This is a genomic window from Paenibacillus qinlingensis, assembly GCF_013204845.1.
Classification (GTDB): Bacteria; Bacillota; Bacilli; order Paenibacillales; family NBRC-103111; genus Paenibacillus_E; species Paenibacillus_E qinlingensis.
The window spans coordinates 288,356-346,026 of sequence record NZ_JABMKY010000006.1; the positions used below are offsets into that span (position 1 = coordinate 288,356).

Genomic DNA, 57,671 nt, shown 5'->3' on the forward strand with positions numbered 1-57,671 from the left:
ATTGCCAACCATTATACAGATCTACTGCACATTAAAGCGTCCAGTATGGAGCAGCGCATTGATCAGCTGAGTGGGGGGAATCAACAGAAAGCCATTTTGGCTCGTTGGTTGGCTACGAATCCGAAGCTCCTTATCTTGGATGAACCGACACGGGGCATCGATATCGGCTCCAAAGCGGAAATTCGCAAATTAATTATGTCACTCGCAGCAGAGGGCATGACGATTCTGATGATCACCTCGGAATGGGAAGAGATTATAGGGTGCTGTGATCGTGTCATGGTACTGCGAGATCGCGACATTATTGGCGAGCTGACGGGTGAAGAGATTACGGAGCAACGGATTATGCATATGATCGCAGAAGGAGGGAGCAGAGATGAAGCCATTTAACACCCTATATGAGAATTTGGCACAAAAGAAGTTATTATGGCCCTCTGTTGGTATTATTTTAATCTTGATCTTTAATGCATTTTTTACACCAGGGTTTTTCAATATTCGCATGCAGGATGGTCATTTATTCGGGAGTCTCATTGATATTCTGAATCGTGGAACACCAATTTTAATTATTGCGCTGGGGATGACGCTAGTCATTGCGATGGAAGGTATTGATATTTCGGTAGGCTCTGTACTGGCGATTTCGGCTTCCTTGGCTGCTTTTCTTATGCAAAAGCACGTTCCGTTCGTTTTCGCTTTAGGAGCAGGTTTAGCGATTGGTGCCCTATGCGGCTTCTGGAACGGCATACTGGTTGCTAAATTGAAGATCCAACCGATGATTGCCACACTGATTCTGTTGACGGTTGGACGTGGTATCGCGCAGCTTATCTCAGGAGGTCAAATTATTACGATCTCCAACAAAGCCTATCGGTTTGTAGGCGGTGGGTATTTGCTAGGCATTCCTTTCTCAGTTGTTATAGCAGCCTTTGTTTTCCTTGCTCTCTATTTCATCACACGGAAGACTGCATTTGGTTTGTTCCTGGAATCGGTTGGCTCCAATCGTGTATCCAGTGAGTTTACGGGGATCCATGCGAGCCGAATCATGTTGACGGTATATATTATTTGTGGGTTTTGCGCCGGGCTTGCCGGTATTATCGTATCCTCTAATATTACGGGAGCCGACTCCAACAATGCGGGGCTATGGTTCGAGCTAGATGCCATTCTAGCTGTCGTCATTGGGGGAACCTCGATGCGTGGAGGTCGTTTCTATTTAGGCGGTACTGTCTTAGGGGCACTCTTCATTCAGACAATGACGACAACCATCTATACTCTCGGCGTTCCCTCTGAATCTGTTATGGTCGTAAAGGCTGTCGTGATTATTCTAGTAAGCTTGGTTCAATCTGAAGTGTTAACGTTGAAACTAAACAGTCTATTCCATAGAAAAAGTGAAAAGAAGGTGCTTGTTAATGAAACTACGATTTAGAATTACATCGGCTAACATCACCATTCTAGCGACGATTGTCTTATTCCTCTCGCTGTACGCTGGGGGTTCAGCGATGTTTGATAGCTTTTTCTCCATGCAAGTCTTTCTGAATTTATTTGTAGATAACGCCTTTCTGATCATTGTAGCAACGGGCATGGCTTTCGTTATTATTACGGGTGGAATTGATTTATCGGTTGCCTCCTTAATTGCTTTAATCAGTGTTATTTCTGCGGTGATGCTGCGAGCAGGTATTCATCCGTTTGTCGTGATGCCATCTGTGCTGGTGCTTGGAACAGGATTTGGCTATGTACAAGGATATCTGATTTGCCGATTTAACATCCATCCATGGATCGTTACGTTAGGCGGTATGTTTTTGGCAAGAGGTACGTGTTTTCTGATAAGTCCAGAAAGTATTGTGATCGACAATCCGATCTATAGCGCAATTTCAAACTACCGAATTCCAATGCCAGGCAACGGCACCATCTCGGTTGGTGTTGTTATCGCCTTAATTACAGTAGCAGCAGCCATCTACGTGTCCAAATTCACAGCGTTCGGCCGCAATGTGTATGCGATTGGCGGGAATGAACGGTCCGCTGAATTAATGGGTCTGCCTGTGTATGCTACGAAAATGGCTGTGTACACGATTAGTGGCTTTTGCTCTGCCATAAGTGGTATCGTGTTCACCTTCTATATGCTTTCTGGTTATGGCTTGCATTTGATGGGCGGAGAGATGGATGCGATTGCGGCTTGCGTCATTGGCGGCATTCTGCTAACCGGCGGTTTCGGATATTTAGTTGGCCCTATGCTTGGTGTATTAAGCGCAGGCGTTATTCAAACGATCATTATGTTCCAAGGCTCGCTAAGTTCGTGGTGGACGAAGATCGTGATCGGTTTTCTACTGTTTGCTTTTATCGCGTTACAGCGTGTCATTGTGGCTAGAAGGGAAAGGAACCGTAATCCAGCCACGAGCAAGAAGTTGAAAAAGCGAATCCAAAATACCGTTGAGATATGATAGTATAAGAGGAACTGGAAAGAGAGGAAGATACGACAGAGGAGGATCGGGGTGAGTGTACTCATTCGTTACTGGCAGGATCGCAGCATCCGATTTAAGCTGAATAGTATCTTTCTAATTATTATTCTTATTTCGATTCTTGCGTTAAGTTTATGGGGGAGCAAGGCCTACAGCACCTTTTCTGAAAATCAGGCAGATGCGAATACGCTGCAAATGATTCATCAGGTTGAAAGTAATGTCGATCTTTATATCCGTCACCTAGAAGATGTACTCTCTTATATTAGTGAGGATGCATCTTCCAGTCAGTTTTTGAGAATGGCTACGGTGCCAGGACCGTCAACGGGAGACAATACACAGATTACGAAGATGATGACGATGTATGCGATGAGAAACAAGGAAGTAACTGGCATCATGCTCGTCAATCAGAAGGGGTCCTACGTCTCCTATGAAATGAATCGGATCACGCGAGATTCGCTAACGGAAGAAGACTGGTACCAAGACGCGATTAAAGCCCCAGGCGAAACATTGATTATTAGTAATCCTATTGGACGTAATGTTGCGACCTCACAGAACTACAGTTCCTACGATGTCTTATCGTTAGTACACGCTGTGCAGGATCCGCAATCTCAGGAAATCATCGGTGTCGTTCTTATGGATCTGCGCATGGATATGCTGAAATCGATATTTGAGAATCTTAAACTAGGCAAGTCTGGATTTATGTACATTCTCGATTACAAAGACCAAATTCTGTATGCGCCAACGAACAATATTGTGTATCGGATTCAGAGCGAAATGCTGCATAATGGTCAGCAAGGAAGCTTTACGCAAACGATTAAAGATCAACGTTATCGCATTCTGTATAATGACTCTACTACGAATAATTGGAAGTTTATCGGTGTCATTCCGAATGATGATTATGAGAAGGTTGTTAAGGATATTCAACTATACACACTGATTGTCACCATTATTACCTTGACGCTGGCTGTCTTCCTATCAACGTATTTTACGGGGACGCTCATTCGACCTATACGCAAGTTGATGAGTTTGATGACCAATGTTAAGAACGGGGAATTAAATCAGCGTTTCGTTCCTAAAAGTAAAGACGAGATTGGCCAATTAGGAAACAGCTTCAATCATATGCTGGAAGAAATTAACAATTTAATCAATTTGGTTTATGTAGAACAGAAGAAGAAGAGGGAAGCAGAGCTTCAAGTGCTGCAAGCGCAAATTAAACCGCATTTCCTCTACAATACGCTGGATACGATACAATGGATGGCGCAAGAATACGAAGCTGACGATATTATTGAAATTATTGGGGCGCTAACGAATTTATTCCGAATTGGCTTGAATAAAGGATATGAGTGGATTCCGATTCGAGACGAAGTGAAGCACGCGGAAAGCTATATGATTATTCAGATGTCACGTTATATGGATAAGCTGGACATTCAGTTTGATATTTCGGAAGAGCTGTACCGATACTTTGTGCTGAAGCTTATTCTGCAGCCCTTGATTGAAAATGCGATCTATCACGGAATCAAAGCGCGAACAGGGAAAGGTACAATTAGTATCAGTGCAGAGCGGCATATGGATATGATCTATTTCCGTATCCAAGATGATGGGGCGGGTATTCCGCCAGAGAAACTGGAGGAGTTAAATCAGATTTTACGCGGTGAAAAGCAACGTTCGGATCAGTATGGCATCGGTTTGTTCAACGTGAATGAGCGGATACAGCTCACCTACGGGATGACCTATGGCCTTCAAATTTTTAGTGAACTTGGCAAAGGGACAACCATTGAAGTGAGGCATCCTTTGATACATGTTGTTAAAAAAACAGGATGAGGTGACAACGAATGTTGAAACTGATGATTGCAGATGATGAGCCTCGCATTCGCAATGGTCTATGTAAAGCGCTGCCATGGGGAGATATGGGCATACAGGTTGTGGCTGAAGCTGAGAATGGCCGGCAGGCTCTTGAAGTAGCCCTTACCGTACGCCCTGATCTCATGTTTGTCGATATTAATATGCCTATCTTGGGAGGACTCGAGCTTATTGAACTTTTGCAAATTGAGGTTCCTGGATGCCTAGTCATTGTGATATCGGGGCATGATGAATTTTCATATGCCCAACAGGCGGTTAGACTGAATGTCTTTGATTACTTGCTGAAACCTGTTCAGAAATCAGAACTTCAAGCCGTTGTAAGCAAAGCAGCTGAGGTATTAAACAAGGATCGCATTCAACAAAGATACACCCAGTGGATGAATCATAAATTTGAAGACAAAGCCGTGACCATGCGGGAAGATTTCTTGCGCAGTTGGATTACAGAACGACTGACCCAGGATCAGTTTGAAGAGGACCATGCGTTCTATCAACTGCATTTTCAAGGACCTGTCAGTCTGCTTCTTGTGAAGTCTCTGGGCAAAATGACGATCAATGCGCCTGCGAAGACATGGGATCCGCAGTTGCTTGAGTTTGCAATCAAAAATATACTAACCGAAATGCTGCCTCAAGTCCCGATATCTGCTGTTCTCAGCGTCGAACATGGATTTATTGCAGCGATTTCGCAAGTGTCCGACCTGACTGCACTTCATGGGAAGTATGAAGAGTTTGAACATTCGGTGCAGCAATATTTGGGTGTCAGTATGCTCCTTACCCATGTCGTCACCGAGCAGCTAGAGGAAGTTCCTTCGCTTTATCATGAATTGAAGAACAGCCTCAGCAAGGAGAATACATTAACGCCGATTGTGATGATGACGAAGAAATATTTGGAAACCTACTATTACAGAGAAGATCTATCCCTGTCTGAGGTTGCCGAACAGATGAATGTGAATGCGACGTATTTAAGCAAATTGTTAAAAAGAGATCTGGGCAAGTCATTTATTGACTGCCTAACCGATATTCGAATCAAAAAAGCTATTCAGTATTTGAATGACCCCACATCTAAAATGTATGAGATTTCTAGGCGAGTGGGTTATCAATCACAGCATTATTTCAGTCATACGTTTAAAAAAGTGATGGGTGTATCGCCATTGGAATATAGAAAACGTGGGGAATAGACATATGAATGTGAACGCACCGAGGCGTTTATTCGGATATGGATTACTTGGAGTGATGGTGCTGACTGCCATCATTCTAGCCATTTTTGGCGTTGTTAGCTTAAAGTCGGATAAGGCCGACACGGAGTTCCTCATTGGAATTAGCCAGCCGAACTTGAATGAATCCAGGCAAATCGCGATGTACAATGAAATTCGCAATGAGGCCGAGAAGCATAAAAATGTCAGACTCATTTTTACGGATGCTGCTGAAAATAGTGAAAAACAAATCAATGATGTGCAGAAGCTTTTGCACTATGGGATTGATCTTCTCATTATCTCGTTAAATGATTCGGAGAAGCTAACCCCTATTGTCAAAGAGGCCTATAAGGATATGCCGGTTATCGTTCTTGGCCGAGGCGTCACGGGATATGATTATTCGATGTTCATTGGCTCAGATAATTTAGCCATAGGGAAGAAGTCGGGCAAGTTGACTGCTGATTTATTAGGAAGTAAGTACTCAAAAATTGTAGAGATCAAAGGAGCGATAGGCTCCTCTTCCGTAGAGGAAACAAGTCTCGGTTTTCGTGCTTATTTGGAGCGGACCCCGTCGCTGCATATTACCAAAGTCATTGATGGCAATTGGCGGCGCGATCAGGCGGAAGATGAATTGAAACGTACACTTACTGCGGAGCCAGATATCAAGCTCGTATTTGCTCACAGTGATGCCATGGCGCTTGGGGCGTATCGTGCTGTCGAATCACTAGGATTACATGATGTGAAAATCATTGGCATTGATGGTCTCGAGACGATGAACGGTGGTTACGATCTGGTCAAGCAAGGCACACTTAGCGGCACAGTAACAAGTCCAACGGGTGGGAAAGAATCGATTCAGTATGCCCTCGATATTTTGAATCAAGAAAAGGTCATTCCGAAGAAGATTATTTTACGCAGTCATGTGATTACAAATGATAACGCTTACCCTGGCAATGAGGATGTTGCCCATGCGGAGTCCTTATCCAAAGTCCTTACGGGGAGTGCACTCACAAGGAAGATCAAGCTTGGCGTCGCCGTTGTTGGCTCGGAAAGCAGTTGGCGTGCAGCCAACACGGAATCGATTATGACCACTGCGGGGAAAGATCCTGCCATTGATTTGCTCATCCAGAATGCAGAAGGAAATCAAGAAAGACAAATAGCCATCATTCGCAACTTTATTAAGTCAAAAGTGGATGTAATCGCATTTACGCCGTTCGTTGAGTCAGGTTGGGATGAGGTTTTGGCTGAGGCCAAAGCTGCGGGCATTCCGATCATTTTGACAGATCGCAAGGTAAAAGTGGAGGATGATTCCTTATGGACTACGTTCATAGGGTCTGACTTTGTTGAAGAAGGACGCCGCGCTGCGCGTTGGCTTGTCGAGAATAAGAAAAATGTAAGCGGGGTCACGACAATTGCAGAATTGCAAGGGACTTCGGGGTCAGCCCCAGCGATTGAAAGGAGAGAAGGCTTTGAGGAAGTACTTTCTCAGCAAGCCAGCTTCCGCATCATCGCCTCGAAAGTTGGCGATTTTACGTATGCAAGCGGTCAACAATTGATGTCGAAGATCATTGCTGATGGCCAAGTACCTGACTATGTGTTTGCTCACAATGATGATATGGCGTTGGGTGCAATTAAGGCCATTGAGCAGGCGGGGATGAAGCCTGGCAAAGATATTGGCGTCATATCCGTGGATGCCACGAAGCTTGCTTTTCAAGCTATGACTGCTGGGAAGCTGAACATGTCAGTGGAGTGCAACCCGCTATTGGGACCACAAATTATTAAAGCCGCTAAGGAGCTTGCTGCAGGGAAAGAAATCCCGGTCAATATTATTACAGCCGAAGGGATATTTGCGCAAGACACAGCCAAACGCGATGTTACGACACGCAAATATTAAAGAAATCAGGAAGACAAGTCTAGTAAAGGGTGCACGATTAGGCCCATTGCTAGACTTGTTTTTTAATTTGTACGCAACGCTTACCCCATATTTATTCAGGAAAGGAGTGCAAGACACCGGGAGTTACGTTAGTCCGATATTTCCGAACTAAATCGGGGACTTTGAGCGGAAAAGAATGAATAGCCCGATTCTACCGAACTAAATGCTGAGCTTTCGCAGAGAGAGGTCATTTGGAGCGATTTAGTTCGGCTAATTCGAATTAATCGAGGATTGTTGGTGTCGACAGTGGGATTAACTCGGTAAATTCGGACTATTTAATAAATTTGGGTAGTGTCTTAGCTTAAGCAGGGGCCTTCTTATAAGGACAGCGTAAACATTTATCAGAATCACGTACATTATATCTGTATTGTGTAAAGACGGTTATTTTTGAGATTACTATAATGTTAGTAACGGAAGGGGAGCTGTACATGAAAAAAAATTACATACTGATTTGCGGCATTATTCTACTAAGTTGTCTGCCTTTATATTTACTGTTCTCTCATAAGAGCACGGATCCCATCGTGAGTGAGGGAGAGCGGCTGGATGTCCATAAACTGGAAAGTATCGTAAATTTGGCAAGTTCACGCGGAAAAGCTGGAGCTAACGATGTTAAGGCACCAACCTTTACGCTGAAAACGTTAGACGGTTCCTATGCTACGATTGGCGGCAAGCGGGATAAACCACTCGTTGTTCATTTCTGGGCGAGCTGGTGCGAAGCATGCTCTGTCGAAGTGCCTACGTTAAGGAAGCTCTATGAGCAATACAAGAATCAAGTTGATTTTGTAGGGATAAATGTTGCGACAGAAGAGAAGTTGGAAAATATCCAAAAGTTTGTGCTGACGAATCATATTTCTTATCCGGTACTCCTAGATGAGCATAAGCATGCAGCAGATCTCTATGAACTCCATGCGTTGCCAACTGTTTTTCTAATAGATACGAATGGATATATTATGGATACCTTTCATATGGTTGACCCGCTTGAGCTAGAAGAGAAAGTTGAACGTTTAGCCAAGCGTTAAATAACAAATATGGTGAACCTGATACCCCGTGCAGGAGGAGTGATAAGGATAAATAAGCCTAGCAAACATCAGGAATAGCGAAAAATTTTTAACCATTTTATTAAGGAAAAGAGGTGTCACGGAGATGAAAATAAAGACGTTTATCGTCCAATTACTAGTTATTGCCTTGTATATGACCGTTATTTCGCCATACCCGCCTGCCAAAGCAGCGGAGGTAGAACCCCTGCCAAGCTACTTTGCTGATCATTTCGATAAAGTGACGATTGATGGCAAATGGAATGTGATCGAAGGGCCTTGGGCAATTGATGCAGGAAAACTGACTGTCGCCAAAGGGCAAGGATTTAAGGCCATTACGAGTGAAGAACAGTCATTTGGTGATGTGACCGTCGAGAGTGATATCAGCTTGGGAGACAGATCCGGTGATGCAGGCGTATTGTTCCGAACCATCAGCGCCACGCCAGGTGCCGATAATGTAAAGGGCTACTATGCAGGGATTAGTGCAAACGGAACAGGTGTCGTGACGCTTGGACGCATGAATAATAGCTGGACGGAGCTCAAACGAGCTTCTATTACAATTAATCCGAATACGAGTTACCATCTGAAAGTATCTGCTGTTGGCGATCTAATCAACGTCTATGTAAACGATGTTTTAGTTTTGACGCAGTCCGACAGTACGTACACATCAGGGAACATCGGTGTAAGGATGTACAATTCGCTGCCAACTTACGATAATCTCGTGGTCAAATCTACGGAGGGAAGCACGTTATTCGAAGACACCTTCGAAACGCAAGCGGAGCAAAGTCTTGGTCAGTGGAATCAAATTGATGGCAGCTGGAAGCTGCAAGCGGGTACGATTACAGTGAATAGCGGCGATGGCTATAAAGCGCTTGTCAAAGATACGGAATTTGTGGATATGACGCTCGAAACCGATATTAAGCAACCTAGCGGTAATGGAACTGGTGATGCGGGCGTGCTGTTCAAAACGCAAAGTGCTGCACCTGGCGCGGATAATGTCCGAGGTTATTATGCCGGTTTAAGCAATAATGGTACTGTTATTCTAGGGAGAATGAACAACGACTGGACTGCATTGAAGACGGTGAAAGCGCTGCCGAACATTGATGCGAACAGGTCTTACCACTTGAAGGTGGTTACTTATCAGAATCGAATCAAAGTGTATGTCAATGATACGCAAAAGCCAATTATCGACTATACCGATGATAGCACGGATAAGTACACCAAGGGTGGCATTGGTTTGAGAAGCTATCGTTCGGTTCCGCAGTTCGATAACTATATTGCGAGTGAATATGTGGTGCCTGAGCACTCCTTCGCAGCACCTGTAGCGAATAAAAGTCCGCTAGTACAAACGCCATTCACTCCGCTTCCATTAGGTTCCATAGAGGCGAAAGGCTGGCTGCTCAAGCAACTTGAACTTCAGCGTGACAATGCTACGGGCTACTCAGAAGATTTGTATAGTGAGCTTGGTACCAATGCGGCTTGGCTTGGCGGTACAGCGCCAGATTCCGATTGGGAGCGCCCGGTTTACTATTTGAAAGGGCTTGTTCCTTTGGCCTACACGTTAAAAGATAAAGACCTTATCGCGAAATCCCAGAAATGGATTGAAGCGATTCTGGCCAGTCAGCATGCGGATGGTTCCTTCGGGCCTGCGAGCAGTGATGATTGGTGGCCCCGCATGGTCGCACTTTATGTTATGAAAGATTATTATGAAGCGACCAATGATGGGCGTGTCCTTCCGTTCATGACGAAATATTTTCATTATCAAGTGGCTCAATTGCCTGATCGACCGCTAAGAGATTGGGGTAAAATTCGTGTAGGCGATAATATTGACACGGTTCTCTGGTTATATAACCGAACGGAAGATGCCTTTCTGCTCCAATTAGCAGATACATTAGCTGATCAAGGTTATCCGATTTCCGATATTTATGCCAAAGATGAATTCCAAAATTTCGGTAATGATTTCCAACCTACGCATGCCGTTAATGTGAATGAAGCAATCAAGATGCCAACTATCTACTATCAAAGATCGCATGATGAACAAGATCGTAATGCTTTCCAACAAGGCGTAAGCAATTTGGCAAAGCATGAACAGATCACCGGGATGCAATCCGGCACCGAAATGTTGGCAGGCATTGGAGCTACACAAGGTGTAGAGCTCTGTGCCATTACAGAACGGATGCAAAGTAACGAAGAAGCAGCGATGATTCTCGGTGATCCGCATATAGGCGATGCACTTGAGAAGATTGCCTTCAATTCCTTGCCTGGCGCTATGGATAAAGAGTTGAAGAACCATCAGTATTATTCCTTACCGAATCAGGTCGAGAGCAACATTGCGGATCATGGTTATAAACAGAATTATGAGAATGGGACGATGCCGTCTCCGACATCGGGTTTTCCATGCTGCCGATTTAATATGCATATGGGCTGGCCGTATTTTGTGAAAAATATGTGGGGCGCCACACCGGATGGTGGTCTCGGTATTATTGCGTATGGACCTAACCGCGTGTCCACCAAAATCAAAAATGTAAACGTCACGATTGATGAAACGACGAATTATCCATTCGAAGAGCAAATCGGATTCGACGTGACAACGTCGGAAGCAGTAAGCTTCCCGCTTAAGTTAAGAATTCCTGCATGGTCGAACCAACCGACCGTAACGGTCAATGGACAAGCGCAGCAAGGCGTTATTGCTGGTGAATATATGACGATCGACAGAACTTGGACGACAGGCGACCGTGTTGTGCTAACGGTGCCAATGAAATTGAAAACAACAACTTGGGTGAACAATTCGGTTGGGATTGAACGCGGACCGCTTGTGTTCTCCCTGCAAATCCAAGAAAATTGGCAGGTTCAATCTAATCCGATTGGCGCCATTCCAGGCTTTGATGCAGGAGCACTTGGCTACAACCAATATCATGTATCATCGAGCAGTCCGTGGAACTATGGATTAGTGATTGACCGTGAACATCCAGAGGAGTCTATTGAAGTTGTGAAAGGGGATATGCCTGAGAATCCTTTCATTCAATCAACGAGTCCGGTTAAATTAATTGCGAAAGCAAAGAAAATTCCAACTTGGGGGAAATCGGCTAATAACGTCGAAGCGACAGAACCTCCTGTAGGGCCGTTGTTTTCAACAGAGCCGACGGAGAATATCACTTTAGTTCCTTATGGCGCAGAGAATTTGAGGGTTACGTATTTTCCAGAAGTGACGGAACAAGCAGAAGCGGCTGTGACGATGAAATATGAAGCTGAACAAGCTGAAATTGGGCATGCGAAAATTAATACAAATAATAATCGTGCGTCGGGTGGCAGCTATGTTGGAGAGATCGATTATCCTGACAGTTATGTTCTTTTCAACTCGATCGAAGCTCCTGCTGCTGGCACATACAACATGGATATTTGGTTTGCTAATGGCGGCGATTATACAGCAGCTACAGGGAAGGTTCTCGTTAACGGCGAGGAGCAGTTGGTTAAGCTTCAAGGTACACAAAACTGGGGGCGCTTCATGGCTATTCCACTAACAGTGAATCTCCAGGAGGGAACGAACACGATCAAGTTTATGAGGAGCGAAGGCTTCTATGAACTGGACTATGTGGTTGTCAGGCCGCTGGAAGTGAAAGCACCTGAGCCTACGTTGCCAGCTGTCGCTAGCTTGTCAGGACCCGATGCCGTTCAAGTGAACCAAACCTTCGATCTAAAGATGGGTATAGCGAACGTTACCCAAAGTGTGTATGCACAAGATGTCACGGTGACTTATGATCCAAGCCAAGTGGAATACATGGGTGCTGAGACTTTGACAGAAGGGTTTGCATTAGTTGGTGAATCGAAGTTGACAGGTCAAGTGCGTTTGCTAATGGCGAAAGTAGGTAAAGTAGACCTGGATGGTTCATTACTTAAGCTGAAATGGAAAGCAAAGTCGATTCCTAGCACAGCGAACACGGTCATTTCCTTAGCGAATGTTATCATCGCTGATCAACATGGGGTAGAAACAACGCTAGATACCGCCCAACACACGATAAAACTTACAGTTCCAATAGTCAATGTGGATCCAACAGACGACACAGATACAACTGTGCCTACACCTTTACTAGGTGATCTCAATAACGATGGCAAATATACGAGCGATGATTTAGACATTTTAGCTAGGTTCTACGGCATATTGTCGAGCAGTGCATCGTGGGAGCAATTGAAGAATCTAGACTTTAATCATGATGGTCAAATTGACTTAGTTGATCTTGCAGCAATGGCGCAAATGATTACGCAATAAAGTGTAAAGCAATGGAATCCCGCATATTTACGATACGACTTGTATCGTTATATGTGGGATTTTTACATAAAAAATCCTATTAATGTAAATACATGTTGAACTGCGTTTTCTATAATAAAGAGGTTCCAAGGTTGAGAAATAAAGGAAGGAGGCAGCACGAGGAGACTGAATATACCAACATGAATCTATACATAGCTAGGAAAGGCCTCCCCAAATTTGATACGTTATGCATCTAAAATAAGAGAGGTTGGTTCAAGCATGAAGTTCAAAGACGTGCAGAAAATGCTATTAATGCTTGTCATGGTTGTGAGTTTATCTCTTCCTTCCCTATCGATTACACATTACGTTCAGGCTGCAGAAGCTGAAACACATGGCTTGAAAGGTGACTATTATACGAGCTCAGGCTCACCAAGCTTTAATTTTGGAACTTTAAAAGCGACTACGGTCGACGCGAATTTGGATTTTAGCTCCTTGGAAACAGCGTTGAAGTTGATGACAGGGCAAAGTGATAATGTGAATGTGAGATGGACGGGATCGATCGTTCCTGCCTATTCTGAAAATTATACATTCTCCATTATTGGCGACAATGGATTCCGCCTGTGGGTGAATAACCAACTTGTGCTTGATCATTGGGTCAATGATTGGGATAAAGAGCAAACGGGCACACCGATCGCTTTGGTCGCAGGCCAGAAAGTGGATTTTAAGCTCGAATATTTCGAAGCAACAGGCGGATCTAATCTGCATGTGAGATGGTCCAGTCCTTCTCTAGCTAAACAGGCGATTCCTACGGATGCGTTGTTCACACCAGCTGGTTATAAATCCGCAGGCCGCATCTCCGAAGATGGAACGAAGGCAGAGATCAACTTTGATAACGCCTTGTCTGCTCCGCCTTTAGGCGGGTTTGGCACGCATCTGAAGGTGGATGTTGCTGGAACCAATTGGCCAATTGCTAGTGCGGCACTTCAAACAGGTAATAGCAGTGTTCTCGTGCTCACATTTGAGAATCCGATTTACTCCAAGGATGTTTCACAGGTGGGGATTAGTTATGACGGGAATGGCACTCTTCAACAAGGGGACGGAAGTGCCATTGGTGCTTTCTCCAAATTTCTGAAAAATGACTCGACGTATCAAATTATGACGCCATGGGCGGAGCAACTGGATCCAGCTAACGTGTTGCCAGAGTATCCAAGACCACAGCTGGCTCGTGCGCAATGGATGAATCTCAATGGTGAATGGGAATTCCAGGCTGCCAAAGCTAGCGATGCTATTCCAACTAGTCAAACTTTAAAAGAGAAGATTCTCGTCCCATTTGCGGCTGAGTCGATTCTATCCGGCATTCATCGTACGGAAAGCTTGATGTGGTATAAGCGATCCTTTACGATTCCCGATAGCTGGAGCGGTCAACGGGTGAAGTTGAACTTCGGTGCTGTCGATTATTTGGCTACTGTCTATGTCAATGGACAGCTTGTAGGTAGTCACAAGGGTGGATTCACGGCATTTAGCCTGGATATTACAGATCAATTGAAGACGGGACCTAATGAATTGATCGTGAAAGTGTTAGATAACACGGACTCAGGAGAAGATCAAGCGGTAGGGAAGCAAACTGTGAAGAAGCTTGGTGGCATTTGGTACACATCAAGTTCAGGTATATGGCAAACCGTTTGGATGGAACCAGTTGCCCCAGCTCATATTGACAAGCTGGACATGGTACCGGATATAACCAACCAGGTACTCAAGTTGAAAGTGGCTGCTTCTGGCGTGCAAGGTGAAACTGTCAAAGCGACTGCTAGTATCAATGGGCAAGTTGTTGGCACAGCGACAGGAACTCCAGGAACGGACATTGCGATTCCGGTTCCAAATGCAAGACTTTGGTCACCTGACGATCCGTTTCTTTATGAGCTCAAGGTGTCATTAAACAACGGATCGCAATCCGTTGACCAAGTAGATAGTTATTTTGGGATGAGAGAAATCAAGACAGGTTTGGTTGACGGTGTAATGCGAACGTTGCTGAATGGCAAACCCGTCTTTATGATGGGCCCCCTTGATCAAGGGTACTACCCAGATGGGATTTACACCGCACCGACCGAAGAAGCGCTGCAATTTGACCTGGCAACGATTAAACGGATCGGCATGAACACGGTGCGCAAGCATATCAAAATTGAGCCGGCACGCTGGTATTACTGGGCAGATAAAATGGGCTTGCTGGTCTGGCAGGATATGCCTAGTTTAGAAGATCGGCAAGGGAATAAAGGAAGCGATATTTCTCAAGCGGCGAAAACACAGTGGTTGAAAGAATATAAGGAAATGGTCGACCAGCTTCAAAGCACGCCTTCGATTGTGACATGGACGGTGTTTAACGAGGGATGGGGGGAATTCGATCAAGGCGGCCAACTGTCCAAAGATGCCGTGAATTTAGTGAAAAGCTGGGATTCCACACGCCTCATAAATGGCAGCAGCGGTTGGTGGGATACAGGTGTAGGCGATCTGAACGATGCACACAGTTATCCAGCACCAGCTTCACCTGCTCCATCAGCGAACCGAGCATCTGTCATTGGTGAGTATGGCGGACTTGGTTTGCATGTGACAGGACATGAATGGACACCGCTGACCTTCTCCTATCAATTAATGAGCAGCAAACAGGAAATAACAGATAAATATATTGGTTTTATCGATTCTCTTAAGCAACAGAAGGCAAATGGCTTAAACGCAGCGATCTACACGCAAATTACAGATGTGGAGTATGAAATTAACGGACTGCTTACGTATGATCGTAAAGTGGAAAAACTTGATTTTGACCGGATCGCTAAAGCCCACCGAGAGTTGATCGGCACAGCGAATAAAGCAGATTTGCTTGCGCAACTTGCCCTTGAAGAAAGCTTCCTGGGCGCCATTCAAATCGGATCACAACCTGGCGCATACCCACAAGCTGCTGTTGATCAGTTTACGACAACATTAAATGCGGCTAAGGCGGTTAATCAAGATGTAAACGCAACGGTAGGTCAAATTCAAGGGGCACTAAATAGCTTAGTAGCTGCACATCAGCAAATCTTATCTACCGTGCATGCGCCCATTCCTAACGGTTTTACGACAGATTCATTTGATTCCACAACGCTGGCGCCAGCTTGGACGATCTTCCGCCCGGATAGCAGTAAATGGAGTCTGACAGCGAATCCGGGAAGTCTCCGATTGCAATCTCTAGCGGGGGATATGTTCGGGAACTCCAATGCAAGTAAGAACGTATTCCTACAAAACGCACCTGTGGGAGATTTCGTGATTACAACCAAAATCACAGGCTCAGTGAATAAGAACTATGAGCAAGGTGGTTTGCTCGTTTGGCAGGACGAGGATAACTATGTGCGTATAGGTCATGTGTGGGATACCACTGGTGCTACTGGAAAAAATCTAGAAAGCGCCTTTGAGAAAAATGCTGTATACACGAAAGCATCGAATGTTGCAAAGCATCCAGGGACGGATTCGGTATATCTGATGATAGCGAAAGTAGGCAATGTCTACACGACATCCTTCTGGAATGGCACCGCTTGGCAGCAAGCAGCTGATCCGATGACAGTCAATTTATCGAATGTCAAAGTGGGCTTCTATGCGATGTCAGCAACAGACGGTACGTCCATCCCCGTAGATGTTGATTACTTCGCGGTGGGTGGGCCAGCACTGAATGAGCCGTCTTTCACATGGACTGGTCCAGCTGTCGTTTCCAGCGGGCAGCCTTTTAACGCCACATTAAGTCTTGACTCGGTTACGGAAGCTGTGTATGCGGAAGATCTGACCGTGACGTATGATCCAACGCAACTCGAATTTGTCTCTGTGGAGGAGTTGCATGCGGGGGTTACCGTGGTAGATAAAGCCGTGACACCAGGCAAAGTCAGGTTGATTATTGCCAATATCGGCGTTGCCGATGTGAATGGCGCGATGCTTCAGTTGAACTGGCAGGCCAAATCATTGACGAGTACTGCAAATGCGACGGTTCTGCTTTCTAGTGCTGTGCTTGCTAACGGTGTTGGTCAAGAAAAGACATTGGATCAAGCCAGCTTGGCTGTTCAAATTACAGGATTAGTGAATAAAGCAGTATTGAACGATCTGATTTTACAAGCACAAAGCAAACATGATGTGGCACTTGAGGGAAGCTATGCGGGACAATATCCGAATGGCTCCAAAGCAGTGCTCCAGACAGCGATCGATGGAGCTAAGGCTGTAGCCGTGGATGCAAGTGCATCGACTGAGCAAGTCACACAAGCCGTGAATGCGCTTCAGTCTGCGTTGAATGCTTTCTTAGCCAGCGTGCATACCGCAACGCCTGGTGACGTCAATACCGATGGCAAATTCTCCGTGGGTGAGTTGGCCCAAGTTGCTGCAGCATACGGTAAAACATCGGCTGATCTTGATTGGGAGCAATACAAGCAAATGGACGTTAATGGGGATCATATCGTTGATATTGAGGATTTGGCGGCTGTCGCGCAGTTGATATTGCAGTGAGGTAGTGTTCGAATAGGGAAGGAGCTAAGCGGCGTAGTGCCGTTTAGCTCCTTTTTTGATGTTGCTGAATGGCCCCTGAGTATGAGTGTAAATGGTCAAAGGTGCAAAGTGTAGTCTATGAAGTAGCAGATTTTTCAAATAAATGTAAAAAGTACAGTTAATAATGCTGATTTACTTTGGATTTAAGGATTAGCTGGAAAAAGTACATCTAATTCGAGTAGGAATGGTGGTTTGGTGGATATTATCTGAAATTAGCTGTAGGAAATCCATCTAATGCTCTGAAACAAAGCGGATTTGCAATAATAACTACAGAAAATCCATCTAATTTTTTGAGGGTGGCGGGGGGAGGTTTGGTTGGAGGGGGATGAGTAGGAGTAGGAGTAGGAGTACTTTGAAGAAATGTCTTCCATACGAAATGTGACCTTGATGTATAAGTAAACCGTTTTGTTAATCGAAGTGGATATATTGTACATGGTGTAAATAATTTGTTAAGCCCATTGGATGAAATCGAAATATGATAGCAGCTCATTGGCTTCTATAATGAGCGTGTAGGTATCCATTTAAGAGGGGGAGATGTCCATGTTTAACAAAAGGAGGAGTGCTTGCATCCTCATTGCCGCCATGGCAAGTAATTTGCTCATACCATTCAGTATGACAGGCCCGATCACGGCACAGGCTGCAGTAACCACTTATGTGGGGGCAAGCTTTAATACGTATCCTACGACGCCTTCAACCTCAGGGCCATCGGCAGAAATAGGAGGGAATTGGGGGTTGTATAATGCCAAGGCTGGAACGGACTACACCGTTGGGGAAGCTGTTTACGGTAGAAGTGATCTCAGCTTGAAGCTCGTGTCAGGAACGGCTGGCACGCAACTGTACACGGGTAAGTTTGGTTTGAACATCGCGGGTAAGGTGGTATTGGAAGCATCAGTAAGGGCGCAAGACACCGGACATATCCGATTGCTGGATGTGAAGAGCACAAGCGGTGTATGGAAGAACTTTCTCACACTAACGGAAACAGGGCAAATGTCCATCTTAAATACGTCTTTAGGGACGTATGCACCGAATACGTGGTATCGCGTCAAAGCGATCATCGATCAGACCGGCAAAAAGGCAGATGTCCTGTTGAATGATGTCCAAGTTGTAACCGGAGTCACATTAGGGGCCACTTGGGATACGATTAACACGCTAAAATTTACGCAGACAGGAACGGCGCTGCCAGGAAGTTCGTATTTGGACGATGTGCGGGTTTATACGTATGCACCAGTTGAAAGCGTTTCCTTGACACCTGAGGCTGCAACAATTGGTGTGGGTAAGCAGCAGATACTTACCCCCCAGATTATGCCGGAAGATGCGGCGGATCAGCGTGTGGTTTGGAGCTCGGATAACCCAGCAACAGTGACCGTCGATACGTATGGCGTGGTAACAGGTGTAGGTGTTGGAACCGCTCGGATCACGGCGACGACATTGGAGGGAGGGAAGCTAGCATCCTCCAACATAACTGTTTCCAATAATGTGCCGGTTACAGGCATTACTTTGCCAATTGAGCAGACTGTAGCGGCTGGGGGGACTGTACAGCTAACACCTGTCCTTACACCAGCAAACGCTACAAACCAAAAAGTGACATGGACAAGCAGTAATACCGCAATTGCCACTGTCGATGCGCAAGGGTTAGTCACTGCACAATCAGCTGGGCAAGCCGTAATTACCGCAAGTAGTGATGACGGCAACCTTCATGCGACGACGAATGTGACCGTGCAGCCGCCTGGAGTGGTTTCCATTTCTTTGCCAAGTCAAGCAACAGTTCTAAAAGGAGATACAATTACGCTAGTCCCATCTTTCCAGCCGGCACAAGCAAGCAATCAGCAGGTCATCTGGTCGATTGGCGATGCGACAATTGCTTCTATTAATTCGACAGGTGTAGTGACTGGTCTCAAGTTAGGCGAGACATCGCTTACAGCGACTAGTGTGGATGGAGGTAAAACGGCAACTACCATGATTAAAGTTAATGATAAAGCAGCGGTTGCCGATGAGTTTGAGCGGTTACGATTGAAACGCAAAGCAGGTCTTGACGGTGGAGATAGTTTAGATACCGCAGATACCGATGTGCAAGCTAAGGTAGCGACGTTTACAACAAACGGGCAGACCCGTTGGTCGACTTTGCAGAAAGCGGCAGACCGTCAGGTGCTGTGGCAAGATTCTGTTGTAAGCAGCGGGAACTCCGACGCCATTCACAACAATATTTCGCGAATTCGCGAGATGGCGTATGCCTACTCCACGAAAGGAGGCGCTTTGTACCACAATGTGCAATTGCAGAGTGATATTGTTTCCGCATTGGATTGGGTATATGTCAAGCAATATAACGAGACAGGTACAGCATTTGGCAACTGGTGGAATTTTGAGATTGGCATTCCTGGTAAAATGACAGATATTATCGTGATGATGTACGATGCGTTGACACAGGAACAAATCGTACGCTATATCACAGCGATTGATCATTATACGCCAGATATTCAATCGACTTTGTTTGATACGAGCTCTTATTATACGGGGGCGAATCGTTCTGATATTTTGCTGTATAAGCTCGTGGACGCCTTGCTGTTGAAATCGGAGTCGCGTATAAGAGCTGTAGCATCTGAAATGTCGCCATTGTTTGTTTATGTCACATCAGGAGATGGGTTTTACGACGATGGATCTTTCGTGATGCATACATCCGTTCCCTACACGGGCAGTTACGGCTCGGTCATGTTGGAAGGAGTCAGTCAGTTGCTGTATTTATTGAACGGCAGTCCTTGGCCGATTACAGACCCGAATGTGAATAACTTTTATAAATGGATCTATGATGGGGTAGCTCCCTTGATTTACAAAGGAATGACGATGGACATGGTGAACGGTAGATCCATTGTTCGCGGATCAGATAATGCCCAGAAAACAGCGGCAGGCATCATGTCGGCGCTCGCAAGGCTTGCGCTAAATGCACCAGGGGAAGATGCGCTGAAGCTGAAGGATATGATAAAAGCGTGGATTACGCAGGATCAAACTCAGTTTAACTATTACAATTTCTTATCCTCCATGAATCTAATCGGTTCTGTAAAGCAATGGATGGGGGACGCAGCGATAGCGCCGAATCGAGAAGCCGCAGGTTATTATGAGTTTGCTGGCATGGCTCGAAGCCTGCAAATCCGCGAGGACTATACGTTTGGTATCAGCAAAAGCTCGAAACGCATCCAGACGTATGAGCTAACCAACGGTGAAAACGGCGAAGGCTGGTATACCGGTGATGGTATGACCTACCTGTATAACGGTGATCAGTCACAGTATATGGAAGATTACTGGGCTACAGCGAACCGTTACCGATTGCCGGGCACAACAGTAGATACAAGACCACGTGTGTTCGATAACTATCAAAACGGTGACGGTGAAGGCAAACCTGCCAATGCCTGGGCAGGCGGTGTCGAGATGGGTTCCTACGGCAGTTCAGGCATGCAGTTGAAACAGCTGGGTACTACACTGCAAGCGAACAAGTCGTGGTTCATGTTTGGAGACGAGATTGTTGCTTTAGGATCTGGCATCTCGAGCAGCGACAATAGGACCATCGAGACGATTGTGGAGCAGCGTAAACTGAATGCAAGTGGTGACAATACGCTGATTGTTGACGGGCAAGCTAAGTCTTCTGGACTCGGGTGGGCCGAGCGAATGGCGGGTGTGCAGTGGATGCAGTTCAGCGGAAACGGCTCTCAATCGGATATTGGGTATTATTTTCCAGATCGACCGACCATTAATGGACTTCGTGAACAGCGAACGGGTCGCTGGAGCGATGTGAATCAGAGTGTGGCGCAATCCGCACCGGTATCTCGCAATTACCTGAGCTTGTGGTTTGACCATGGGAAAAGCCCACAGGGGCAAACGTACAGCTATGCGATTCTGCCGAATAAAACGGCTGAACAAGTGAAGCAATTCGCAGAGCATCCCTCTTATGAGGTGCTGTTAAATAATGACCAAGCGCAGGCGGTTCGACATCAAGGACTTGGTCTCACAGCCGTGAATTTCTGGAAGGATCAGAAGGTGAAGGCGGATTTGGTGACGAGCTCCAGACAAGCTGCTGTTATGATTAAGGAGGCGAATAATCGTCTAGAGATCGCTGTCTCTGATCCTACGTTGGAGAATTCAGGCGCTCTTGAGCTTGAGCTGGATCGCTCCGCTGCAGGCATTCTGGAGGCGGATCCGCAGATCATGGTCACCCAACTATATCCAACGATTCGCGTGGTTGTCCGTGTGAACGGATCGGTAGGTCGTACGTTCCATGCGGTGTTTGATACGGATCCTGCTAAGCCAAGACCGTCAGATCGTCCGCCGATTCCAGCCATCGTTAATCCGAGAGGTGTTAGCAGTGAGCTAGACCATTCGGCTAATCTGTACGCCGCCTTCGATAACGAAGGCAATGGACTGGAAGCTATCGGTGGCGGTCCAAGTGGATGGAGTATTAGTAGTGCGCAGCAAACGATTGTGACCCTCGAGCGATTGCCAGAGGAGTCGAGCAACATCCTACGGCTGCTCGATATGAGCGATCAAGCCTCAGCCTTTGCTACCCGATTGTTTCCATCGGTATCCGAGCTAGCCGAAGTGGAGTGGACGTTTGCAGAGCCGTATGGTCCGAAAGGCGAAGAATTTAAGCTGCTCAGCGGTGAAACGCCAGCCATTCGCTTAGTGTCACGTACGGGAGCGCTTTATTGGCTTGACGGACAAGGTGGCGAGCATTATATTCAACCCGTTTCGGCTGCTACTTGGACGAAGGTTCGACTGACGATTGATATTCCGCATAACAAATATGATGTTTATGTGGACGGCAAGTTAGCGGCAGTTGGCGCAACCTTTGCAAGTCCTGTCACAACAATCAGCGGCATCCGCATCGAAACGGATGAGCTGCAGAAGGACGCGATCCTGTACGCTGATGATATCACTGTGTATCGTTTTGGAGAGCAGACGCTGGTATATAGTACGTTCAATACGGGCAGTGGGTCCTGGCAGATAGCGGAAAGTACAACGGCACCTGTACAGGTAGTTGAAGATCCTAATCCGAATAACAAAAGCATTCTCTTGAACGATAATGACAACAAGTTTAGTGCTTCAATTAAGCAATCGTTTGCGGAACAAACCGGTACCTTCGTGGCGGAATGGGATTTGAAAGAAAAGAACAGCGGCAAAACTCCATTCTATGAACTGCGACAAGGGGAGAAGACGGTTGTCCGCTTGTTAACGAGTGGAACGCTGCGGTACTTATACAAGGATGGGAAAGTAGATACGCTTGGATCTGTTCCAACAGGGACATGGCATCATATCCGATTGGAAGTTGACGTTGCGAATCAGAAAGTCAATGTATATTTAAACGGCGTACTACAGAAGGCGGGGCTTAACTTCTACGAATCGTCGACTTCAATTGATAATATTCGTATTTATACGTCTTATGGTGCAGTGGATGCGCCTATGTGGATCGACAATGTGAAGTTGTACACCTATATGCAGCCAATTCAACCGCAAGGATTGAAACTGAATACAGAAGAGCATACTGTGTTTTTAGATGAACCAGCAGAAGAGGCAGAGCAGACAATGGTATCGCTAAGCGCGGAAGTGACACCTTCGAATGCTTATGATACGACTGTTCGCTGGATCTCTTCCAATGAACAGGTCGCATCTGTCGATGCTAACGTGTTGGTAACAGCGAGGCAACCTGGCAAAGCGATTATTACAGCAACAACGGCTCACGCCGAGCTGCAAACGGCGGTCACCGTATATGTGGTCCCGAAGGCACCTGAGCTTACAGCAGATGATACTGCTAATACGGTGACGGGGATGATGGTTGGGCTGGAATACAGCTTAGATGGCAGTAACTATGCACCATATGAGTCAGAAGTTTTCAAGCTTCTCAATCTTAATGGACCTCACGAACTTAACGTTCGTTGGGCGGCAAATGAGTCGACGGGAACACCTGCAGGGAAAGTGACGACGCTGCGATTCGTCTCATTGAACCAGTCAACAGGCGGAGGAAATGAATCTGGATCTGGAAATGACGAACCATCGAGTCCAACGACACCGGTGACACCACCGAGTACGGGATCGAAAGACAGTATCATTCAACTGAAACTATCGGATGATTCTATACAAACAAGTAAAGACGGCCAAGGCCGGGAAATTACGTCGGTTACCGTGGATGTCGATGCCTTCAAGCAATCATGGTCTCCGAGAACGTCGGCTGTCGTCATCGCTCCGCCGAATAGCAGCAATTCACTCGTTGTGAATCTTCCGGTTGCTGTCCTTCAAGGAGCATCAGAAGTTACGCCTTCAGGTGTAGTAATTATACGATCGGAGCAAGGTGAGATCACCTTGCCACTGGCATTGTTTATTCCTGGCGGCGCCTTGGCAAATCTATCACAATCGTCGACAAGTACCTTGGCCGTCACGATAGAAAAAGTGGATTCTACACTGGAAGATCGCGTGAAGAAGGCTTCAGGTCTGCACGATGTTACAGTAGTAGGTCAGATTGTGGATTACAAGGTGATATTGGAGCATGATGGTACGATAGTTCCTGTAACGCAATTCGGGAATCTCTTCGTGGAGCGTACCCTGTTTATTCCAGCGAAACTGAACGCAAATACGGTAACTGCCGTACGATATGATCCTGAAACAGGCAGGCTGAGTTATGTGCCAGCGGTATTCAATACACTTCCTAACGGTCAAACGGAAGTACGCATGCAGCGAAACGGCACGAGCGTTTACACAGTGATCCAAGGCAATACAACCTTCGATGATACCATCGGTCACTGGAGCAAAGCTGATGTTGACAAGTTAGCCTCCAAGCTAATCTTGCAAGGCCAATCAGATGGTCGATTCGTGCCTGAGGCTTCGGTCACGCGAGCGGAGTTCGCTGCAATGCTCATCCGTGCGCTTGGTTACCAAGCGAAGCCAGTTAGTCAACCAACGTTCAACGACGTAGCGTCGGCCGATTGGTACTTTGATGATGTTGAAGCGGCTGTGCAGGCGAAACTAATCGAAGGCATCAGCTCAGATACATTCATGCCGAATCTGTCGATCACGAGAGAGCAGATGGCTGTCATGATCGCATCAGCGATGAAGCTTGCAGGCAAGCATGTTCAAGGCGATGCGATTCTCAACACGCTCGAGACGTTTATTGACCAATCACAAATTAGCCAATGGGCGAAAGCACCGCTTGCAGCAGTTGCGCAAGCTGGTCTAATGAGCGGCAGATCTAATAACCACATCGCGCCAACTGCTAATTCAACAAGAGCGGAAGCCGCCGTTGTGCTGAGTAGATTTTTGATTTACGTAAACTTTATGAACTAATTCTAGAGGGGGGAGCCGATGGCTCCCTCTTTTGCATATAAACGTAATTATTTTAACAACGTAATTGGACAAAATAGACATTCCCTTTCTTAGGGGAAAACCGTCATAATGGAGGAAGTCGTATTGCCAGAAATCCTCACTATACGGCTATTTAGTCTTATGTGAGAATAGAAAGTATGGGGAATGAACGGAATACTTACCTACGAGATGACACCCCAAAGGAGAGACCGCATGCCGATCAAAATTAATCTATGGAAGAAGCGCAAAAGTGTCATTTTTACATGGCTCATTTCGTACAGTGCTGTCTTTATTATTCCAATTCTTATGAGCTTAATTTTATATAGGGAATCCAGCGATACGTTGCGCGGTGAAATTCATCGAGCTAACGATACCATGCTCCAACAAGTGAGAGAAACGATAGATACTCAGATTGAGATGATGCAGCGGCTCAGTATGGAGCTGACCTGGAATACAAGAGTTCAGAGCTTGATCTATACACGATTGTCCAGCAGTGACGAACAATATACGGCGTATCAAGTTGCAAAAGAGTTTCAAATGTATCAAACTTCCTATGCCTCTGTGGATCAATTTTATGTCACGTGGGAGGGGGAGAATACCGTTCTGCTGCCTGGGAGTACCCGGGATTATCAAGCGGGCTTCGAAACCATTCATGAGACAGGTATAATCAGTTACGCCGATTGGTTGAAGTTGGTGAAGCAGAATAGGAGCACGACCTTTACGATGCTGCCTCGCAAAGATAATATGTATTCGAAGCAAGCGTTGGCGCTTATTACTCGTCTACCTGCTGGGGCGATCAGCAGACCGACGGGGTCAGTCGTTGTTATGGCGGACGTGGAACGATTCAATAAAGCGATTGCCAAAGTGCAATCGTTTAGCGGCGGGGACGTGTACCTGCTGGATGAAGCGCACCACGTATTGCTGTCCAATACAAGTACCAGCCTGCCAGCCTCAATTCTGGATCAACTAGGTGCGAGGGAAAGTGGTGTTATTTATAATAAAACGAGTGACGAGCAATCGGAGATCTATTATCTCCATTCCGAAGTCTCTAATCTCACTTACATATCGGTTATTCCAAGCAAATTGTATTGGCAAAAAGCTGAATATGTCCGCAACGTGATGTACGTTAGCGTCGCGATTAGTCTCGTCGGGGCAGCTATCTTAACGCTCTTCTTCATGCGCAGGAATTACTCACCTATACAGCGATTAGTGCAAGTGCTAGCCGGTGCAGAGGCGGCAAGGGGCAATGGAACCAAACAAGAAGGGAATGAGCTCAGCTTCATTCACCGAGCCCTCTCCGATACCCTTAGTGAGAAAGAAGCGATACGGGTTCAGTTGCAGCAACAGCATAATATGCTGCGTTCCAACATGCTCGCACGACTGCTTAAAGGTCGGCTGGACGGACCTATTCCGCTCCAAGAGGCGCTGATATCACATCAAATTGAGCTGCTTTCCGACCATTTTGCTGTCTTATTATTTTTCATGGAATCGCCTGAAGACGTCAATATCAGCATTTCTTCTATTGGGCAACATGAGAAAAGCAGGTTGGCACAGTTCATTTTGACGAATGTGGTGGAAGAATTGGTAGGTATGCGCGGACATCGCGGGTACGTAGCGGAAGTTGGCGATATGTTGGCTTGCATTGTGAATTTCGCAGAAGACGACGAGGAAGGTCGTATGCAACAACTCGTTTCGATCTCTGAAGAGGCGCAACAGTTTTTATTGGAGCGATACCGGATGCAACTCACGTTATCCATTTCGAGAGTACAAGCAACGATTGCTGGCATTTCGCAAGCGTATCAAGAAGCGCTCGATGCTATGGAATATAAGCTTATTCTGGGTAAGCAGAAGATTATCGCCTATGATCAGCTACATAAGGAACCTATAACGGGTTACTACTACCCTTTGCAGATTGAGCAGCGATTGATGAATTTTATTAAAATAGGCGATTTGGATCGCGCAAGAGAAGTGCTCGACGAGGTGATTGAGCGTAATTACGGCAAATCGGTGACCTCCGTGACGTTGGTTCGTACGTTAATGTTTAATTTAATCTCCACGATGATGAAAACGATTCATGAACTTGGGGAAGTGGATGAAAGCTTCCTAGCCCAGCATCCGAATTGGATGGAGACGATGGCCAACAGCGATACGGTGAAGGAAATGGTTGAGCAGCTTAATCTGCTATTGGAAGATGTGTGTGAATACACGGCTGCCAAACTGGACGTAAGCATTATTAAGGGGCGTTCGGAATCGCTGCGGGAATTGATTTTTAAAGTAAATGTCTATGTAGAAACGCATTATCAGGAGATGGATTTAAATGTAGGGATGCTGGGAGAGCAGTTTCAATTGAAAGCGAGCTACCTGTCAAAGCTTTACAAGGAACAAACAGGCGAGGGGCTGCTCGATTATATTAACCGCGTTCGCATTGAGCAGGCCAAAGCGCTTCTGGGCTTCACGGATCAAGCGATTGTGGAAATTGGTAAGCAAGTTGGATTTAATGAAGCGGCGACGTTTATCCGTGTATTTAAAAAGTTCGAAGGCATTACGCCCGGTAAATTTCGCGAGTTGCGGGGGTAAACGGGCGGCCACGAGGTGGTTGCCCGTTTTCCGTATTAAAATGAAATCCTATTGGCGGTTTTGTGTATGATTTAGCTTGTTTTAACAATGAAATTGGAACTTTTCGTTATATCTTTTCACGTTCCCAAGCGGCAATATGAAGGCTGTAAGGACCGAGGCGTTACATAAACGCTGTCATATGAATAGGGAGGTAAGCAGTTATGAAAGTTACAAAAAAAATCGTAACATTGGCAACGTTGCTAACTTTATCAGGTTCCGTTATCGCGGGTTGTTCAAAGGAGGCGGCAACAGAACAACCAAAGGATGGGGCAAGTCCTACACCTGCGACAGCGACAGGTACATTCAGCTATCCGATGAAAACGGATAAAACACTCACCTACTGGGCGGAACTCAATGGAAACATCGGCAGCGTGAAGCCGACTTTCCAAGAGGTACCTTTCTTCCAAGAGTGGCAGAAACGGACAGGCGTTAATTTGAAATTCATTCAACCACCTGCGAATCAGGCGAAGGAAGCATTGAATGTGTTGCTGGCTTCCGGCGAGCTTCCAGATATGATCGAGTACGTGTGGAGTTCAGGCTTTCCAGGTGGTCCAGAGAAGGCGATCAACGACGGCTATATCCTTAAACTGAATGATGCGATGGATAAGTATGCGCCGAATTTAAAGAAATATTTGAAAGAACATCCTGAAGTCGATAAGCAAATTAAGACGGACAGCGGCAGCTATTACGCATTTCCGTTCATTCGCGGAGACGATTTATTGAAAACGTACCAAGGGCCAATTATTCGTAAGGACTGGCTGGATGAGCTGGGACTCCCGATGCCGCAAACGATGGATGATTGGTACAATGTGCTCAAAGCGTTCAAAGAGAAGAAAGGTGTTGCGGCCCCTCTTACCTTCTTAGGTATGCCAACTGCGCTATTTGGTCTGGATGGCGGTGCGTTCACCGGGGCATTCGGGGTCATCAAGAACTTCTATCAAGAGGATGGAAAAATCAAATACGGCCCAATGGAGCCTGGCTATAAGCAATTTCTAGCTACGATGCAGAAGTGGTATGCTGAAGGTTTAATTGACAAAAACATAGCCACTGTAGATAGCAAGACGATGGACTCCAACATGACTTCAGGCAAAAGCGGTGCAACGGTATGGAATTCCGGTGCGGGCATCGGTAAATGGCAGCCGATCGTCAAGGAGAAAGAACCGAAAGCTCAGTTCGCTCCAGCCCCATATCCAGTTCTGAAGAGCGGTGACAAGCCCAAGTTCGGGCAAAAGGACTTTTCCTTTGTGACAACGGGCGGCGTTGCGATTACAGCCAACTCCAAGAATGTAGAAACGGCCGTGCGTCTACTTGATTACGCGTATGGTGAAGAAGGGCACAACTTCTTTAACTTCGGGATCGAAGGCGTTAGCTATAAAATGGAAGGCGGCTATCCAACGTATACGGATTTGGTCATGAAGAATCCGGATAAGCTTGCTCCTGCGCAAGCGCTCGCGATGTATGCGCGCAGCGGCTACAACGGTCCTTTCGTTCAAGATAAGCGTTATATCGAGCAATATTTGACGATGCCAGAGCAAAAAGACGGGATTACTGTATGGTCGAAAACGGATGCAGAGAAATACTTATTGCCGCCAATTACGCCTACACCGGATGAGAGTTCGGAATTTGCAACAATCATGAACGATGTCAAAACCTTAGTGGATGAAATGTCGTTGAAAATTATTTTGGGCTCAGAGCCGATCGATTCATTCGATAAGTATGTGGATAAAATTAAATCTCTGAAAATCGAACGTGCTATCGGGATTCAGAAAGCGGCACTTGATCGTTACAACAAGCGTTAATCCAAAGCATAAGGAGAGGCGATGACTTCCATCAAAGCCTCTTCTCACCTATAAATAAAGGAGATCTGTGCATGAACCGGAACCTGCAGACTACTGCTGCCCCCGTTGCTCCGTCCCGTGCCGGTTCCTTACGTAGAACCGTTGCGAAAGATTTTATTACGAATAAATATTTGTATCTCATGATTCTGCCCGTACTTGCTTATTATGTGTTGTTTCACTATGCGCCAATGTATGGAGCAATGATCGCCTTCAAAAATTACTCACCTATGAAAGGCATTCTAGACAGTCCTTGGGTTGGCTTTGCTCATTTCGAGAGCTTCTTTAACAGCTTCTACTTTTGGCGTATTTTTAAAAATACGATTCTCATCAGTTTGTACTCACTCCTGTTTGAATTTCCGATGCCGATTCTGCTCGCCCTGCTTCTGAATGAAGTGAAAAACAAAACCTTCAAAAAGACAGCACAGTCCATTACGTACATGCCTTATTTCATTTCGATGATCGTCATCTGTGGGATGATTAAGGACTTTACGAACAGTGGCGGCTTTATTAATACATTTTTCGTTTCGGTTATGGGTACGGATGGTCAGGCGATGCTGCAAAAGCCGGAATTATTCCGTTCCCTCTATGTGATCTCGGATATTTGGCAACGAATCGGGTGGGAGTCCATTATTTATATGGCTGCCCTCACAAGTATTGATCAGGAACAGTATGAGGCAGCGCGCATCGATGGTGCGTCTCGCATGCAGCAAATACGCAACATTACCCTGCCAGGTATATTGCCAGTCATTGTCATTATGTTTATTCTGAGGTCTGGTAATTTGCTGAATGTCGGTTTTGAGAAAATTATTCTGTTGTACAATCCAGTTGTGTACGAGACTTCAGACGTCATTTCTTCCTTTGTGTATCGCAAAGGCTTGCTCGAATTTAACTGGAGTTACAGCTCGGCTGTCGGGTTGTTCAATTCTGTTTTGAATTTGTTGCTGTTGATAGCGGCAAACCGATTCAGTAAGAAGGTAACTGACAATAGTTTGTGGTAGCTTGCTTAGCAGGTTGCAACTGGGTTTGATTTTAAGAAGAAAGGTAGTGCCCGGATGTCTATCCAATCGAAGTGGGAAGAGCGGATCTTTAATGCCGTCATTTATACGCTGTTGACCTTACTAATGGCGGCCACGATTTACCCGCTGCTTCATGTGCTTTTCGCCTCTTTCAGCGACGCAGATCAAATTGTGTCTCACGAAGGGATATTATGGCGGCCGCTTGGTTTTAACTTGGAGGCGTATAAACTCGTTTTCTCCAATTCAGCGATTATCGTAGGTTATGGAAATACGTTGTTTATTGTTATCGTTGGTGTTGCTTTTAATCTACTTTTGACAGCGCTTGGCGCTTTCGTGCTTTCCCGCAAAAACGTATTCTGGAACAAATATATCATGTTTGCCATTTTATTCACGATGTTCTTCAGCGGTGGGTTGATCCCGATGTATCTGATTGTCAAAGGCGTGGGTTTGCTGGACTCTCTGTGGTCCGTGATCATTCCTTTTGCTGTTAGTACATTCAATCTCATCATCATGCGGACAGCATTCGCCTCCATTCCGGATGCTTTGGAGGAGTCGGCGAAGATCGATGGAGCGAATCATTTTGTATTGTTATTCCGTATTATTATTCCTTTGTCCCTGCCTACGCTCGCTGTAATCGCACTGTATTATGCAGTCGACAAATGGAACGGGTGGTTCTACGCCTCAATCTTTCTCAAGGACCGGGAGTTGTTTCCGCTGCAGATTATTTTGCGCGAGATTCTCATTTCAAATTCAACAGATAGTATGTCCTCTGGTACGGGGGGCGATATGTTTCAGATCGGGGAGACGATCAAGTACGCTACTATTGTCGTGGCGACCTTACCTATCCTTTGTGTGTATCCGTTCCTGCAGCGTTTCTTCATTAAGGGCGTTATGGTCGGGGCTGTGAAAGGGTAGTTGTTTAATCCATTGAAAGGGGCGCTTGACGATGTGGGTAGAAGCGTTAACGCATGCTGTAGAGAAAACACGGCGAAATATAGATAAATTTCAGAATCTTTTTCCGTGGACGGGACTTGATGGCGGCGCTTATAAAAGGAGTGATCACCAGGACTGGACCGAGGGTTTCTGGTCCGGCATGCTTTGGCTTAGCTATGAAGCGACTGGAGACCAGGCGTTCCGGGATGCGGCGGTACGTACTGTGCACAGCTTCCGCAATCGACTTGATTCGTTCAAGGTGTTGGATCACCATGATATTGGCTTTCTCTATTTGCCTTCGGCGGTGGCGTGGTGGATGCTGGAAGGTAACGAAGAGGGAAAGATGCTGGGGTTAGAAGCAGCGGATGTACTTGTGAAAAGGTGGCGTCCTGCTGGAGGATACATTCAGGCTTGGGGACCTGCGGGCGATCCCCAAAATGGCGGCCGCATCATCATCGACTGCTTGCTGAACATTCCGCTTTTGTACTGGGCGTATGAAAAGACTGGCAATAAGATGTACTTGGAAGTTGCGCTTGCCCATGCCGAGAAGAGCCGTCGCTATCTGGTACGTGGGGATGATTCCTCGTACCATACGTTCTATTTTGACCAGGAGAACGGTGAACCGGTTGGGGGCGGTACGCACCAGGGCTATAATGATGGCTCAACGTGGACGCGCGGACAGGCTTGGGGCATTTACGGATTTATTCTTTCGTATAAATATACGAAGAATCCGATGTATCTGGAAGTATCGCGCCGAATGGCCAATTATTTCATCTCGCGTCTTCCAGCGGATCAGGTGACGTATTGGGACTTTGATGTACCGATTGAAGCGGAAACGCCAAGGGACAGCTCAGCTACTGCGATTGCATGCTGCGGTATGTTGGAGCTCGTGGACTGCTTGCCGGAAGGAGATCCTGATCGAGAGCGATTCGAAAGAGCGGTGTTTCGCTGCATGAAGTCGCTGACGGAGAACTATTTGACGACCGATGATCCGGATGCAGAAGGCTTGCTGCGTCATGGTTCCTACCATGTAAGAGGAGGCATGTCACCGGATGACTTCGTCATCTGGGGGGATTACTTCTACATGGAGGCGTTAATGCGGCTTGTCCGTGGGGTTTCGGGGTATTGGTATGAAAGGGAATTGAATTAATGTAGGAAGTGAAAGTCCGCTGTCTCCTGATCGGGAGGCAGCGGACTTTGTTTGCATCATTATCTTGCTGGATTGGAAACCAGCGATTTCAAGGAATCCTGCTGCGCTGTCGCATACCAACTGCTCGGTATGACGTCGCGTTCTAACTCCAGCAACTCTTCAATGATACGATCAGCGTCGGCAATGGAATTGACCAACGGATCTGTCAACATAGCCCGTCTCAGCTTCTCGCGACTGCCTTCAACAACAGCTTCTGCTGTCAGTTCATGCGCATCCAGGACGAGTTCCTGCAAGCCACGAAGTCCCCGAGGCATGTCGCCAACTGGTAACGGTTTGATTCCATCCATTGATACTTCACATAACAACTCTAAGAAAGCATCGTCATTCATATTGGGCACAGCACCTTGATTTGTAGTGTTAATATAGTAAGGTTTGCCCAAATCTCCGACCATATTCTCGATAATATCCGTCGCGTGATCGGGTCCGAAAGTGTCCATATACGATTGGATAGGGATTCTTCCCTCGATGAAGTCGTCGACTTGTTTCCACATGGCATCATGCCGGATATAACGTGCTTCTGTTTCCCATATGGATAACGGAGCAATGGCATCCGGTGTACGACCGAGACCCTGCCAGAAGCGCAGATATTCTTTCGTGTGAGGCGTACATGTCGGTACATAACCGTAAATATCATATAATTGATAGCTTATGGCATCATTGTCCTTCGCTTTCGCGCCAGTATCCCCCCCAGCGGTTTCAGTTTCAGCAGATTGCTTCATGGAAGCTGCAATACGAGGCATGACATCGGCACCATCATAGTCCGCTTGGAGCATCCAAGTAAAATGATTGACGCCAGCAATGCGCAGATCGAAGCGACTGTCCATATCCGCCGTATATTCGCTTGGATCTGCTACGATTCCCGCACGCCAAGCATAGTTGATTTTCTTTCCTGGCATATGATGTCCATCGCATAAAGCGAAGCTCTTCAGCTTCGGCGCGTAACGGCTCAAGGCAATCCCGTGAACGGCGGATGGGTTAATGTAATTGATAACCCACGCATCAGGGCATAATGCTTCGATGTCGCGCGCACAATCCATAATGACAGGGAGTTCCCGCATAGCCCTGAAAATACCACCTGGACCAATTGTGTCACCGGAGCACATCCGAATGCCGTATTTCTCCGAAATAGCGCAATCAATACCTCTATACTTAACCGTATCTTCGGCAAAGCTAAGTACGACGAAATCAGCACCTGGCAACACGTCTCTACGGTCGGTAGAACCTTCAATTACTAATTCTACTTGATTTTCTGCAGCGACCATTTTAGCTAAAGTCACCATCTTGTTCAATCGTTTCTCATCCGTATCCACCAAAGCAAGCGTGCCTTTGTTCAAGTATTCGGAATGCACCATTTGCCAGATGGACTGGCGACCGAAAAATAAACTTCCTGCTCCGATTACGACAACCTTGGGTTTCTGAATCTGCGTAGTAGACATGATAATTTCCTCCATTTCAGGGTATGCCTTAATTATAAGAGAATAGATCAGAGAGGAAATGCAGGAAAGTTCCACATAGATGTCAAATAGTATGATTTATAGCTTGTTAATTAATCAGTAAATATAAAGACTTAGGAATTTAACGTCAAAAAGTAAGGGGGAGATCACCCGGTGAAGGGCACGGATCTATTTAATGATCTGTCGGAGCATGTCTCGTTACGCATTACGTCTTATAATACGATCCTCCATAACGCAGGTTGGGTAGAAAGCAAGTCCCATCATAATTATGATCTTTGGCTGATCCAAGAAGGGCAAGTCGAGATTCAGGCAGGGAAGACGATCCATACAGCGACGGCTGGCGATCTGGTGTTGTTTTACCCTGGAATTCCTTATACGGCGATGAACGGCAATCAAGCATGCCGCTTTATTTATCTTCATTTTGATTTTGGTCTAGGGGAGCAGCAACGGATTCTGGCGTCTTTCCCTTTGAGCGGTATTGTGCAAGGAAGCCTTATTGAAGTAGAAACAGATGGTTTGCGTAAAATTTTTCAGGAGAATTTGCATGGGATTGGCATGTCTGGCATGCGGTTGAAGGGCAGTTTGATGATTGTGATCGCCCGAATCCTGGAATGTTATGGAGCCGGAACGTACAAGGGGGAATTCCTGATTGATTTGGTCAGGCATGAGCATGCTGGAAATTTAGTGTTTTTGCAATCCACCATCCGGTATATTCAGGAGAACTTGCATCGACCTATCCGTATTACTGAATTGGCCGAGGTGGCTGGGATGTCGGAGAAATATTTTATCCGGTATTTCAAACAAGCATTGGGTGTTACACCAGGCCAGTATATGTTCCAACTAAGGATGAACCGAGCGAGAGACTTGGTCTACACGCAGCGTTATTCGATGCAGCAAGTCGCTTCCCTTTTAGGTTACCCTGATGCATATTCTTTCTCCAAAGCATTCAAGAAACACTACAAAGTGCCTCCAAGCAAATTCGTATAAACAGTAACTTGCCATTGGCGTGGTTGCTGTTTTTTGTTATTCATTCAGCCGATTTTGAAGTCGAATAGGCTGATGTTAAACTATTTTTCGCGTTAGACAGTTCGCTATACTGAAGAAGCATTGGATTCGAATATCCGTTCTGAATGTAATGAAGGAGGGGAGTGCACAGGGAGCGGAAGTTTGAAAACGATTACATGAATCGAGGAGGTTTTGTAATGAGTAAGCGGGGAACACGAATAATCGCTGGAATGATGGCTATTTGGATGGCTTTATTTATGGGGGTATTTCCACCGGATGCGGCTTATGGATATGAGCCTGAGATCGTAGAGAATGGCATTCAAGCGGCTTATTATGTCTCGACGGATGGTGATGATGAGAATCCAGGAACAGAGGCGCTACCGTTTGCTACCTTGCAGAAAGCCCAGCAAGTTGTTCGCGAAGCCAATGATGAGATGACCGGTGATATCGTAGTCTATCTGAGCGGAGGGCGTTACACGCAAACGACAACTTGGCAGTTGAATGAGAGTGATTCCGGAACGGAAGGGTATACCGTCATTTATGCTGCTTACGGGAATGAGAAACCTGTCATCGAAGGTGGTAGGGATATTACTGGCTGGACCCTATACGATGAAGAGAACGATATTTATGCAGCATCGGCGGTGAATCTAAAAACTCGGCAACTATATATCAACGGAATCCGAGCCACACGGGCAAGGATGGAGGGTGGGTTAACGAATTCGGTCAAGAATTCAACGGGGTATGTGAGTGATGATCTCTGGCTTGCAGATTTGCAGCGACCAAGCGATGTGGAAGCAGTGTTCAAGGGAGCATGGACCTCTCCCCGGGTGAGGGTTCAGTCCATTACGGCGCAGTCCGGGAAGGCGGCAATCACGTTAAACTCCTCTTTGTGGACATCGGTGATGAACCGTTCGCATTTGGAACAGTGGTACCTAGAGAATGCGTATGAATTTCTCGACGAAGCCGGGGAATGGTACCTGGACGATCAATCCGAGACCCTATACTACAAACCAAGACCAGGCGAGAACATGGGAAGCGCGGTTGTAACTGCGCCAGTATTGGAGAATTTGGTCACGATTGCTGGTGGAAGCGTCTCTACACCGGTCCATAATATCCGGTTTGAGGGAATCGGCTTTGCATATTCGACTTGGATGCAGCCCACCGATGAGGGAGGGTGGATTGATGAGCAGAATAATTACAAGGTCGGAACGCTAGAACTGCCGAAAGCCGCCATTACCGTGCAATATGCTCAGAATATGGCGTTCGAACGCAACGATTTCTCACGCATGGGTGGAACAGGTGTAAATTTGCTAGCTGGGGTTCAGAACTACCTGATTCAAGGTAGCCGATTCTATGATATTTCTGGTTCAGCCATCAATGCTGGACAGACTTCAAAGAAAACGGCGTCCATTTACAATCCTTCGGATGAGCGGGAAATCCTGAAGAACAATGATATTCTGAACAACTATATTCATGACATTGGCGTTGAGTATAAAGGTTCGACGGCGGTTACGGTAGCCTTCCCAATGGACATTGATATCTCACATAACGAAATTTTTAATGTTCCTTATTCGGGAATCAGCTTCTTCGGGAGCGTATACGCTCCGGTGACGACAACGGTGAATGCGAAGGTGCAAGACAATTTTATTCATCATCTCATGGGTGAGGGAATCTTTGATGGCGGTGCAATTTATGCATTTGGCGTAACAGGCGGCACTACGTTGAATCCGAATGTTATCTCTGGTAATTATATTAAGAATCAGATGAACCGCTATTCCACTATTTATATGGACCAATCCTCTGATTTTTGGAAAATAGCAAACAATGTTGTCGATCTTCGAGCTACGCCGATCTGGGACGATATATATGATACGAACTGGGCGTTTACGAATGTTAACACGCATGACATTGTGCTAGATAACAATTACAGTACGACGAGTGCTTTCTGGAATAAGAGTGCAAGTGACAGTAATGTCAAAACGAACGACCATATCTACCCGAATGGCAATTGGCCCATAGAGGCACAAACGATTATCGCAAATGCGGGCCTTCAGCAGGCTTATCAGGATATTGCGCAGGGAACCATTGAGATTCTAAATGTTCCGGATGCTCTAAACTTAGCTTCAGAGGATGAAGTGACGCTTCCACTTCAAGCGGAGACGGGGCATGGGACGGCTATTCATCTTGCTTCTGCACAAACGTATTATGAAAGCAAAGATCCATCGATCGCTACCGTTGATGCAAGTGGAACGGTTACTGCGGTGGATTCTGGTCATACCGTTATCATCATGTATGTGTATATGAATCATAGTTTGGTTCGGAAAACGATTGACGTCTACGTGGACGACGAGCTGGATGATATTGATGTGTACTATGCGCTCGAAAATGTGAAGCATGTTGTACCGGCGAGTATGACTTTCGCTCCTGGCAGCACAAGGCAATTGGTGGCCCGCGGAATTACGAGAGAAGGCCAAATTCTTGGTGGAACAGATATGACGATTTCCAGCAACAATGCCTCTGTCGCAACAGTTGTCTACGGACTACTCACAACGCTTGCGCCTGGCACAGCTGAAATAACGTTCACGAGTTCACTTAATGGTATCACTGTGAGCAAAGAAGTTGACATTCATGTTGTGGATTTCAGCGAAACGAATAGCCTGAGTGTTCCGGCGTATTCTATCAATGGTGCAATTCGGGATCCTCGGAACTGGTATTCCAAACTGACCAGCGGTACGATTGCCCCAGGTGAAGACACGCTGGAGATTAATACGCCAGGAAGCGGATACGCGATCTATGAAGATCGGACATTCGGAGACGAATTGCTATCGATGAATTTGAAAATTAACGCGACCGGCGGGTGGCCTTCCATCGTACTTCGCAGTCAAAAAGTTGAGAAGGACTTTGCAGCTACCGACAACAGCCTGTACATGATCTGTTTCAAACCGAATATCATTGAATTGCATCGCTTCTCTGGAGGTGTTCGAACAGTTTTCTTTGGAGAGATCTCTGGATTCGACAGTCTCGGGGCAGCCTCCTATCCGAATACGTCGATGCCATTCCACGAGACGCATTTCGTGCAAGCAGGCGCGGTTACGGAAAGTGATGGCGTAAGAATTATTTTGAATGTGGACGGGGTGAACGTCTTTACTTATCGAGATACAAGCCCTGATCGGATAACGGAAGATGGCTATTTCGGTCTGTATGCCCGATCCGGCAGCATGACACTCAGTGAAACAGATTTGGGTTTACCGGGTGAGGACGTGGTGCCGATTCCCAAAGATCCGACTGCTTCACTTACAGGAGTCGGCAAGGCGATCACGAACTCGAACATTACGCTTACCGGCGCAGTTGTGCCTAACAGCACACTGAACCTGACGGTTGCAGAAATCACTTACGATCCCGATATTTTTGAGTTTAAAGCTGTCTCTTCTCTGCATGATGGCATATCGGTCAGTGTGACGGGAGCGGTATATGGGATGGTTCAGCTTACTTTTTCAGGTACAGGGACGACATTAAGCGGATATAATGCGATCGATCTGTTCGCAGCGACCTTTAAAGCGAAGACGGTGGCGTCATCTTCGAACATTCTGCTATCCGGTATTTCACTGACAGATATGAATGAAGACGAGGTGGATACAGATCCAGTTGCGAAACAAATTGTTGTTTCGGCCCCGGTCACAGGCGGTATTTATGAGAGCTTCGATACTTACACCACGGGGAATATTAGTGGAGCATCTGGTTACGTGGTATCGCCAACGAACCTAGGGTATTTTACAATCCAGAACTCACCTACAGAAGCGGATAAAAGCATGCATCTCTATAAGACTTCTACGACAGATACGGCTTCAACCACGACGACCAAAATTTACAGCACAGCTGGAATCGCGGGGAAGGTCAAGGTATCCTATCAGGTCATGAAAGAGAGTGGCGTGACGAATCCGCAAAGCTTCGTGAATTTCCGCGATAAGAGCGGCAAAGTGATCGCGACCGTCATTGTTGACTCCACACTGCGAGTGAAGCTGGATCAGGATTATACACTCGTAAGTACGGCGTATTTGCAAGAGAACATGTGGTACCAAGTGACATTGGAGCTTGATTTCGATGCACATACGGCTAGTGTAAAAGTTCAGGAAATGGCAGGTGCAGGGCGTACATGGACATCAGGGGTGCAGTCCATGCAGAATGTACTGGCAGCTAACATCTCCAGAGTGGAATATGTGCTGTGGAGTACCCGTACAGGTGCTTATTCTTATAATAATTTGGCGATTGAGCCGATGGGGAGCTGAATCCAGAAAGTGAGGAACAAGTGGGAGAAATGAGTGAGGAGCGGAACAACGGTGTGAGGAGATTCTATCGTGAGTCTGAGGATAGAGGGAATCATCATCGCATGCAGCAATACACGGAGCTGACGGCCTGGATTACGAGACTGCAGGATCAATCAGGAACTCGAAGACAGACGTATTTTACGCCGGATTATACGGATTGTCAGACTTATAGTAGCAGCATTGCGCACTATCGGAAGGAATTTGCTGCGATGGTGGGGCTTCCTCGGTTGACATCTAGCCATGAGGAGACAGCAATTGAGCCACTTGAGGAGGCTGCCTACGAGCTGATTGGGGAGGATGAACTCGGTGAGATTTACCGGGTCACAATTCCGGTGCGAGAGGGATTACATGCCTACGGGTTACTTATGCGTCCGACTGGCAAGGGACCGTTTCCCTTGGTGATCTCGCAGCACGGGGGGCAGGGAATACCTGAAATGACGGCTGGCTTCTTCGATTCGGCTAATTACAATGACATGAGCCGCAGAATTGTACAGCGGGGAGTCGCAGTCTTCGCCCCTCAGTTGTTGCTCTGGGAGACTGGTCGTTTCGGACCCGTATTCGACCGCAAGCAGATCGATGTCCAGCTGAAGCAGCTGGGAAGTTCAATCACTGCGCTTGAATTGTTCAAAATTCAGCGCAGCCTGGATCATCTGCTCGAGCGTCCAGACATTGATGCGAAGCGGGTCGGCATGGTAGGACTTTCCTACGGCGGATTTTATACGCTGTTTGCTACTGCTTTGGATCCGCGGATCGGTGTTGCGGTGTCCTCCTGCTTCGTGAATGACCGGTTTACCCATGGGCGTTCGGATTGGACCTGGCACAATTCCGGCAACATGTTTCTCGATGCGGAAGTGTGCGGATTGATTTGCCCGAGACCCCTGTATATCGAAGGGGGATCACGAGATGAATTGTTCGGTATCCAAGGCTTTGTGGAAGAGAGTCGTCGGGGGCGGGTGCATTACGATAGGCTGGTTATCGGCGATCGTTTCAAGGCCGTTGTGTTTGATGGCGCTCACGAGTTTAATCCTCAAGATGAGCCGATAAATTTTCTTATGAAATACTTATAAGGATCGTAATGTGAGGCCCGAGGATTCTTGATCTCGGGCCTTTTCTAGCCATTCGGTTACAGAATGCTATTTGGCGATCTTCGATACTTCTGGCAAATAGCTGGATTTTCTACATTTAAATCATTCGATTTTCTAAGTAAACTCATATTATATGGATAACATACAGTTAAATTTAACCATTATACCTGATCTGAACAAAATAGGCATAATTAACTTCATGTTTTCCATTTAAATCGATTTTTTGCGAAAAATCCCCGTAAAAAGCTGTATATTTTCCAGTTATACAGGCTGTGTAGCGTACAAGCCGCTCCATAACTTACCTTGTGGAGTATATACTTTCGGCCGTTGTACTCCAAAATCGGATAACACGGAAAACCTACCGTATTTAAAGCCCATTCGGACGATATTGCAGTATTTGGCTCCAGTCATCTGGTATATACTTCGAATTGTCTAGTCGAGGATGCAGCGCTTTATAGATATTCAGGATTGTAAGCGCTATACTGAAACTGGAACATCCAACAGGGGAAATGGGGTCCAAAACCATGATTAAGAAGTTTTTCCAAGTGTCAGCAATTCTCTCCTTAACGTCGGCAGTTCTATTGGCAGGCTGTCAGAATAAAGAAGCGCAGCAAGCTACGACTGAGTCTTCACCAACTCAGCAGAAAGCGCTCGAGCCCGTAAATCTCAAGTATTATTTCTTTGGTGTATCCAAGCCAGGAGATCAGGAAGTGTACGATGGGATTAACAAGATGTTGAAAGAGAAAATCAATACGACGGTAGAATTCATTAAAGTACCCAACGGGGATTACACGCAAAAAATGTCCGTTATGGTGAACGCACGCGAGGAGTTCGATCTAGCCTTTACCTCGCCGGCCTACTTAAATTATTTTGATCAAGCAGCCAAAGGTTCGTTCGTAGATATTTCAACTCTGCTTCCTAAATATGCACCAGAGACATATAAGCTGTTAAAACCAGCCATTTGGGACGCGGCCAAAGTGAACGGCAAAATCTATGCTAGCATCAATCAACAAATTTTTGCTCGTCAGTCAGGGTTTAATGTGAATAAAGCACTAGCGGACAAATACAATTTTAATCCTAAGAGCGTAAAGAAGCTGTCGGATCTAATTCCATATCTGGACAATGTGAAAGCGGGAGAGTCAGCGGAAAAAACGGACCAACTTTATAATGCGCAGATTAAGAATAATGTGTTCAATTATTTCTTCCCGTCCTATGAATGGGAATCGATTGGCGGTTCAGACGTGCCCGGCGCGGCCAAATCTTTGGATTCCAATCCAAAAGTGTTCAATGAATACGATACACCAGAATTTAAGGATTTTATTATGACACTGAAAGATTTCCAGAAGAAAGGTCTCATCGCCAAAGATTCATTAACAAGACCAACTTTTGATGCTACGAAATATATGGCTGCGCCAATCGCGACATTAATGCCAGGCATTGAGGAGACCGTTAAGAACACGCACAAGGCTGATCAATACATTATTCCACTCGGCGATCCCATTCTAACGTCACCGAATGCTATCGCAACGATGACAGCTATTTCAACTACATCCAAGCATCCAGAGCGTGCATTAATGGTGATTGAGTTACTGAATACAGACAAAGATTTGTATAATTTACTTGTATGGGGTACCGAGGGTGTTGATTACAAGAAGATCGGCGACAAAAGAATAGAGCCTCTGCCAGGTGCCAAGTACGGTCCCGCTTATGGATGGATGTTCGGTAATCAGTTCAATGCTTATATTAGCGGCACACAGCCAGATGATGTATGGGAGAAAACCAAAGCTTTGAACGAGTCAGCTAAGGTATCGACACTATACGGTTTTAGCTTTAACGTGGACAGTATCAAGGCTGAAAGTGCGAACAGTGCAGCCATCGTTAACGAATACAGAGCTGCATTCAACACCGGCATGTTTGGGGATGACACGGAGAAGAAATACAATGAATTCCTCGCCAAACTGAAGACAGCTGGCATAGATAAGGTGCTGGCAGAGAAACAGAAGCAGGTTGATGCCTTTATAGCTTCGAAGAAATAAACAGCTTGCCCTGATAAGGCAAGCGATAGATCCAGCATCCAAATGATCTTGAAGATGATTTTTGATCATCTACGAGATCATTTGGATTTTCCGTTTCATTTCACTAGGGGGGCGTACGATGTTCACGTTCATTAGCCGCAACAAAAGAGGCGCCATGCTCAGCTACTTCAAGATCTTCATCTCCTTCGTCGCCATCGTAATGGCGGCGAATATCGTGATGTCCTCTTCGATGTATGTGAATTATGAGCGGCATTCCATTAAACAGGTTCAGACGTATACAGCGGAAGAGCTCGCTCAAATCAGTTATAGCACGAACTTTATGTTCGAGGCAGCCAAGATGACGTTGATGCAGCTGTACGCCAACCCTTCTGTACTTAAGCTATTAAATCAAGTGGATTTAAGTGAGCTTGAAACGGCTTCGCTGCTTAGTCAGGTGGGGGTGGTTAATATCAACCTGCCATTCCTGAATTCCATCTATATTTATAATAAACGAGCGAATTTAATTTATTTTGATGGAAAGGCCTTTCCCATTTCGACTTTTCCCGATCAAGATATGATTCATAGGCTAAAAGACGGCGGAATGGCCAATCTGCATCCGATTGCACGCAAAATCCCTTCACCTACCGGCTACACGCAATTGCTTACGGAACGACCTGAAAAGGATGAAATCTACTCTTTCGTCTTCTATGACGGCAACTCGACTCAGATCGATAATGCGCTTGTTCTCAATGTGTCACAGAAGTGGCTCAAGAATACCATTGAATCGATGGATCCGCGAATGAGCAACAATACGTTGGTGGTAGATTCGTCCGGAATGATTGTGTTGGGGAATGAACGCTATACCTATTTGGATCATATCCAGGATAGCGATGATGATTTGAATGAGATTAGTAATCAGAGCAGCCCTTCTGGTTATTTGATCAAATCAATCGACGAGGTAAAGTATTTAATTACCTATGTGTCTTCCCCCATTTTGGATTGGAAATATATTAAATTTACGCCTTACGAGGCTGTCTCAGGTAAACTGAAGCAAGTCATGTTATGGACACTGATCATCTTTCTCGTGGTCACGCTGCTTTCGGTGCTGGCTGTCAGATACATTTCCAAATTCGTGTACGGACTGTTCAGCAGTAAGATTCGCGAGTTAGAGAACAAATATGACAATGAGAAAACGAGCGGATTTGAGAAGAAGCAGCAGTTTTTACGGATGTTAGTGACGAAGAAAATGGAAGACGGGATGGTGCGAAAGAGACTGGCTCGTTACGGCATTAACTTTGAATTGGATAGGGGCTTTATGACGGTCCTTTTCAAAATCGACCACTATGAGCAATTTGGCGAGCAGTACTCATTAGAGGATCGCGCTTTACTATCCTATGGGATGATGAACGTGATTGGGGAATTGGCCAGCGCTCATTTCAGGAATGAGGCGGTCGATCTTGGGGACGGGTACATCGGCTTGTTGCTCAATCTGGATGATCAGGACAGTGAGGAAATTGCTGTCAACTTAGAAGAATTGGTAAAAAACATCCAGGACAACGTGGAGAAGTTTCTTGGTGCGTCGCTTTCAGCGGCACTGGGTGAAAGTTTGGAGGAAATGGAGGAGCTTCCTGGAAGCATCAGTTTATGCCGGGAAGCGTTGGCATACAAATTATTTTATGGACCGCGTTCACTGCTTTACGTATCAGGCATCAAGGAGATCAAGAAGAAGGATTACTTATTTCCTGAGCAGGCAGTGGCCACGATCATAGATGCATTACTTGAGGGAGACGATGAAGCGGTTCGATTAAGTTGTAGGCGGATGATTGAAAGCACACGTGGCTATTCCATCGCTAGTTTGCAGTCTACGGTGCTCCGATTAGCGCTCTCGCTGAAAGAAGGTATGCAGAAGTTTCCTGTACTAGCCGATGAAATTCACTATGGACCGTTTATAGATTTAGCAGGTCGTATAGCTGGCTTCGAGACGTTGGATGAGATGATAGATAAGCTGAATGAGCGATTCGAAGGTGTCCTGGAGGTCATTCACCGTTCGCAAAAAACGATTAGGAAGTATGAGCGTTACAGCGGTATTTTGAGTCAAGTGCAAGCGTTCGTGGAGCAGGATTATGCGAATCCGAATCTCAATCCGGAACTGATTGCGGAGCACCTGCAATTATCGGCCAAGTACTTAAGGACCTTATATCTGAAAGCATCGGGTGAATCATTAGGCGAGTACATTACGCGTTTTCGTTTGGATCAAGCTAAATCTTTGTTGGAAAATATAGAAACAACCGTTCAAGAGGCAGCTGCACGCAGCGGTTTTGTTAATATTAATTACTTCTATACTTTGTTCAAAAAATACAACGGCATAACGCCCAATGAGTTCAGGAGTCTTACGAACTCGGAGCCTACCTGATGCCATGCTGGCAAAATTCCTATACGAAAACCGACCAACACATCCTGTTGATCGGTTTTTTCGCGTTCAACAGCTGCCCTAGACTTCAAAAGTGGCTTAATGTGAACTGCTTCCATAATTGAAGCCCAATTGGACAATATTGCAGTATTCGAGGGAAATAAGTGACGTATATACTTAGGCCATAAGTCGAGCAATCGCTGTTTAGATTATGCAGAAAAGGAGTGCAAACGTAATGAATGTGGGGATCCCTCGCAAGAAGCGCAAACGCTTCATCAGCCATTGGCAATTAATCGTCATGTCGCTGCCAGCCATTATTAAGATATTTGTGTTTGCTTATCTGCCCATGGTTGGCATTATTATGGCGTTTAAAGATTATGTACCGACGAAGGGAATCTTGGGAAGTCCGTGGAACGGCTTTGACAATTTCAAGTTTTTCTTTCAGTCAGCAGATGCCTGGCGGATTTTACGCAATACAATTGGGCTCAATGGACTTCTCATTGTTGTAGAATTGCTGGCTGGTGTCTTTTTCGCCCTGCTGTTATATGAGGTTGCTGGCAAAAAAACATTGAAGGTATATCAATCGGTCATGTTTTTCCCTTATTTCTTCTCTTGGGTATTGGTCGGTTTGATGCTGACAACCTTATTGAATCCGTCGACTGGCTTGTTGTCTACGCTGATCCGCAAGATGACAGGATATGAAGTGGCGTTCTACTCTGAGCCGTGGTATTGGCTCATCATACTTCCGCTTGTCGCGATCTGGAAGGGAACGGGATTCAGCAGTCTAATCTACTATTCGGCGCTCATGAGCATTGACAAGGAGCTCTTCGAGGCTGCCGAGATTGATGGAGCGACGAAAGTGCAATCCGTTCGACATATTTCCATTCCATTTCTAGCGCCGATGATGGTGATGTTGACAATACTTGCGATCGGACATATTATGCGTGCAGATTTCGGTTTATTCTATTTTGTGCCGCGAAACGTAAGCGCATTGTTCCCTGTCACGGATGTCTTGGATACGTACGTGTTCCGCGCGCTAACTGTGAATGGTGATTTCGCTATGAGCTCAGCCGTAGGGCTGTTTCAATCCGTTGTTGGCTTCATCTTGATCTTGGGGACGAACCGCGTGGCCAAAATGTTCAACAAAGAATATGGATTATTTTAAGGTGGGAAGTGGCCGAATGATGATGAAGAAAAATACCTTTCACAAATGGCTAGTCCACATGTGCCTGATACTGTTCTGTGCAATGTGCTTGCTGCCTCTTGTACTTACCATATCGATATCGTTGACGGATGGAGCAGTGATTCAAACCTATGGCTATCAGCTGATTCCGAAAAAGTTTTCTTGGGAAGCTTATCAATTCATATGGATGGATCCATCCTCTTTGCTGGCGGGTTACAGGAATTCACTTTTCATTGTCGTTATCGGAACGATAGGCAATCTACTGGTGACATCGATGATTGCCTACGCATTGGCCAGACGAGATTTCCAATTGCGGAATGCGATTTCCTTCTATATTTTCGTAACGATGATATTCTCTGGCGGTATTGTGCCGCTTTATATTCTTATCGTGCAGTATTTGGAATGGAAGAACTCGCTGATCTCGTTAATTATTCCTGCCTTTGCAGCGCCTTTTCAAATATTTATGCTGAGGGTATTTTTTCAAGAAATTCCTGCTCCGCTTATTGAATCGGCGAAGATCGACGGGGCTTCCGATTTCAGAACCTATTGGAGCATCGTGCTGCCGCTCTCGAAGCCTGCGCTAGCAACGGTAGCGTTGATGATGACTCTACATTACTGGAACGAAACGTTTAATGCCATTTTGTATATCGATAAAGTCGCTTTGTATCCCATTCAGCTCATTCTAAAGAACATTACGTCCTACATTGAATTGGTAAAAGGGAGTGGCGTCGACCCGATGGGCAATCCCATTAGTGCTTCCGACGTGCCTACGGATGCGATCATGTACGCCATGATGGTACTTACCTCGCTGCCAGTCATGTTTCTGTTCGGGTTTTTGCAAAAATATTTTGTCAAAGGACTGACGATTGGTGCAGTCAAAGGGTGAATGGGTGACAACTTCACTCCATTAGAAACGAAGTGAAAGGATTGATTTTGCGATGAATAAGTTAAGAGTTGGTATTATTGGTGCTGGGAAAATTTTTGCCGGTTCGCATGCCCCTGCGTGGGTATCCAGTCCTCATGTGGAAATCGTAGCGATATGTGATACACATCTCCCCAATGGGGAAGAGCAGGCGAATAAGTTGAGCGTTAGTCGTGTGTATCGTGATTATAAAGATATGTTGGAGCAGGAAACGCTGGATGTGGTCGGCGTTAGTACGCCGAACATCTACCACTCCGAGGTATCCATTGCAGCACTGGAACGCGGCCTTCACGTATTCTGTGAGAAGCCGGATGCTGTGAGTCCTGAGGAAGCTCAGAAGATGGCCGATGCAGCCAAGCGCTCAGGCAAGGTGCTGATGGTGATGCGCAATAATCGGTTCACACCGCAGGCGAAATTCCTCAAACGTTACATCGAGTCAGGTGCAATGGGCGAGATTTATACAGGCAGAACAGGATGGATTCGGCGCAGAGGTATTCCTGGTCGCGGAGGATGGTTCACAACCAAGGCCATGTCTGGAGGGGGGCCATTAATCGATCTTGGTGTGCATATGATTGATGTGGCCATTTGGATGATGGGCAATCCTCGTCCAATTGCTGTGAGTGGATCGGCATATACCAAGTTTGCGGATGCGAAAGTGCAAATTTCTGCCGATTCGAGATTCGGAACGACACAAGAAGGCGGAATCTTTGATGTGGAAGACCTCGCGACGGGCTTTATTCGTTTCGATAATGGTGCATCCCTGCAAATCGAGTTCAGTTGGGCATCGAACGTGGAGGATGATCTCAAGTTCATGGAGCTTCGCGGGACGAAAGCTGGATGCAGCTTGAAGAATTCTGATTTGAAGCTGATCACGGAGATTGAAGGGGTTCTCTGTGATCTATCACCTCGATTCGGGGGAAGTGAGATCAGGCCGCATGCGAGTAATATTCATCATTTCATCGCGTGTGTTCTCGGAGAGGAAGAGCCAATAAACACACCAGAGAGTGGCGTAGATATGATCCGGATTTTGAAGGCTATCTATGAATCCGCGGAAAGTGGCAGGGAAGTCAGACTTGACGAACACCAATGACATCAGGGGACGTATGAAAGCGTAAGTTCCTCCTGCGGAGCGAAAGGAGCGTCAACATGTTTGAACAATACGAAGACAGTGAGCGGTTAACTAAGTCATTTCTTGAACCATTCCGATCGCCGTATCAAGATTTCCGGTATTATGCATCTTCCGTAACTCCAGAATTACGTTTAGCCATAAATATCATAAAGCCAGAATCACCTGCACCGATTCTCGTGCAGTTGCACGGCTGGCATATGAGTATGCCTCAACCCGTTCAACGTGAACAGCCTGGTCAGTCACCATACTTGATTGTACAGGTGGATATGCGCGGGCGGGCTTTCTCGAGCGGCATGGCGGATTGCAACGGTTTGGAATTGATCGACATCTATGATGCGGTGGAGTTTGTTCGTCAGGAATATGGCGATTGGACTGTGAATCCAGAACGGGTCTACATAGAAGGCGGCAGCGGTGGTGGAGGAAATGTACTGGCTGCGGTAGCCAAGTTTCCTGATTTGTTTGCGGCAGCAACCGCTTTGTACGGCGTATCGGATTACGCACGTTGGTATGAGCAAGATCTGATCGGCGAATTCCGGGATGAGATGGATGTATGGATCGGGTGTCCTCCGCAGGATGACCCGCTAAGATATGCGGCACGAAGCGGATTGGCGCTTGGGGCTAACTTGCATACCCCCTTGTACTTGACGCATGGCGATGGAGATATTCGCATTCCCGTTATGATGTCGCGGCAGTATGTTGAGCAGCTTACCCAATTGGGTAAGGCCCATCTGGTTCAGTATGACGAATTGCCGGGCGTAGGCGATCGTAGTCATACGGGAGGGGCCACATTACAGCATCTTCATGATTTGCAAGAACGCTCGGAGGCGAATCGTCAACGGCATGATAGGCCCATCGAATTGGCTCCAATCGGTGTCTTGCTGGTCGGCGGCTACCTGTATACGAAGCATTTTCATGTACATTTGGAATCGGTAAATCAGCTGGCGACGTTGCGCTACGATTTGGACCAACAGACAATTTCCATATTTAGCGAACAACGCTGCTCTTACCGTTTGCAGTGGTCGGATGGCCAAACAGTAGAAGGGGAATGCGAGATAAAGAGTAGGAGGTAACTATGAGACACAAAATGGCGATACAACTCGCGACACTGCGGGAAAGCTGTAAGAGCAATTTCCCACAAGTGTTGGAGACGCTAGGGAATATGGGATGGGCAGGCGTGCAGTTCGCGGGCTACCATGGTTACGACCCTAAGGTGTTAGCAGAAATCGTTCGAGGGACAGGGATGAAAGTGGCCGGCCTCCATGTGAGTATTCCTCTGCTGAGAGAGCAGATGGAGCAACTGATTGACGATGCAGCCTTATTCGGTACACGGGATTTGATCTGCTCCAATACGCCGGATGATTGGAGGAATCCAGATGGATTTCGCGAAATGAAGCGCCTGCTGAATGAGAGCGCTGTGTACTTGAAAAGTCGCGGACTGCGGTTGAGCTATCACAATCATGCGTTTGAGTTCGAGACGGAAGTGGATGGTCAATCCGCGCTTCGATACTTGCTGGATCCCGCTGAAGACAATGCGATCCTCGCGGAAATTGATGTGTATTGGGCAAGGAAAGGCGGATACGATCCGTATCAGTTTATCTTGCCATATGCGGGACGCATGCCAATTATCCATCTGAAAGATATGACGGATGACGAAGAGCAAACCTTCGCTGAAATTGGGACAGGGCAGATCGACTTTGTGCCGATTCTACAGTGGGGTGAAAAGCAAGGCATCGAGTGGTACGTTGTGGAGCAAGATCGCTGTCGTCGCGATCCCATGGAGTCCGTACAGATAAGCTATGAGCAGTTGCTGCGCTTATCGAAGCTCGTATGAGAGGAGAGGAATCGATTGACGTTTAAGTATCATCTTGCGGAAATTATACAAGCCGTCCAAATTGATGTACCGGAAAATAAGCGTATTCCGTTTAATTGGCAGGCGGTAGGGGTAGGTGGATCTCAATCGCTAACGGTTCGTATGGGGTGGACGGATAAAGCTGTCCCCGTTTTGCTAGGTGCGGAATCTGTTCAGCTTCGGATTACTGCTGCTTTGGATGTTCGAGAAACGATACTGCTGGAGGCTGTTACAGCCAAATCTCACCGCCAAGTCGGTATATTCGATATCCGATATGCATCTACTTTGCAGCCTTTTGAAATTCAGCTCATTCCCGATGATTGGGAAGCTGTCATCGAGGAAGGGATTGAATTGCGGATGCAAGAGGGAAGCTTACCGTTTTGGATTCTAGTACCGGACTCAGCATTATGTGATCAAGCTTCGCTTCTGTTTCCTCATCTACTCATCTCGGACAGTGAATCGGCGCAGCAATCTGCACGCGATCAGCCGTTGCTTCACACGCTGTCGTCCCTGTCTTCGCTTCAGCCTTTCGGCTGGCTGGAAGGCTGTGTGCTAGACGGATTGATGGATTTGAGCCAGGCACTGGGAGAGCCGCGATTTGAAGATGCGGCGCGTGCGCATCTGGCTCTCTATTTGGACGAGAATAATAATCTAAAGTATGAAGACCCGCTTAGTGAGCCATCTGACGGTAAAGTGTACGGTATTGAAGGCACGTTGCCATTCGCTGCATGGGCTCGTTTGCAGCCCGATCACCCCGTCATGGAGCAAGCGATAAGCTTATGGATGTCCCACATACGGGAGGATGGCGCCATTTGCGGCACGGGGATGCTGTCTGCCGAAGGGAGCTATACCGTTGCTTATCCAATGGCGGTACTGGCTCGTGTTCGCCAAGATGTCGGGTTGGCGGAGATGGCTGTACGGCAATTAGAGGTACGCCGTCAGCTGTTGACCAAGTCTGAGGGAGATCTCTACCTTCGATGTTATACGAATGGAAGTCTTACTTTCCGTCACTGGGCTAGAGCGCACGCTTGGTACTTGCTCGGACTGATTCGCACGCTTATGGAGCTGCGTGAGGCAGGCCACTCGAGCGTGGGTGCAGATCGATGCGCATCTGAATTTGTTCGTGCTGCGAACGTTGCGCTCTCCTACCAATCGACCGACGGCTTATGGTCAGTGTTTCTGGATGAACCGTCGACAGGGTCAGATACCTCAGGATCGGCCGGGATTGCTGCGGCACTCGCACTTGGCGCAAATTTCGGTCTGCTGCCAGAGCACGCGCGGTTAGCGGCCGAACGTGCGTTGGAAGCGCTGCTCTCTTTTTTAACGCCGGATGGGATTCTAAGGCATGTGGCGCAGAGCAATAAAGGCGGGGAAGCACTGCAACGAAGCGGTTATCGCGTGATGTTCCAGATGGCTACGGGGTTGTTGGGTCAATTATACGCCGCTTTGCAGCGATAGAAGGAAGAGATGTCGATGTTCAATGACGGCTGCCATTTGTCCGAACACGGCAATCTCTTGGTGGCGGACCTTGTATTTGATGCGCTGAGATAGGAAAAAGAATGAGGTAAGGGAGAGAAAGCGATGAGTGAAACGATCAAAGTAACGATATGGAACGAGTATCGCCATGAGATGACGAAGCCAAGTGTTCGGGAGATGTATCCGCAGGGCATGCATCATGCCATCGCTGAAGGTTTAATCGGTAACTTCGCAATTCATACAGCGACACTCGATGAACCGGAGCACGGTTTGACTGCCGAGGTGCTGGCTAATACGGATGTTCTTATCTGGTGGGGGCATGTCGCGCACAAGGAGGTGGCGGACGAGATTGCTGATCGCGTTACTGCCCGTGTTCTCCAAGGGATGGGCTTCATCGCGCTGCATTCTTCCCATTATGCGAAGGTATTTAAGAAGCTAATGGGTACGACCTGTTCCTTGCTGTATCGCGATGCAGGGGAAAAAGAACGGCTCTGGGTAACCGCGCCAGGACATCCCATTGCGGAGGGCATCGGGCCTTATTTTGAATTAGAGCAAGAAGAAATGTACGGCGAGTTCTTCGATATTCCATCACCGGATGAAGTGGTGTTCACCAGTTGGTTCGAAGGGGGGAATGTCTTTCGAAGCGGGTGTTGCTTTAACCGTGGACAAGGGAAGATTTTTTATTTCCGACCAGGTCATGAACTTTACCCGACTTATCGTGATGCGAATGTGCTGCGTGTCATCTCTAACGCCGTAGGCTGGGCCGCACCGGTGAAACGAGATCTGCCCCGTTATGGTAAAGCTGTACCAGCATTGGAAGTTATCCTACCCAAAAATATGAAATAGAAGTAAGATATAAACGCAAATAATAACACCTCTTCGTGTGATGAAGTGAGAGTACCCAGCAATTACTACCACACAGAAGAGGTGCCTTTCTCCAATTCCCCAAGTAAATGTTAAGCTAGCTGTTCAAAATGAAACGCGAAATGCAACCTTCGCTCCAAATCGACCGTCACGCGCGCCCTCATATCCAACGCATAGTAGATCTTTTCGTGCCCAAAATGGTTTAGTGACGGAAGCGGCTCCACGACGGGCTCCATTAACGTTTCGTCATAGTTTAATACAAGTTTGAATGCAGCACCCACAAGCTCGACCCGACCTTTTTCCACAACCTTAGGCTGCACCTGACAAATGAAACGCTCGATTAACGCAGCGCCAGCTTGTTCTAAGACATATTGATCCTCCAGCTCCAGCCAAGGCAGTTCGCCGTTTTTATGCCAAGTCCAGCTTCGCTCTAGCCTCAGCAGTCCCGGGATATTATAGGCATCCTGCAGCTCTACGACGAACCGGTCATAGTCGTCAGTAATCTCGGACTGTCGTACGGTTGCTTTGTATGCTGCACCAGCCTGTTGGCTAACCCCATCCATAATTGGAACAGAGTGGCCTAGCGCACTGTTGCATATAAAGGAATACCTCGTAGGGGGTGCGAAGTATGGCTTCGTATATAGCCCGGCTCCTATATCAGCCAAGAACGTCTCGTGCCCAGCTAGGACGATGAAATGACCGACATCGTTATGATTATGGGGCTCATCGTTATTACCGCCTTTGGCGGCAAAGCTGAACTTGCCTTCCTCCTTCTCAACCCGTGATACCATCCACTGCGCGTCCGCTAGATAGATCGACTCCGCCTTCCATTCTTCCCCCTGCGTTCTCGGCTCGTACCAAATCAAATTGCGAAACGCAGGCGCCCATCGGCCGCAATGATCATAAACCGCCTTGTCCTGAAACGTATATTCAGGGAGTTGCACTTCCGGAAACCGCCGTGCCATTTCATGGGTCAGCCCGATGTACACATCCCATTCCTCGGGCGAATCGGAGAAATTAACGATCTTGCGACCGTGAAGGAAGCAGTTCTGCTGAAATAAGGCTACCTGCTTCACATTAGGAACGGCGAGTAAATCTACAGCTCCGTTGGTTCTCCGGGATAGAAGCTCTGCGAAATACGTATAGAAACCGAATCCATACCCCCAATACATATATCCTTCCAAACAGGCGCCGTCTTCGCCATAGCCTTCCAGGAACAAATTGACCGTTGGCAGCGCTTTGTTCAAAACGAGAGCCAATTCCTGCTTATCCGCAATTAAGTAGATGGCTGCCGCGCCAATCGAACCGGCACACACCGCCGCCCAGTTATTGCGCACATGCTCCCAGAAGTAATCGTTCCCCAGAAAAGGTGCAAAAATGCGGCGGTACACTTCTCTATATACACGATCGCGTATGGTCTCCGGCCAACGATGCCCCGTCAGCATCATCACCTCAGCCAGTGCGTAAGCAGTCTCCGCAGCAAATAGATCAATCCCGATGCCCGGGTCCGGCACATTGTGTTCATGTACGGAGTATCCATCCGTTCTAAGTCCAGGTGGGCTCTCAAAAGTGACCGGCACGCACCAGGAAAATTCACCGCAAATGGCCCACACCGTATCCAAAAGTCCATCGTGGTAATCGGAGCGTTCTGGCATTAGCCAACTCAACAAGCCAAATGTCGTGAGACGTTGTCTCCTGGAGAAATAGACCGGCTCATATGTTTTGCGGAAGCCATCCTCCCAGACTCGGCGGAATAGCGTCCAGGGCAATTCCGAAATGGGCTGCCCGAGAAATCGTTCTGCATCCGCAGCCAACCGTTCAAGAATCGGCTGGAATTCGGGCTCGGACATAATTCGGCTGCGTACGGCTTCCCGATCTTCCCGAAAGAGCCAATTGCCGATTCCGGCGCTGCCGTCGGCCAGTTGCTCGTAAATGGAATTATAAATCATAGTCTCCAATGCCTCCCTGTTCAGTAAACTACTAGAACTAACGGTATTTACCCTCCAGTATAATGCAGTGGTTAGAATCCCTCTATCGGGGGACGTGACACGATTCTTGTTTTTATGACTTATCTACGTATAAACTCCAATTGTCATCACGGTTGTTAGCGCTTTATTTGTTTTGTATACTAGGCAAGACAAGATTAAATAACGACAAAGCGAGGCTGAATCATGACAACAAGGAAGAAATTTGGATTAACACCGAAGCCGCATTCGTTAAAGTCTCGACTCATCATAATTCTGTTTATTAGCTCGCTTGCACCTTTAATTTTGATAGGAAGCATTTCTTATTTCTCTATGTATGCCATTTTGCAAAATAAGGCGGAGGGCGGTGCCCTTAGTAATTTGCATCAAGTCAGGATCATGTTGGAAGATACCATAGGCCAGTTGAATCACACGTCGCAACAGCTAGCTTTTGACGGTAGAGTGGGCAAAAGTCTTGAAACGTATTTGTCAGCTGATATCTATGAGAAAAAAAGATTGAACGATGAGATCAGAAGTGAATTAGGATTAATTCATTTTACGAACCCTACGCTGGGATTGATGTTTTACTATTTTGAGAGAGACAATCAGGCCTTATTCGAGAATTTTAGTGTGAGTGACAACTATGATTTGAAAAAACTGCCTGTCCTCATCAAATTCGATAAACTTACCTATATGGGACCGCATCTGTCACTAAATCCAATTGATGGCAATCAAGTGCTTTCGATTTTGCGTAAAGTAGAGCTTCCAGATCGTGATGATGTATATGTTTATATTGAAACGAATTTTAAATTAGCCGAAAGTATTCTCAAAGACAATGATCAATTTGGCGGCAACTTGGTACATCTAATCCTCGATAATCACGGCAAAATTGTATATAGCGAGAATTCTGCGGATTTCCCGATTGGGATGCAATACGATGGGAAAGATTCGCATACCGATATCACAGCTAAATATCGCATGTTCGAGGAAGAGAGCAATCAAACCTGGAAAGTCATGTCGGCGGTGCCCAAATCAGTCTACAATCTCGAAGTATATAGATGGATGAAACAGTTTGTGTTTTTTGCCGTTTTAACGTTAATCGCGAGTTTCTTTATTGCTTGGCTGATATGGCGAACAGTGTATCGTCCGCTGAACCTGCTCAGTACGGATATTCGCAATGTCAAAAGCAATAATGAGGTATTTCCTAGAAGACAATCGCAAATCTCGGAGTTTTCTATGATCTACAGAGAGTTTGCGGAAATGAGAAGTCGTATTTTCGAACTCATCAGCGAGGTTGAGCAAAAAGAGCAGAGCAAAGCCTTTCTTGAGGTTGAGAAATTAATGACTCAAATCAATCCTCATTTTATTCATAATACACTGGATACGATTCGATGGCTGGCTCGTGCCAACGGGCAGAAGGATATTGATCGGCTGGTATCTACGTTGAACAAAGTACTCTATTATAATCTCGGCAAAGGTGGACCTGCACGAATTAAAGATGAAATTGATGCATTGAAAAATTATGTTGAACTGCAAGGGATTCGCTATAATTTTCATTTTGATGTGAAGATCCATGCGGATTCTGAAGCACTTGAATTGGCAGTTCCTCGATTTATTCTGCAGCCGTTAGTAGAGAATGCGTTATACCATGGCCTAGGCGACAATGGCGTGATTGAAGTGAGTGTAATCGAAGATGGCTTCTCGCATGTCATTATCGAAGTGAAAGACAATGGAGATGGCATGACAGAGGAAGATATCATTCAATTAATGAGTGAGAACACGATAGAGAAAAAGAAGGTAGGCATGGGGATTGGACTTCAATATGTGTATCGTATGGTTAAATTCCAATTTGGGCCAGCGGCCAGTTTTCATATTGAAAGCACAATCGGTGCAGGGACGACGATCGTTCTTCGTCTTCCAATAGGAGGAGTTAGCTAATGATAAAAGTTATGGTTGTTGACGATGATCACTTGGTACGTAAAGGTTTCATTACGATGATGCCTTGGCGGGAGCATCATTTAGAAGTCGTAGGCGAAGCAGGGAATGGTAAGAAAGCCTTGGAGTTTCTTGCCGACAATCAGGTTGACTTACTGATCACAGATTTAGCGATGCCTGTCATGTCCGGTATTGATTTAATGAGGTCAGTGAAAGAGAAGTACAAAGATATTAGTATGGTTGTTTTGACGTTCCATCAGGATTTCGAACTTATCCAGGAAGCACTTCGTCTTGGAGCGCTGGATTACATAACGAAGGTTGAGCTTGAACATGAGCACATGGATGAAGTGCTACGGCGAATTGTAAACAAAATGGAAGAGCAACATATGCGAACTAGGGAGACACAAGATCAGCCTCCTCCTGTGACGACGCATGCGATTGAGGATGAGGGACCTTACTCTCCAGAAGTCAATGCAAGTGTATGGAAAGCCGTGGATATTATTCATGCGGAGTTTCAAAAGGACCTTTTATTGCCAGATATTGCGAAAAGAGTGAATATGAGCCGCAGCTATTTCAGCCGTTGTTTTCGGGATATTGCTGGTAAAACGTGCAATGATTTTATCCGTGAAGTGCGGGTGAATCATGCGAAAGCCATGCTTACACAGACGAACAAATCCATAGGGTGGATCGCTACACAAGCTGGGTATCCGAATGAGAAATATTTCAGTAAGGTATTTCGGGAGTCAACAGGGATGCTGCCAGGTGAGTTTCGTAAGAGTCAGTCATAATGAGTGGAGGAAAGGTCACATATCGTCTCCTAAAAAGTGCACTTTCGTCTACTGGACGTTCTATGTAGCCAATTACGAGACGATTTGTTCCTAAACACAAGACAGAATTAGACCCGAATGCCTTTCATTTTCTTTAAGATGTAAGTGTAGGGTAATTAAAGAGGAGGGGCATTATGAAGAATAAAAAAGCTCTAATTTCGATGATGGCAATCGCTGTTCTAATGACAGCATGTTCGAGTAACAACGCAGGGACTAAGGATAGCGGGCAATCGTCGGCGGATTCCAACGTGAAAGTTGACCCTTTGAAGATGCCGAATCCAATTGAAGTTACCACGTTCAAAAGTTTAAGCCCTGGAGCTAAATTGCCAGCTGGTGATACGGTAGAAAGCAACCAGTACATGAAATATATTTCACAAAAAACGAATATTAACTTTAAAATTCTCTGGTATGCCGCTCCTCAGGATCATGAGCAAAAAATGAAGTTGGCTATCGCAAGTAACGACTTACCTGACGTAATGCTGGTGAACGAGCAGATCTTCTTGGCGTTAGCTGAAGCTGGCCAAATTGAAGATATGACCAAAGTATATGAGAAATATGCGTCTCCGTTGGCAAAAGAATTGTACGGTTCAACGAATAATAAAGCCTTGGAAAAAGCGACGTATAAGGGTAAATTAATGGGTATTCCGAATATTAGCGTACAAGCGGATGCGGCAAGCATGGTGTGGGTACGCAAAGATTGGATGGATAAATTAGGATTGCAACCGCCGAAATCAGTTGATGATGTTACGGCCATTGCCAAAGCTTTCGTCGAGAAAGATCCAGACGGAAATGGTAAAGCGGATACAATGGGAATCGCTGGGTTTGAGAAATCACTGGCAGTTAACGGGAAAGCACAACGGGGCGATTTCAAAGCTATTTTTCAAGCATTTGGTGCGTATCCTTCCGGTGGTGTTGAGGGTGTTTCCAACTGGATAAAAGATAGCTCAGGCAAGGTTGTCTATGCTTCAATCACACCAGAAACGAAACAAGCGCTCAGTAAGCTGCGCGAAATGTATGCTGCA

32 protein-coding genes (2 of these 32 running past the window's edge) are annotated in these 57,671 nt (G+C 46.3%); 30 read left to right on the forward strand and 2 right to left on the reverse strand.

All coding sequences use genetic code 11. The features are described from left to right. The 15 genes from HQN88_RS14510 to HQN88_RS14580 form a co-directional block, all read left to right on the forward strand. On the forward strand, nt 1–387 hold the final stretch of the coding sequence (locus HQN88_RS14510) for a sugar ABC transporter ATP-binding protein (protein WP_173112975.1). The gene continues 1,134 nt to the left of window position 1, outside the view; the window shows 387 of its 1,521 coding nt (coding positions 1,135–1,521); the start codon falls outside the window, past its left edge; it ends in the stop codon at nt 385–387. Then, complete coding sequence (locus HQN88_RS14515) at nt 374–1,414, forward strand: ABC transporter permease (protein WP_056615281.1); 1,041 nt, start codon at nt 374–376, stop codon at nt 1,412–1,414. The genes HQN88_RS14510 and HQN88_RS14515 overlap by 14 nt, the downstream gene beginning before the upstream one ends. Further along, complete coding sequence (yjfF, locus tag HQN88_RS14520; RefSeq protein WP_173112978.1) at nt 1,398–2,426, forward strand: galactofuranose ABC transporter, permease protein YjfF; 1,029 nt, start codon at nt 1,398–1,400, stop codon at nt 2,424–2,426. The genes HQN88_RS14515 and yjfF overlap by 17 nt, the downstream gene beginning before the upstream one ends. A gap of 51 nt (nt 2,427–2,477) precedes the next feature. Continuing rightward, entirely contained in the window at nt 2,478–4,265 is a 1,788-nt protein-coding gene (locus HQN88_RS14525) for a cache domain-containing sensor histidine kinase (RefSeq protein ID WP_173112981.1), read from the forward strand. An 11-nt stretch (nt 4,266–4,276) separates the two neighbouring features. Beyond that, the gene (locus HQN88_RS14530) at nt 4,277–5,479 is read left to right on the forward strand and encodes a response regulator transcription factor (RefSeq protein WP_173112983.1); all 1,203 of its coding nucleotides are present in this window, start codon (nt 4,277–4,279) and stop codon (nt 5,477–5,479) included. 4 nt (nt 5,480–5,483) lie between these two features. Then, entirely contained in the window at nt 5,484–7,385 is a 1,902-nt protein-coding gene (locus HQN88_RS14535) for a substrate-binding domain-containing protein (RefSeq protein WP_216855711.1), read from the forward strand. Between the two features lie 467 nt (nt 7,386–7,852). Continuing rightward, complete coding sequence (locus tag HQN88_RS14540) at nt 7,853–8,443, forward strand: TlpA family protein disulfide reductase (protein ID WP_173112986.1); 591 nt, start codon at nt 7,853–7,855, stop codon at nt 8,441–8,443. Between the two features lie 124 nt (nt 8,444–8,567). Beyond that, nucleotides 8,568–12,725, forward strand: a complete 4,158-nt coding sequence (locus tag HQN88_RS14545; RefSeq protein WP_173112989.1) for a 3-keto-alpha-glucoside-1,2-lyase-like domain-containing protein — start codon at nt 8,568–8,570, stop codon at nt 12,723–12,725. A 258-nt stretch (nt 12,726–12,983) separates the two neighbouring features. After that, the gene (locus HQN88_RS14550) at nt 12,984–17,216 is read left to right on the forward strand and encodes a PA14 domain-containing protein (RefSeq protein WP_173112992.1); all 4,233 of its coding nucleotides are present in this window, start codon (nt 12,984–12,986) and stop codon (nt 17,214–17,216) included. Between the two features lie 579 nt (nt 17,217–17,795). Continuing rightward, the gene (locus tag HQN88_RS14555; protein WP_173112995.1) at nt 17,796–24,575 is read left to right on the forward strand and encodes a polysaccharide lyase family 8 super-sandwich domain-containing protein; all 6,780 of its coding nucleotides are present in this window, start codon (nt 17,796–17,798) and stop codon (nt 24,573–24,575) included. 231 nt (nt 24,576–24,806) lie between these two features. Continuing rightward, nucleotides 24,807–27,170, forward strand: coding sequence for a helix-turn-helix domain-containing protein (locus tag HQN88_RS14560; protein WP_173112998.1), 2,364 nt, complete (start codon nt 24,807–24,809; stop codon nt 27,168–27,170). 200 nt (nt 27,171–27,370) lie between these two features. Then, nucleotides 27,371–29,008: a type 2 periplasmic-binding domain-containing protein gene (locus tag HQN88_RS14565; protein ID WP_173113001.1), complete on the forward strand. Its 1,638-nt coding sequence runs from the start codon at nt 27,371–27,373 to the stop codon at nt 29,006–29,008. A gap of 71 nt (nt 29,009–29,079) precedes the next feature. Further along, nucleotides 29,080–30,045 (forward strand): ABC transporter permease, encoded by a 966-nt coding sequence (locus HQN88_RS14570; protein WP_068661917.1) that lies wholly within the window; start codon nt 29,080–29,082, stop codon nt 30,043–30,045. 54 nt (nt 30,046–30,099) lie between these two features. Next, complete coding sequence (locus tag HQN88_RS14575; protein ID WP_056615253.1) at nt 30,100–30,978, forward strand: carbohydrate ABC transporter permease; 879 nt, start codon at nt 30,100–30,102, stop codon at nt 30,976–30,978. Between the two features lie 31 nt (nt 30,979–31,009). Next, a complete protein-coding gene (locus tag HQN88_RS14580) occupies nt 31,010–32,146 on the forward strand; it encodes a glycoside hydrolase family 88 protein (protein ID WP_173113005.1) in 1,137 nt (378 codons plus the stop codon). 59 nt (nt 32,147–32,205) lie between these two features. Here HQN88_RS14580 and HQN88_RS14585 read toward each other — a convergent pair whose 3' ends face one another. After that, the gene (locus tag HQN88_RS14585; RefSeq protein WP_173113009.1) at nt 32,206–33,642 is read right to left on the reverse strand and encodes a family 4 glycosyl hydrolase; all 1,437 of its coding nucleotides are present in this window, start codon (nt 33,640–33,642) and stop codon (nt 32,206–32,208) included. Nucleotides 33,643–33,813: 171 nt separating this feature from the next. On the opposite strand from HQN88_RS14585, the gene HQN88_RS14590 reads away from it, so the two are divergent. The 12 genes from HQN88_RS14590 (at nt 33,814) to HQN88_RS14645 (ending at nt 51,905) form a co-directional block, all read left to right on the forward strand. Continuing rightward, entirely contained in the window at nt 33,814–34,647 is an 834-nt protein-coding gene (locus tag HQN88_RS14590) for an AraC family transcriptional regulator (RefSeq protein WP_173113012.1), read from the forward strand. A 215-nt stretch (nt 34,648–34,862) separates the two neighbouring features. Continuing rightward, nucleotides 34,863–38,951: a right-handed parallel beta-helix repeat-containing protein gene (locus tag HQN88_RS14595; RefSeq protein WP_173113015.1), complete on the forward strand. Its 4,089-nt coding sequence runs from the start codon at nt 34,863–34,865 to the stop codon at nt 38,949–38,951. A gap of 53 nt (nt 38,952–39,004) precedes the next feature. After that, nucleotides 39,005–40,057 (forward strand): dienelactone hydrolase family protein, encoded by a 1,053-nt coding sequence (locus HQN88_RS38385; protein ID WP_173113019.1) that lies wholly within the window; start codon nt 39,005–39,007, stop codon nt 40,055–40,057. Between the two features lie 542 nt (nt 40,058–40,599). Then, nucleotides 40,600–42,111 carry an ABC transporter substrate-binding protein gene (locus HQN88_RS14605; RefSeq protein ID WP_173113022.1) on the forward strand — a complete coding sequence of 504 codons (1,512 nt, stop codon included), beginning with the start codon at nt 40,600–40,602 and terminating at the stop codon, nt 42,109–42,111. 118 nt (nt 42,112–42,229) lie between these two features. Further along, the gene (locus tag HQN88_RS14610) at nt 42,230–44,503 is read left to right on the forward strand and encodes a helix-turn-helix domain-containing protein (protein ID WP_173113025.1); all 2,274 of its coding nucleotides are present in this window, start codon (nt 42,230–42,232) and stop codon (nt 44,501–44,503) included. A gap of 232 nt (nt 44,504–44,735) precedes the next feature. Further along, complete coding sequence (locus HQN88_RS14615; RefSeq protein ID WP_173113027.1) at nt 44,736–45,665, forward strand: ABC transporter permease; 930 nt, start codon at nt 44,736–44,738, stop codon at nt 45,663–45,665. A 16-nt stretch (nt 45,666–45,681) separates the two neighbouring features. Next, entirely contained in the window at nt 45,682–46,569 is an 888-nt protein-coding gene (locus HQN88_RS14620) for a carbohydrate ABC transporter permease (RefSeq protein ID WP_173113030.1), read from the forward strand. 52 nt (nt 46,570–46,621) lie between these two features. Next, nucleotides 46,622–47,695: a Gfo/Idh/MocA family protein gene (locus tag HQN88_RS14625; RefSeq protein ID WP_173113033.1), complete on the forward strand. Its 1,074-nt coding sequence runs from the start codon at nt 46,622–46,624 to the stop codon at nt 47,693–47,695. A gap of 56 nt (nt 47,696–47,751) precedes the next feature. Further along, on the forward strand, nt 47,752–48,804 hold the full coding sequence (locus tag HQN88_RS14630; RefSeq protein WP_173113037.1) for an alpha/beta hydrolase family protein: 1,053 nt from the start codon (nt 47,752–47,754) through the stop codon (nt 48,802–48,804). Nucleotides 48,805–48,806: 2 nt separating this feature from the next. Continuing rightward, nucleotides 48,807–49,565: a sugar phosphate isomerase/epimerase family protein gene (locus HQN88_RS14635; protein ID WP_173113040.1), complete on the forward strand. Its 759-nt coding sequence runs from the start codon at nt 48,807–48,809 to the stop codon at nt 49,563–49,565. 15 nt (nt 49,566–49,580) lie between these two features. After that, entirely contained in the window at nt 49,581–51,041 is a 1,461-nt protein-coding gene (locus HQN88_RS14640) for a glycoside hydrolase family 88 protein (RefSeq protein ID WP_173113043.1), read from the forward strand. Between the two features lie 123 nt (nt 51,042–51,164). After that, nucleotides 51,165–51,905 (forward strand): ThuA domain-containing protein, encoded by a 741-nt coding sequence (locus HQN88_RS14645; protein ID WP_173113046.1) that lies wholly within the window; start codon nt 51,165–51,167, stop codon nt 51,903–51,905. Nucleotides 51,906–52,015: 110 nt separating this feature from the next. Here the strand turns inward: HQN88_RS14645 and HQN88_RS14650 are convergent, their stop codons facing one another. After that, nucleotides 52,016–53,872 carry a heparinase II/III family protein gene (locus tag HQN88_RS14650; protein ID WP_173113049.1) on the reverse strand — a complete coding sequence of 619 codons (1,857 nt, stop codon included), beginning with the start codon at nt 53,870–53,872 and terminating at the stop codon, nt 52,016–52,018. Nucleotides 53,873–54,094: 222 nt separating this feature from the next. Here HQN88_RS14650 and HQN88_RS14655 point away from each other — a divergent pair, with 222 nt between their 5' ends. The 3 genes from HQN88_RS14655 to HQN88_RS14665 form a co-directional block, all read left to right on the forward strand. Beyond that, nucleotides 54,095–55,825: a sensor histidine kinase gene (locus tag HQN88_RS14655; RefSeq protein WP_173113052.1), complete on the forward strand. Its 1,731-nt coding sequence runs from the start codon at nt 54,095–54,097 to the stop codon at nt 55,823–55,825. Further along, nucleotides 55,825–56,610 (forward strand): response regulator transcription factor, encoded by a 786-nt coding sequence (locus HQN88_RS14660; protein WP_173113055.1) that lies wholly within the window; start codon nt 55,825–55,827, stop codon nt 56,608–56,610. The genes HQN88_RS14655 and HQN88_RS14660 overlap by 1 nt, the downstream gene beginning before the upstream one ends. A 173-nt stretch (nt 56,611–56,783) precedes the next feature. Beyond that, a protein-coding gene (locus HQN88_RS14665; RefSeq protein ID WP_173113059.1) for a type 2 periplasmic-binding domain-containing protein crosses the window boundary here: on the forward strand, nt 56,784–57,671 show its 5' portion. It continues 777 nt past the right edge of the window; the window shows 888 of its 1,665 coding nt (coding positions 1–888); the start codon lies at nt 56,784–56,786; the stop codon falls past the right edge of the window.

Bases quoted from the DNA above. Each gene is read 5' to 3' on its own strand.
- HQN88_RS14515 (WP_056615281.1), top strand. From the start codon at position 374: ATGAAGCCATTTAACACCCTATATGAGAATTTGGCACAAAAGAAGTTA.
- yjfF (WP_173112978.1), top strand. From the start codon at position 1,398: ATGAAACTACGATTTAGAATTACATCGGCTAACATCACCATTCTAGCG.
- HQN88_RS14530 (WP_173112983.1), top strand. From the start codon at position 4,277: ATGTTGAAACTGATGATTGCAGATGATGAGCCTCGCATTCGCAATGGT.
- HQN88_RS14535 (WP_216855711.1), top strand. From the start codon at position 5,484: ATGAATGTGAACGCACCGAGGCGTTTATTCGGATATGGATTACTTGGA.
- HQN88_RS14540 (WP_173112986.1), top strand. From the start codon at position 7,853: ATGAAAAAAAATTACATACTGATTTGCGGCATTATTCTACTAAGTTGT.
- HQN88_RS14545 (WP_173112989.1), top strand. From the start codon at position 8,568: ATGAAAATAAAGACGTTTATCGTCCAATTACTAGTTATTGCCTTGTAT.
- HQN88_RS14550 (WP_173112992.1), top strand. From the start codon at position 12,984: ATGAAGTTCAAAGACGTGCAGAAAATGCTATTAATGCTTGTCATGGTT.
- HQN88_RS14555 (WP_173112995.1), top strand. From the start codon at position 17,796: ATGTTTAACAAAAGGAGGAGTGCTTGCATCCTCATTGCCGCCATGGCA.
- HQN88_RS14560 (WP_173112998.1), top strand. From the start codon at position 24,807: ATGCCGATCAAAATTAATCTATGGAAGAAGCGCAAAAGTGTCATTTTT.
- HQN88_RS14565 (WP_173113001.1), top strand. From the start codon at position 27,371: ATGAAAGTTACAAAAAAAATCGTAACATTGGCAACGTTGCTAACTTTA.
- HQN88_RS14570 (WP_068661917.1), top strand. From the start codon at position 29,080: ATGAACCGGAACCTGCAGACTACTGCTGCCCCCGTTGCTCCGTCCCGT.
- HQN88_RS14575 (WP_056615253.1), top strand. From the start codon at position 30,100: ATGTCTATCCAATCGAAGTGGGAAGAGCGGATCTTTAATGCCGTCATT.
- HQN88_RS14580 (WP_173113005.1), top strand. From the start codon at position 31,010: ATGTGGGTAGAAGCGTTAACGCATGCTGTAGAGAAAACACGGCGAAAT.
- HQN88_RS14585 (WP_173113009.1), bottom strand. From the start codon at position 33,642: ATGTCTACTACGCAGATTCAGAAACCCAAGGTTGTCGTAATCGGAGCA.
- HQN88_RS14595 (WP_173113015.1), top strand. From the start codon at position 34,863: ATGAGTAAGCGGGGAACACGAATAATCGCTGGAATGATGGCTATTTGG.
- HQN88_RS14605 (WP_173113022.1), top strand. From the start codon at position 40,600: ATGATTAAGAAGTTTTTCCAAGTGTCAGCAATTCTCTCCTTAACGTCG.
- HQN88_RS14610 (WP_173113025.1), top strand. From the start codon at position 42,230: ATGTTCACGTTCATTAGCCGCAACAAAAGAGGCGCCATGCTCAGCTAC.
- HQN88_RS14615 (WP_173113027.1), top strand. From the start codon at position 44,736: ATGAATGTGGGGATCCCTCGCAAGAAGCGCAAACGCTTCATCAGCCAT.
- HQN88_RS14620 (WP_173113030.1), top strand. From the start codon at position 45,682: ATGATGATGAAGAAAAATACCTTTCACAAATGGCTAGTCCACATGTGC.
- HQN88_RS14625 (WP_173113033.1), top strand. From the start codon at position 46,622: ATGAATAAGTTAAGAGTTGGTATTATTGGTGCTGGGAAAATTTTTGCC.
- HQN88_RS14630 (WP_173113037.1), top strand. From the start codon at position 47,752: ATGTTTGAACAATACGAAGACAGTGAGCGGTTAACTAAGTCATTTCTT.
- HQN88_RS14635 (WP_173113040.1), top strand. From the start codon at position 48,807: ATGAGACACAAAATGGCGATACAACTCGCGACACTGCGGGAAAGCTGT.
- HQN88_RS14645 (WP_173113046.1), top strand. From the start codon at position 51,165: ATGAGTGAAACGATCAAAGTAACGATATGGAACGAGTATCGCCATGAG.
- HQN88_RS14650 (WP_173113049.1), bottom strand. From the start codon at position 53,872: ATGATTTATAATTCCATTTACGAGCAACTGGCCGACGGCAGCGCCGGA.
- HQN88_RS14655 (WP_173113052.1), top strand. From the start codon at position 54,095: ATGACAACAAGGAAGAAATTTGGATTAACACCGAAGCCGCATTCGTTA.
- HQN88_RS14660 (WP_173113055.1), top strand. From the start codon at position 55,825: ATGATAAAAGTTATGGTTGTTGACGATGATCACTTGGTACGTAAAGGT.